This is a genomic window from Streptomyces sp. NPDC026394 (assembly GCF_055567735.1).
In genome coordinates this window covers 108,490-166,160 of record NZ_JBVHPX010000001.1, presented here as the reverse complement: position 1 = coordinate 166,160, position 57,671 = coordinate 108,490, and the positions used below count along the sequence as shown (strand labels likewise).

General features: G+C 71.1%; 49 protein-coding genes and 1 pseudogene (1 of these 50 running past the window's edge). 20 read left to right on the top strand and 30 right to left on the bottom strand.

Annotated elements, in window-relative coordinates; genetic code table 11:
* Both ACZ4QV_RS00780 and ACZ4QV_RS00775 read left to right on the top strand, forming a co-directional pair.
* Positions 1–644, top strand: partial view of an ABC transporter ATP-binding protein gene (locus ACZ4QV_RS00780; RefSeq protein WP_361147086.1) — the 3' portion only. Its footprint begins 511 nt before the window's first position; the window shows 644 of its 1,155 coding nt (coding positions 512–1,155); the start codon falls outside the window, past its left edge; the stop codon is at positions 642–644.
* Between the two features lie 97 nt (positions 645–741).
* Positions 742–1,731 carry a PI-PLC domain-containing protein gene (locus ACZ4QV_RS00775; RefSeq protein ID WP_361876522.1) on the top strand — a complete coding sequence of 330 codons (990 nt, stop codon included), beginning with the start codon at positions 742–744 and terminating at the stop codon, positions 1,729–1,731.
* Positions 1,732–1,758: 27 nt separating this feature from the next.
* Here ACZ4QV_RS00775 and ACZ4QV_RS00770 read toward each other — a convergent pair whose 3' ends face one another.
* The 8 genes from ACZ4QV_RS00770 to ACZ4QV_RS00735 all read right to left on the bottom strand — a co-directional run bounded on the left by ACZ4QV_RS00770 (position 1,759) and on the right by ACZ4QV_RS00735 (position 9,431).
* Positions 1,759–2,811, bottom strand: a complete 1,053-nt coding sequence (locus ACZ4QV_RS00770) for an ABC transporter ATP-binding protein (RefSeq protein ID WP_361147091.1) — start codon at positions 2,809–2,811, stop codon at positions 1,759–1,761.
* Entirely contained in the window at positions 2,808–3,797 is a 990-nt protein-coding gene (locus tag ACZ4QV_RS00765) for an ABC transporter ATP-binding protein (protein ID WP_361586554.1), read from the bottom strand. Before ACZ4QV_RS00765 ends, ACZ4QV_RS00770 begins: the two co-directional genes overlap by 4 nt.
* A 56-nt stretch (positions 3,798–3,853) precedes the next feature.
* Positions 3,854–4,858: an ABC transporter permease gene (locus tag ACZ4QV_RS00760; protein WP_361147093.1), complete on the bottom strand. Its 1,005-nt coding sequence runs from the start codon at positions 4,856–4,858 to the stop codon at positions 3,854–3,856.
* A complete protein-coding gene (locus tag ACZ4QV_RS00755) occupies positions 4,851–5,774 on the bottom strand; it encodes an ABC transporter permease (protein WP_361147096.1) in 924 nt (307 codons plus the stop codon). The genes ACZ4QV_RS00760 and ACZ4QV_RS00755 overlap by 8 nt, the downstream gene beginning before the upstream one ends.
* Before the next feature lie 17 nt (positions 5,775–5,791).
* Entirely contained in the window at positions 5,792–7,414 is a 1,623-nt protein-coding gene (locus tag ACZ4QV_RS00750; RefSeq protein ID WP_467762439.1) for a peptide ABC transporter substrate-binding protein, read from the bottom strand.
* Between the two features lie 132 nt (positions 7,415–7,546).
* Positions 7,547–8,200, bottom strand: a complete 654-nt coding sequence (locus tag ACZ4QV_RS00745) for a nuclear transport factor 2-like protein (protein WP_467762438.1) — start codon at positions 8,198–8,200, stop codon at positions 7,547–7,549.
* A 150-nt stretch (positions 8,201–8,350) separates the two neighbouring features.
* Positions 8,351–8,536, bottom strand: coding sequence for a DUF397 domain-containing protein (locus tag ACZ4QV_RS00740; RefSeq protein ID WP_361147101.1), 186 nt, complete (start codon positions 8,534–8,536; stop codon positions 8,351–8,353).
* Between the two features lie 10 nt (positions 8,537–8,546).
* Positions 8,547–9,431: a helix-turn-helix domain-containing protein gene (locus ACZ4QV_RS00735; protein WP_467762437.1), complete on the bottom strand. Its 885-nt coding sequence runs from the start codon at positions 9,429–9,431 to the stop codon at positions 8,547–8,549.
* 146 nt (positions 9,432–9,577) lie between these two features.
* Between ACZ4QV_RS00735 and ACZ4QV_RS00730 the strand changes: the two genes are divergently transcribed.
* Positions 9,578–9,979 (top strand): ATP-binding protein, encoded by a 402-nt coding sequence (locus ACZ4QV_RS00730; RefSeq protein WP_361147107.1) that lies wholly within the window; start codon positions 9,578–9,580, stop codon positions 9,977–9,979.
* A gap of 101 nt (positions 9,980–10,080) precedes the next feature.
* Here ACZ4QV_RS00730 and ACZ4QV_RS00725 read toward each other — a convergent pair whose 3' ends face one another.
* The 7 genes from ACZ4QV_RS00725 to ACZ4QV_RS00695 all read right to left on the bottom strand — a co-directional run bounded on the left by ACZ4QV_RS00725 (position 10,081) and on the right by ACZ4QV_RS00695 (position 20,976).
* Complete coding sequence (locus ACZ4QV_RS00725; protein ID WP_361147110.1) at positions 10,081–11,133, bottom strand: ABC transporter ATP-binding protein; 1,053 nt, start codon at positions 11,131–11,133, stop codon at positions 10,081–10,083.
* Positions 11,126–12,163 carry an ABC transporter ATP-binding protein gene (locus tag ACZ4QV_RS00720; protein ID WP_361147112.1) on the bottom strand — a complete coding sequence of 346 codons (1,038 nt, stop codon included), beginning with the start codon at positions 12,161–12,163 and terminating at the stop codon, positions 11,126–11,128. The genes ACZ4QV_RS00725 and ACZ4QV_RS00720 overlap by 8 nt, the downstream gene beginning before the upstream one ends.
* 11 nt (positions 12,164–12,174) lie before the next feature.
* Entirely contained in the window at positions 12,175–13,164 is a 990-nt protein-coding gene (locus tag ACZ4QV_RS00715; RefSeq protein WP_361147115.1) for an ABC transporter permease, read from the bottom strand.
* A complete protein-coding gene (locus ACZ4QV_RS00710) occupies positions 13,157–14,083 on the bottom strand; it encodes an ABC transporter permease (protein ID WP_125054441.1) in 927 nt (308 codons plus the stop codon). The genes ACZ4QV_RS00715 and ACZ4QV_RS00710 overlap by 8 nt, the downstream gene beginning before the upstream one ends.
* Before the next feature lie 94 nt (positions 14,084–14,177).
* Entirely contained in the window at positions 14,178–15,806 is a 1,629-nt protein-coding gene (locus ACZ4QV_RS00705; RefSeq protein WP_361147119.1) for a peptide ABC transporter substrate-binding protein, read from the bottom strand.
* A 492-nt stretch (positions 15,807–16,298) separates the two neighbouring features.
* Positions 16,299–18,203, bottom strand: a complete 1,905-nt coding sequence (gene typA / locus ACZ4QV_RS00700) for a translational GTPase TypA (RefSeq protein ID WP_361147122.1) — start codon at positions 18,201–18,203, stop codon at positions 16,299–16,301.
* A gap of 394 nt (positions 18,204–18,597) precedes the next feature.
* Positions 18,598–20,976 carry an ABC transporter substrate-binding protein gene (locus ACZ4QV_RS00695; RefSeq protein ID WP_467762436.1) on the bottom strand — a complete coding sequence of 793 codons (2,379 nt, stop codon included), beginning with the start codon at positions 20,974–20,976 and terminating at the stop codon, positions 18,598–18,600.
* Positions 20,977–21,491: 515 nt separating this feature from the next.
* Between ACZ4QV_RS00695 and ACZ4QV_RS00690 the strand changes: the two genes are divergently transcribed.
* The 4 genes from ACZ4QV_RS00690 (at position 21,492) to ACZ4QV_RS00675 (ending at position 25,541) form a co-directional block, all read left to right on the top strand.
* Positions 21,492–21,824 (top strand): hypothetical protein, encoded by a 333-nt coding sequence (locus ACZ4QV_RS00690; RefSeq protein WP_361147128.1) that lies wholly within the window; start codon positions 21,492–21,494, stop codon positions 21,822–21,824.
* A 67-nt stretch (positions 21,825–21,891) separates the two neighbouring features.
* Positions 21,892–22,752: a hypothetical protein gene (locus tag ACZ4QV_RS00685; RefSeq protein ID WP_361583129.1), complete on the top strand. Its 861-nt coding sequence runs from the start codon at positions 21,892–21,894 to the stop codon at positions 22,750–22,752.
* Between the two features lie 15 nt (positions 22,753–22,767).
* On the top strand, positions 22,768–24,762 hold the full coding sequence (locus tag ACZ4QV_RS00680) for a fumarate reductase/succinate dehydrogenase flavoprotein subunit (protein WP_467762435.1): 1,995 nt from the start codon (positions 22,768–22,770) through the stop codon (positions 24,760–24,762).
* On the top strand, positions 24,759–25,541 hold the full coding sequence (locus tag ACZ4QV_RS00675) for a succinate dehydrogenase/fumarate reductase iron-sulfur subunit (RefSeq protein ID WP_361147136.1): 783 nt from the start codon (positions 24,759–24,761) through the stop codon (positions 25,539–25,541). The genes ACZ4QV_RS00680 and ACZ4QV_RS00675 overlap by 4 nt, the downstream gene beginning before the upstream one ends.
* A gap of 60 nt (positions 25,542–25,601) precedes the next feature.
* Here the strand turns inward: ACZ4QV_RS00675 and ACZ4QV_RS00670 are convergent, their stop codons facing one another.
* The 7 genes from ACZ4QV_RS00670 to ACZ4QV_RS00640 form a co-directional block, all read right to left on the bottom strand.
* The gene (locus ACZ4QV_RS00670) at positions 25,602–26,117 is read right to left on the bottom strand and encodes a GrpB family protein (protein ID WP_467762434.1); all 516 of its coding nucleotides are present in this window, start codon (positions 26,115–26,117) and stop codon (positions 25,602–25,604) included.
* 64 nt (positions 26,118–26,181) lie between these two features.
* Positions 26,182–28,992, bottom strand: a complete 2,811-nt coding sequence (locus ACZ4QV_RS00665; RefSeq protein ID WP_361147407.1) for a SpoIIE family protein phosphatase — start codon at positions 28,990–28,992, stop codon at positions 26,182–26,184.
* A 278-nt stretch (positions 28,993–29,270) separates the two neighbouring features.
* The gene (locus ACZ4QV_RS00660; RefSeq protein WP_361147410.1) at positions 29,271–29,660 is read right to left on the bottom strand and encodes an ATP-binding protein; all 390 of its coding nucleotides are present in this window, start codon (positions 29,658–29,660) and stop codon (positions 29,271–29,273) included.
* Positions 29,661–30,208: 548 nt separating this feature from the next.
* Complete coding sequence (locus ACZ4QV_RS00655; protein ID WP_467762433.1) at positions 30,209–30,652, bottom strand: (deoxy)nucleoside triphosphate pyrophosphohydrolase; 444 nt, start codon at positions 30,650–30,652, stop codon at positions 30,209–30,211.
* A gap of 38 nt (positions 30,653–30,690) precedes the next feature.
* The gene (locus ACZ4QV_RS00650; protein ID WP_030020236.1) at positions 30,691–30,870 is read right to left on the bottom strand and encodes an SPOR domain-containing protein; all 180 of its coding nucleotides are present in this window, start codon (positions 30,868–30,870) and stop codon (positions 30,691–30,693) included.
* A 349-nt stretch (positions 30,871–31,219) separates the two neighbouring features.
* Positions 31,220–32,926, bottom strand: coding sequence for an APC family permease (locus tag ACZ4QV_RS00645; RefSeq protein WP_361147144.1), 1,707 nt, complete (start codon positions 32,924–32,926; stop codon positions 31,220–31,222).
* Between the two features lie 312 nt (positions 32,927–33,238).
* Positions 33,239–33,991: a GntR family transcriptional regulator gene (locus ACZ4QV_RS00640; protein WP_030020234.1), complete on the bottom strand. Its 753-nt coding sequence runs from the start codon at positions 33,989–33,991 to the stop codon at positions 33,239–33,241.
* Between the two features lie 308 nt (positions 33,992–34,299).
* On the opposite strand from ACZ4QV_RS00640, the gene ACZ4QV_RS00635 reads away from it, so the two are divergent.
* Positions 34,300–35,019, top strand: coding sequence for a PIG-L deacetylase family protein (locus ACZ4QV_RS00635; RefSeq protein ID WP_361637714.1), 720 nt, complete (start codon positions 34,300–34,302; stop codon positions 35,017–35,019).
* A 501-nt stretch (positions 35,020–35,520) separates the two neighbouring features.
* On the opposite strand, the gene ACZ4QV_RS00630 is transcribed toward ACZ4QV_RS00635, so the two are convergent.
* The 3 genes from ACZ4QV_RS00630 to ychF form a co-directional block, all read right to left on the bottom strand.
* Positions 35,521–35,775, bottom strand: coding sequence for a Txe/YoeB family addiction module toxin (locus ACZ4QV_RS00630; RefSeq protein WP_176163822.1), 255 nt, complete (start codon positions 35,773–35,775; stop codon positions 35,521–35,523).
* Positions 35,772–36,053, bottom strand: a complete 282-nt coding sequence (locus ACZ4QV_RS00625; protein WP_361147148.1) for a type II toxin-antitoxin system Phd/YefM family antitoxin — start codon at positions 36,051–36,053, stop codon at positions 35,772–35,774. Before ACZ4QV_RS00625 ends, ACZ4QV_RS00630 begins: the two co-directional genes overlap by 4 nt.
* A gap of 197 nt (positions 36,054–36,250) precedes the next feature.
* Entirely contained in the window at positions 36,251–37,339 is a 1,089-nt protein-coding gene (gene ychF, locus ACZ4QV_RS00620; protein ID WP_361147151.1) for a redox-regulated ATPase YchF, read from the bottom strand.
* A gap of 308 nt (positions 37,340–37,647) precedes the next feature.
* Here ychF and ACZ4QV_RS00615 point away from each other — a divergent pair, with 308 nt between their 5' ends.
* Positions 37,648–38,568, top strand: coding sequence for a DUF6542 domain-containing protein (locus ACZ4QV_RS00615; protein WP_467762432.1), 921 nt, complete (start codon positions 37,648–37,650; stop codon positions 38,566–38,568).
* On the opposite strand, the gene ppgK is transcribed toward ACZ4QV_RS00615, so the two are convergent.
* Both ppgK and ACZ4QV_RS00605 read right to left on the bottom strand, forming a co-directional pair.
* Positions 38,534–39,409, bottom strand: a complete 876-nt coding sequence (gene ppgK / locus ACZ4QV_RS00610; RefSeq protein ID WP_361583114.1) for a polyphosphate--glucose phosphotransferase — start codon at positions 39,407–39,409, stop codon at positions 38,534–38,536. The genes ACZ4QV_RS00615 and ppgK overlap by 35 nt on opposite strands.
* 110 nt (positions 39,410–39,519) lie before the next feature.
* Positions 39,520–40,581, bottom strand: a complete 1,062-nt coding sequence (locus ACZ4QV_RS00605) for a 4-hydroxy-3-methylbut-2-enyl diphosphate reductase (RefSeq protein WP_467762431.1) — start codon at positions 40,579–40,581, stop codon at positions 39,520–39,522.
* 344 nt (positions 40,582–40,925) lie between these two features.
* Between ACZ4QV_RS00605 and ACZ4QV_RS00600 the strand changes: the two genes are divergently transcribed.
* From ACZ4QV_RS00600 to ACZ4QV_RS00585, 4 genes are all read left to right on the top strand, one after another.
* Positions 40,926–42,422, top strand: a complete 1,497-nt coding sequence (locus ACZ4QV_RS00600; protein WP_467762430.1) for an APC family permease — start codon at positions 40,926–40,928, stop codon at positions 42,420–42,422.
* Between the two features lie 136 nt (positions 42,423–42,558).
* Positions 42,559–43,800, top strand: a complete 1,242-nt coding sequence (gene xseA / locus ACZ4QV_RS00595) for an exodeoxyribonuclease VII large subunit (protein ID WP_361618592.1) — start codon at positions 42,559–42,561, stop codon at positions 43,798–43,800.
* 10 nt (positions 43,801–43,810) lie between these two features.
* Positions 43,811–44,107, top strand: a complete 297-nt coding sequence (locus ACZ4QV_RS00590; RefSeq protein ID WP_361147168.1) for an exodeoxyribonuclease VII small subunit — start codon at positions 43,811–43,813, stop codon at positions 44,105–44,107.
* A 347-nt stretch (positions 44,108–44,454) separates the two neighbouring features.
* The gene (locus ACZ4QV_RS00585; protein WP_030024650.1) at positions 44,455–45,048 is read left to right on the top strand and encodes a malonic semialdehyde reductase; all 594 of its coding nucleotides are present in this window, start codon (positions 44,455–44,457) and stop codon (positions 45,046–45,048) included.
* 185 nt (positions 45,049–45,233) lie between these two features.
* On the opposite strand, the gene ACZ4QV_RS00580 is transcribed toward ACZ4QV_RS00585, so the two are convergent.
* Positions 45,234–45,770 carry a DUF4245 domain-containing protein gene (locus tag ACZ4QV_RS00580; RefSeq protein WP_467762547.1) on the bottom strand — a complete coding sequence of 179 codons (537 nt, stop codon included), beginning with the start codon at positions 45,768–45,770 and terminating at the stop codon, positions 45,234–45,236.
* A 210-nt stretch (positions 45,771–45,980) separates the two neighbouring features.
* On the opposite strand from ACZ4QV_RS00580, the gene glpX reads away from it, so the two are divergent.
* On the top strand, positions 45,981–47,012 hold the full coding sequence (gene glpX / locus ACZ4QV_RS00575; RefSeq protein WP_031000860.1) for a class II fructose-bisphosphatase: 1,032 nt from the start codon (positions 45,981–45,983) through the stop codon (positions 47,010–47,012).
* A gap of 116 nt (positions 47,013–47,128) precedes the next feature.
* Here glpX and ACZ4QV_RS00570 read toward each other — a convergent pair whose 3' ends face one another.
* Together ACZ4QV_RS00570 and ACZ4QV_RS00565 are read right to left on the bottom strand one after the other, a co-directional pair.
* Positions 47,129–47,491 carry a WhiB family transcriptional regulator gene (locus tag ACZ4QV_RS00570; protein WP_033040133.1) on the bottom strand — a complete coding sequence of 121 codons (363 nt, stop codon included), beginning with the start codon at positions 47,489–47,491 and terminating at the stop codon, positions 47,129–47,131.
* 350 nt (positions 47,492–47,841) lie between these two features.
* Positions 47,842–48,510, bottom strand: a pseudogene (locus ACZ4QV_RS00565) (DUF1707 SHOCT-like domain-containing protein); the annotation flags it as partial.
* A gap of 171 nt (positions 48,511–48,681) precedes the next feature.
* Here ACZ4QV_RS00565 and ACZ4QV_RS00560 point away from each other — a divergent pair.
* From ACZ4QV_RS00560 to ACZ4QV_RS00535, 6 genes are all read left to right on the top strand, one after another.
* On the top strand, positions 48,682–50,376 hold the full coding sequence (locus tag ACZ4QV_RS00560; protein WP_361147173.1) for a fumarate hydratase: 1,695 nt from the start codon (positions 48,682–48,684) through the stop codon (positions 50,374–50,376).
* A gap of 106 nt (positions 50,377–50,482) precedes the next feature.
* The gene (locus ACZ4QV_RS00555) at positions 50,483–51,895 is read left to right on the top strand and encodes a class II fumarate hydratase (protein ID WP_361147176.1); all 1,413 of its coding nucleotides are present in this window, start codon (positions 50,483–50,485) and stop codon (positions 51,893–51,895) included.
* Positions 51,896–51,951: 56 nt separating this feature from the next.
* Positions 51,952–52,671, top strand: coding sequence for a cytidylyl-2-hydroxypropylphosphonate hydrolase (gene fomD / locus ACZ4QV_RS00550; RefSeq protein WP_467762429.1), 720 nt, complete (start codon positions 51,952–51,954; stop codon positions 52,669–52,671).
* Between the two features lie 289 nt (positions 52,672–52,960).
* Positions 52,961–53,644: a class I SAM-dependent DNA methyltransferase gene (locus tag ACZ4QV_RS00545; RefSeq protein ID WP_361147179.1), complete on the top strand. Its 684-nt coding sequence runs from the start codon at positions 52,961–52,963 to the stop codon at positions 53,642–53,644.
* A gap of 47 nt (positions 53,645–53,691) precedes the next feature.
* Positions 53,692–55,851 (top strand): SpoIIE family protein phosphatase, encoded by a 2,160-nt coding sequence (locus ACZ4QV_RS00540; RefSeq protein ID WP_361147182.1) that lies wholly within the window; start codon positions 53,692–53,694, stop codon positions 55,849–55,851.
* A 163-nt stretch (positions 55,852–56,014) separates the two neighbouring features.
* On the top strand, positions 56,015–57,478 hold the full coding sequence (locus ACZ4QV_RS00535) for a catalase (protein ID WP_361147185.1): 1,464 nt from the start codon (positions 56,015–56,017) through the stop codon (positions 57,476–57,478).
* The last annotated feature ends 193 nt before the right edge of the window (positions 57,479–57,671 follow it).

The window sequence follows — 57,671 nt, the reverse complement described above, 5'->3', positions numbered from 1 at the left end:
TCCCGCACGAGTTCTCCGGCGGCCAGCGCCAGCGCATCGGCGTCGCCCGCGCCCTCGCCCTGGAGCCGAAGCTGATCGTCGCGGACGAGCCGGTCTCCGCGCTGGACGTCTCCATCCAGGCCCAAGTGGTCAACCTTCTCCAGGAGTTGCAGCGGGAGCTGAACATCGCGTTCCTGTTCATCGCGCACGACCTGGCGATCGTACGGCACTTCAGCCAGCGCGTCGCGGTGATGTACCTCGGCAAGATCGTCGAGGTCGGCGACCGGGAGTCCATCTACCAGCGGCCGCGCCACCCGTACACCCACGCGCTGCTCTCCGCCGTCCCCGAGGCCCGGCTGCTGGACGCACAGGAGGAAGCGGAGGACCGCGAGCGCATCCGGCTGGCCGGCGACGTCCCCTCACCGATCAACCCGCCGTCCGGCTGCCGGTTCCGTACCCGCTGCTGGAAGGCGCGCGACAAGTGCGCCGCCGAGGAACCGCCGCTGGTGCAGATCACCGGCAACGTCGGCGGACACCTGACGGCGTGTCACTTCCCGGAGGAGCCCACGACGGCGGCGCGGGACGCGGACATCGTGCTGGACCCGGCACTGGCGGCGATCGAGGACGCGGTACCCGGGCCGGAGGCGGGGGACGAGGGGGCCTGAGCGGCCGGGGCGCCGGCCCGCGTCCCCCGGTGTCGGATCAGCCGTCCGGGGCAGGTGCCGAGGACACACCGGCTCCACACAAGGACAGATGACACATATGGCTCACCGCTCCCCGGCCCGGATACGCACCCGCGTGCCCCTCCTGGCCACCACCGGCGTCCTGACGCTCCTCTGCGCGAGCACCCCGGCCGCCGCTGCCACCACCGGCCCCCACCGGCCCGCGCCGCGCCCCACCTACGCCATCGCCCACCGGGTGCTGACCGCCGACGGCGTGGACGCGGCGCTGCGGCACGGCGCCAACGCCGTCGAGATCGACGCCACCGCCTGGAAGAAGGGCTGGTGGGCGGATCACGACGGCACCCCCACCAGCGCCGGTGACACGATGGAGGCCGTGCTCCAGCGCATCGCCCAGCGGCGCAGCGAGGGCAAGACCGTCACCTTCGTGTGGCTCGACATCAAGAATCCGGACCACTGCCGCAGCGATGACGCGAAGTGGCGGCACTGCTCGGTGGCGGCGCTTCGCGACCTGGCCCGCCGCACCGTGGAGAAGCAGGGCGTACGCGTGCTCTACGGGTTCTACGGCACCGAGGGCGGCACCGGCTGGAAGGACGTCACGACCGGCCTGCGCCCGCTCGAAGGGATCGACGTCAGCGGCAACGCCGCGGACGTGGCGAAAGCCTTCGCGACCCACGGCTCCCGCATCCCCGCGCACCAGCGCGTGATGGACAAGGGCCTCTTCAGTATCGCGCTCGGCGCCCGCAAGATCACTTCCGAGCTCCGGGCCGGCGCCGAGGCCCGTCACCGCAAGGAATTCGCCTCGACGGCCGGCTGGACGGTCGGCACGGGCGACGCGAAGAACGTCGCCGAGCTGCTGGCACCGTACGCGGCAGGCGGGGCCGAAGCCGACAGCCTCATCTACGGGCTGCGCGCCGCCTGTTACCCGGACGGCACGTCCGGGTGGCGCGGCGGCTGCGGCACCGACGGGTCCGCCGTGAAGAAGGCACTGTCCTCCGTCACCGATTACGTCGCCGGGCACCCGGCCGAGCGGCGCATGGCCACCAACAGCGACGTGCCCTTCGGGAGCTGAAACCGGGACCGCGGACGGCGCGGCCCGCTACCCGCCCGGCACGACCTGCCGTTCCTCCGCGAAGTGGCACGCCGAGGCGTGCCGGGCCGGGCCCGTCACCCCCGCGAAGCCCTCCGGCACGTCCAGCGGCGGCACCTCCAGCGCGCAGCGCTCCCGCGCCTTCCAGCAGCGGGTACGGAAGCGGCAGCCGGACGGCGGGTCGGCCGGCGAGGGCACGTCGCCGCTCAGCAGGATGCGGTCGCGCCGGGCACGCGCCTCGGGGTCCGGTACCGGTACGGCCGAGAGCAGGGCCTGGGTGTACGGGTGCGTCGGATGCCCGTAGATCTCGTCCTCCGTGCCGACTTCGGCGAAGCGGCCGAGGTACATCACCGCGACCCGGTCGGAGATGTGCCGGACGACCGACAGGTCGTGCGCGATGAAGACGTACGACAGGTCGAACTCGTCCTGAAGCCGTTCCAGCAGGTTGACGACCTGCGCCTGGACGGAGACGTCCAGCGCCGAGACCGGCTCGTCCGCCACGATCACCTCGGGGCGCAGCGCCAGCCCACGCGCGATGCCGATGCGCTGGCGCTGCCCACCGGAGAACTGGTGCGGATAGCGGTTGATGTACTCCGGATTGAGCCCGACCACGTCCAGCAGGTCCTGGACCTTCCGCCGCCGGTCCCCCTTAGGAGCCACCTCCGGGTGGATGTCGTAGGGCTCGCCGATGATGTCCCCGACCGTCATGCGCGGGTTCAGCGAGGTGTACGGGTCCTGGAACACCATCTGGATGTTGCGGCGCACGGCCTTCAGCGCGCGCCCCGACAGCCTGGTGATGTCCTCGCCCCGGTACAGGATCTGTCCGCCGGTCGGCTTCTCCAGCCCGACCAGCAGCTTGGCGACCGTCGACTTGCCACAGCCGGACTCCCCCACGATCCCCAGCGTCTCGCCCTTGCGCAGGGTGAAGGAGACGGTGTCCACGGCCTTGACCGAGCCGATCTGCCGGCGCAGCACGATGCCGCGCGTCAGCGGGTAGTGCTTGGCCAGGTCCCGTACGTCGAGGACGGTTTCCCCCGCGCGCCCAGCCGCCTCAGCGTTCACCGGCGGTCTCCTCGCTCACTGATGGTCTCCTCCCAGAAGTGGCAGGCGCTGGCCCGGCCCGGTGCCACGTCGTAGAGCGGCGGCCGGTCCGTACGGCAGATGTCCTGCGCCTTGGGGCAGCGCGGGTGGAAGGGGCAGCCCGGCGGAATCGCGGTCAGGCTGGGCGGCAGTCCCTTGATCGCGTACAGCTCCCTGCCCTTCTGGTCCAGGCGCGGGATGGAGTCGAGCAGACCGCGGGTGTACGGGTGGGCGGGCGCCCGGTAGAGGTCGTGGACGGGGGCGGTCTCCACGATCCGGCCCGCGTACATCACCGCGATCCGGTCGGCGACGTCCGCGACAACCCCCAAGTCGTGGGTGATCAGCACCAGCCCCATGGCGTACTCCCGCCGCAGCTCCGCGAGCAGATCCATGACCTGGGCCTGGACCGTCACGTCGAGCGCCGTCGTCGGCTCGTCCGCGATGATCAGGTCGGGGCCGAGGGCCAGCGCCATCGCGATCATGATGCGCTGGCGCATCCCGCCGCTGAACTGGTGCGGATAGTCGCCCACCCGGCTCCTGGCGGCCGGGATGCGCACCCGGTCCATCAGCTCGGCCGCGCAGGCACGTGCCTCCCTGCGGGACATCCCCCGGTGCACCTCGAACATCTCCCCGAGCTGCGCCCCCACGCTCAGCACGGGGTTGAGCGCCGACAACGCGTCCTGGAAGATCATCGCCAGCTTGGTGCCGCGCATCCCGCGCCGCTCCTCGGCGCTCATCCGCAGCAGGTCCCGCCCGTGAAAGAGGATCTCACCGCCCGTGATGTGCCCCGGTGGCGTGTCCAGGATGCCCAGAACGGCCTGCGCGGTCACCGATTTGCCCGAGCCCGACTCCCCCAGTACGGCCAGCGTCTCGCCCGCGCGCACCCGGTAACCGACCCCGTTGACCGCGTGCGCCACACCGTCCCGCGTACGGAACTCCACCTTCAGGTCCCGCACGTCCAGCAGCACACCGCCGCCGGAACCGGCCTCCTGCCGCAACCCCTCAGCCGTCATCCACCGTCTCCTCAGCGCAACTTGGGATCGAGGGCGTCGCGCACCGCGTCGCCGAGCATGATGAACGCCAGTACGGTCAGGCTGAGCGCGCCGGCCGGCCACAGCAGCATGTGCGGCGCGTTGCGGATCTGCTTGGACGCCTCGGAGATGTCGATGCCCCAGGAGACGGTCGGTGGCTTCAGGCCGACGCCCAGATAGGAGAGCGTCGCCTCCAGCGCGATGTACGTGCCGAGGGCGATGGTCGCCACGACGATCACCGGCGCGACCGCGTTGGGCGCCAGGTGCCGCAGCAGCAGCCGGGTGTTGCCGGCCCCCAGCGCCCGCGCCGCCTGCACGAAGTCGGCCTGTTTGACGGTCAGTACGGAACCGCGGGCGATCCGCGCGAGCTGCGGCCAGCCCAGCAGCACGATGAACCCGACGACCGGCCATACGGAGCCGGACGGCACCACGGACAGGAACACGAGACCGCCCAGCAGCATCGGGATGGCGAAGAACATGTCGGCGATCCGCGAGAGCAGCGCGTCCCACCAGCCGCCGAAGAATCCGGCCAGCCCGCCCAGCACCCCGCCGAGGAGGGCGGCTCCGGCCGTGGCGCACACGCCGACCGTGACGGAGGCCCGGGCCCCGTACACCGTCCGCGCGAAGACGTCGCAGCCCTGGGTGTCGAACCCGAACGGGTGGCCGCTGCGCGCGCCTTCCTGCGACAAGGTGATGTCGCAGTCCAACGGATCGGTGCCGGTCAGCAGGGACGGCCAGACCGCGACCAGCAGGAAGAACAGGATCAGCAGGCCGGACACGATGAAGACGGGGCTGCGGCGCAGGTCGTGCCAGGCGTCCGACCACAGGCTGCGGGCCCGGCCGCCGGCCGGCTGCACGCCGGCCCCCTGCGGAGCCCCCGGGGCCCCGGGCACCTCCGGTGTCCCGCCGAGCCCGCCCATGGTCTCCGCCTCGACAGCGGGCAACGGCGTTCCGCCGCCCGCCGTCCGGAACGGCTCGGGACGCTCGGGTTCAGGCATAGCGGATCCTCGGGTCGAGCACGGCGTACAGGAGGTCGACGATCAGGTTCGCCAGCAGGAAGACGATGACCAGGACGGTGACGAAGCCGACGACGGTCGGGGAGTTCTGGCGGACGATGCCCTGGTACAGCTCGTAGCCGACGCCGTGCACGTTGAAGATCCGCTCGGTGACCACCGCGCCGCCCATCAGCGTGCCGATGTCCGCGCCGATGAAGGTGACCACCGGGATCAGCGAGTTGCGCAGCAGGTGCCGGACGACGATCCGGCGCCGGGGCAGGCCCTTGGCGACGGCCGTACGGACGTAGTCGGCGCGGGCGTTCTCCGCGATCGACGTCCGGGTGAGCCGGGTGACGTACGCCAAGGACACCAGCGCCAGCACACAGCCCGGCAGCAGCAGTTCGTCCAGCGGCGCGCCCAGGGCGACGGCCGGGCTCACCCACGCCCACTTCACGCCCAGCAGGTACTGGAGCGCGTACCCGCTGACGAACGTCGGTACGGACACCACGATCAGCGTGAGCACCAGCACCCCGGAGTCCAGCAGCCGCCCCCGCCGCAGCCCGCTGAGCACGCCGAGCGTCACCCCGACGACGATCTCCGCGACGATCGCGACGACGGTGAGCCGCAGGGTGACGGGAAAGGCGGTACCCATCTTGTCCAGGACCTGCTGCCCGTCGAAGGTGGTGCCGAAATTCCCCGTGAAGATCTGCCCCATGTAATGCAGGTACTGCTGCCACAGCGGCTGGTCCAAATGAAGCTCACGGCGGATCTGCGCGGCCGTCGCCGGGTCGGGTGCACGGTCACCGGAGAGGGCCGCGACCGGGTCACCGAGCGCGTACACCATCACAAAAATGAGAAACGTGGCACCGACGAAAACCGGCACCATCTGCAGCAGTCGCCGAATGACATAACGCCCCACGGCCGTCCACCCGCCCCTCAGCCCTTGATCGTGATCTGGCCGTACACCGGAACACTGAAGGGATTCAGCGCGACATTCTCGACCCGTTCCCCGTACCCGCCACTACCGTTCTGGTACCAGAGCGGGATCGCGGGCATCTCCCGGGCCAGAATCCGCTCGGCCCGGTGATACGTGTCGTTCACCTGCCGCAGCTCGCTCTCCGCGTTGGCCCGGCTCACCAGTCCGTCGAACTCCTTGTTGCTCCAGCCCGAGTCGTTGGACGACGCGCCGGTGAAGTACTGGCTCTGCAGAAAGGTCTGGATCAGCGGATAGTCCATCTGCCAGCCGGCCCGGTAAGGCCCGCTCATCTTCTTCTGCGTGACCTTGGTGCGGTAATCGGCGAAGGTTCCCATCGGCGCACCGTCACACACATGCCGGCCCAACGCCTTGTTCACGCTGTTGCACAGCGCGTCCACCCACAACTTGTGAGACCCGGTGTCCGCGTTGTACGTCACCTTCATCGAACCGCCGGGAATCCCGCCCCCTTCGGCGACCAGCTTCCGGGCCCCGGCCGGATCGTACGTACACGCGTCACCGCACAGGCCCGCCCGGTAGCCGCCGTGCTCCCCCAGGGCCATCGCGGTCCAGTCGGTGGCGGGCGTCCGCGTCCCCCGGAAGATCTGCCGGGTGATCGCCGGCCGGTTGACGGCCATGGAAATCCCCCGCCGGACCTTCTCCACTCCCGCCTTCGACCACTTCTCGTCGTACATCGGGAACGACAGCGTCTGGATGATCCCCGCAGGCTGGTTGATGTAGCGCCCGCCCAGATCCTTCTTCACATGCTTCAACTGCGGAGCCGGCACATCATCGACCAGATCCAGATTCCCCGCCATCAAATCCGTGTAAGCAGTGTCATTGTCCGTATAAACCTGAAGATCAACTCCACCGTTCCGCGCCCGGTCCGGACCCGGGTACTTTCCCCACCTCCGCAGCCGCATGACCCCGCCCTTGGCATACGACTGCACCGCGTACGGCCCATTGCCGACCGGTTTCGCCAGCCACGCGTCGTGATCGGTGAAGAACAACCGGGGCAGCGGCAGAAAGGCGTTGTATCCGAGCATGTCCGGCCACAGCCCGAACTTCCTGTTCAGCCGCACCGTAAAAGTGAACTCGTCCCGTACCCGCAGCCCACGCATCGTCTTCGCCGTCGGCTTCTCCCCCGCCCCCTCGGGGTGCACGTCCTCATACCCCTCCACATAACTGAAGAACGGCGCCCCCTGCTGCCGGTTGGTGACCAGCGCCCCGTAATTCCAGGCGTCCACGAAGGACCGCGCGGTCACCTTTTCCCCATTGCTGAACGTCCACCCCGGCTTGACCTTGACAGTGAAATTCCGCGCATCCGGCGACTCGACCGACTCCGCGACCATGTTCTCCGCGACAGCGGTCCGCGGGTTGTACCGCTTCAGCCCCCGGAAAGCGAGATCGAGCACCTTGCCGCCCTGCACATCGGTGGTGTTGGCCGGCTCCACCGGATTCTGCGGGTCACCCCAGGACGCCCGGACGACCGTGGGGTCCTGCCCGCCCCCACCACACCCGGCAGCGGCCAGGGCAGCCACGGCGGCCACACAGACCACCGACCCGACGCGCCAGGCTCCACCCAACGAGCTGCCTCCTCAGAACCGCGACCCCGGACACCCACCGACGCCCTCGGCCCCAACCTGGCACCTCCCGTCCCCCACACCACGCCACCCGCCCGCAACACGGGCCAGAACCCCCCGTACGAGCGATCCCCGTCACTCCCCGTGGGGCTCACAGCCGACACCGTCGCCGTCACGGTCAAGGCGGTGCGGGTCGTCCGGCCCCACTCGGGTCGGGCCGTCGAGATCGGAGCAATCGACATCGGGCCCACCCGTCGACGGGCCAGGACGAGGCGAACCACCGCTGGGCGTCGGCCCCGCCACCACCTGAATGTCCGCGGCGACGATGGCCCCGCCCCGCACCGTGTACGTACCGGCAAAGGTCCGCACGGACCCGTCCCGCTGCTCGGCTTCCAACGTCATCGTCACCACGTCGCCGCTCACGTCCACGACACGCACGGTGTCCCGGGCGGTGTCCGCGAAGCCGGCCGCGAAGGCGTCGTACGTCCCCCCGAGGTTCTTGCCTCCGAGGTCCCAGGCGCGGCGGAAGTCACGAGCGTTGACGGCCGCGTAATAGTCCTGGACGACGGAGGCGGCATCCCGGGCGGTGGCCGTCGGCCCGGCCTCCGGTGACGCGGTACTCCCGGCCGTCCCGCTGCCGGAAGGCGCGGGCGTCGGCTCCTCAGTGACCGTACGCGTGCTGGTGACCGTGGTCTCCGTACGGTCCGCCCGGTCGCCGGACGCCCCGCAGCCCGCCAACGCGGTCGCGGCCAGGACAGCGACGGACGCCGTCATGCCAAGGCGGCGCATCAACCTCACCCCACCCGGTGGAACGTACCTGCCCCTTCAGTCTGCGCCGCCAACACCAACCACGCCACCGCCCCGACGCGCGCATCCCCACCGGCCAGCCGCCCGCCTTCCCGCAAAGCGCAACCCCCGCACAAAGCGCACACCCAAGAATCAACCGACCGCCCCCACCTTAAGCACCCGCACCAGTCCCCCCAGCGCCCCCACAGACACCCTCACCACCCCACCCTCCGCACTCTCCCGCACCCACCGCACATCTCCACACCCGGCAGCCACCTCGACACACGTATCCGCGCCACCTTCACTGAAGCTGGACCTCTGCCACGTGAGCTGGGACATGCACGCCCTCCTAGAGCAGGGGATACAGGAGACGCCGGATGATCCCCAGCGAGTCCTTCACCGCGTGCGCCTCGCGGAGGGCCGCGGCGTCGACCGGAGGCAAGGCCACTTCGCTGAGCCTAGCGAAAGTGGCGTGGTACCTCGCAAGAGCGTCCGGATCACCGAGGTACAGGGAGTTTTCGACGTGTGACACGACGACCGTGCCCAGTTCCTCGACCTCCGGCTCCACCACCGTGAACGAGGTACCAAAAGGCACCGGCCCGGCGAAGGGCAGCACTTGCACGGTGACGTGCGGAAGCCGCGACACCTCGATCAGCCGGATCAACTGGTCGCGCATGACGCCGCGCCTGCCGAGCGACACGTGCAGGGCCGCTTCATGAACGACCAGGTGGGTGCGCGGCGCCCCGCTGCCGCTGAGCACCTGCTGGCGCCTCAGCCGGAAGTCGACCGCGAGGTCCCGCTGCCGCCTCGTCTCCCGCGTGTATCCCTCATGGTGGATGGCCGCGGCGTACTCACGGGTCTGCACCAGGCCCGGGATGAACATCGGTTCGTAGCAGAGCAGGCGTCCGGCCCCGGATTCGAGTTCGGCGAGATCCAGGAGGGACGGCCGCACCGCGCTTCTGTAGGCGCTCCACCAGCCCTTCCCCCGGGCCTCGCCCATCGCGATCAGCGCTTCGAGGTAGGTAGAACGTGTACCACTCGTGGTCTGAGCCAGTGCCCGCAGCCGCTCCGGCGCCAACGGGGTGCGGCCGGCCTCCACATTGCTGACGTGCGACTGCCGCATGCCCATCACGTCCGCGGCCTCACTGACCGTCAGGCCGGCGCGCTCCCGTAGCCTGCGGACTTCGGCTCCGAAACGTCGCTGCCGGTACGTGGGACTCGCCCTCAGGCCCATTCATCCCTCCCAGATCCCCCTCGGCAGTATGGACCAGCCAGCCATTTCTGTGAGTTGGTGGCACGTATACGCCACCCATCGCTACCTTGAGTATGGAACCAGTCACAGAGCGCATTCGCAGACCACATCCACCTGGAGGCTGCCTCATGAGCACGCCCAGCGACACCTGGTCCTACGGCCTGTTCATTCCGCATGACCCCCGGGCGGTCGGTGTCGTCAGAGCCGCGCTGCGGCACATCCTGGACGGGGCCGGGCTGAACTGCCTGACGGAGACGGCGGAGCTGATGGTCTCGGAGCTGGTGACCAACTCGTACCAGTACGCGAAGACCGACGCGTACGTGAGCGTGGACCGCTCACCGTTCGACCTCACGATCGCCGTGTGGGACACCGGGCCGGGCGTGCCGGCGCGGCAGAGCGCCGGGGCCGAGGAGGAGTACGGGCGCGGGCTCGGGATCGTGGCCGCCTGCGCCGACAGCTGGGGAGTGCGGGACTGCCCGAACGGCAAGGCCGTGTGGTTCACCGTGACGCCCAAAGGGGACCGGGAGTGACGCCGCGGGAGCGAGTCGGTGCTGGTGGCGGCCGGGTACGCGTACGGGGGCGCCCGGAGCGGATGCCCCGGACGCCCCCGCGTACGCGCGTACGGCCCGGCTCAGGCCGCGCCGACCACGTCCTTCTCCTCCGCGAAGTGGCAGGCCGAGTCGTGCGCCGCGAGGCTGCCCGTGGTGGCGAAGCGCTCCGGTACGGCGAGCAGCGGCACCTCCTCGGCGCACTTGTCCTGGGCCTTCCAGCAGCGGGTGCGGAAGCGGCAGCCGGACGGCGGGTTGGCCGGGGACGGCACGTCGCCGGAGAGGATGATCCGCTCGCGGCCGGCCCGCGCCTCCGGGTCCGGTACGGGGACGGCGGAGAGCAGGGCCTGGGTGTACGGGTGGGTCGGGTGGTCGTAGATCTGCTCGTCGGTGCCGATCTCCGCCATCTTGCCGAGGTACATCACCCCGACCCGGTCGGAGATGTGCCGGACGATGGACAGGTCGTGGGCGATGAAGAGGTAGGAGAGGTTGAACTCGTCCTGGAGCTTCTCCATCAGGTTGATGACCTGCGCCTGGACCGACACGTCCAGCGCCGAGACGGGCTCGTCGCAGATGATGATCTCGGGGTTGAGGGCCAGTCCGCGGGCGATGCCGATGCGCTGGCGCTGGCCGCCCGAGAACTGGTGCGGATAGCGGTTGACGTACTCGGGGTTGAGGCCGACGACGTCCAGCAGGTCCTGGACCTTCTTGCGGCGGTCGCCCTTGGGGGCCGCCTCCGGGTGGATCTCGTACGGCTCGCCGATGATGTCGCCGACCGTCATGCGCGGGTTCAGCGAGGTGTACGGGTCCTGGAACACCATCTGGATGTTGCGGCGCACGGCCTTCAACGCGCGCCCCGACAGCTTGGAGATGTCCTGGCCCTTGTAGAAGACCTCGCCGGACGTCGCCCGTTCCAGGTTCATCAGCAGCTTGGCGACCGTGGACTTGCCGCAGCCGGACTCGCCGACGATGCCGAGGGTCTCGCCCTCGTACAGCGAGAAGGAGATGCCGTCGACGGCCTTGACCGCGCCGACCTGCTTCTTGAACAGGATGCCCTGGGTGAGCGGGAAGTGCTTGACCAGGTCGCGGACTTCGAGGATGGGCTCGCGCGCCGCGTCCTTCGTGGGCTCAGCCATTGATCGTCTCCTCCCAGAAGTGGCACGCGCTGCCGCGGCCGTCGGCGACGCCGTGCAGCGGCGGCACCTCGGTACGGCAGATGTCCTGCGCCTTGGGGCAGCGCGGGTTGAACGCGCAACCCGTGGGGATGTTCAGCAGGTTGGGCGGGAGGCCCTTGATCGCGTAGAGCTCCTGGCCCTTCTGGTCCAGGCGCGGGATGGAGTCGAGCAGGCCGCGCGTGTACGGATGCGCGGGGTTCTTGTACAGCTCGTGCACGGGCGCGTGCTCGACGATCCGGCCCGCGTACATCACCGCGATCTTGTCGGCGACGTCGGCGACCACACCCAGGTCGTGGGTGATCAGGATCAGGCCCATGTTGTACTCGCGCTGGAGGTCCGCGAGCAGATCCATGACCTGCGCCTGGACCGTCACGTCGAGCGCCGTGGTCGGCTCGTCCGCGATGATCAGGTCCGGTTCCAGGGCCAGCGCCATGGCGATCATGATGCGCTGGCGCATACCGCCGGAGAACTGGTGCGGGTAGTCCGAGACCCGGGCCGCCGCGGCCGGGATCTTCACCCGGTCCATCAGCTCGATCGCCTTGGCCTTGGCGTCCTTCTTGGACATGCCCTGGTGGACCCGGAACATCTCGCCGAGCTGGTAGCCGACGGTGAGCACCGGGTTCAGCGACGACAGCGCGTCCTGGAAGATCATGGCGATCTTCGCGCCGCGGGTCCGGCGGCGCTCCTCGGGCGTCATCTTCAGCATGTCCTGGCCGCGGAAGAGGATCTCGCCCTGCGGGATCTTCGCCGGCGGCATGTCCAGGATGCCCATCACGGCCTGCGCGGTGACGGACTTGCCGGAGCCGGACTCGCCGAGCACGGCGAGCGTCTCGCCGGCGCTGACGTTGTAGTTGACGCCGTTGACGGCCTTGACGACGCCGTCCCGGGTGTGGAATTCGACGTGCAGGTCACGGACGTCGAGCAGCGGACCGCTGTCCTTGGCGTCCGCCCCCGGCTTGGGAACGTCCGCGGTCTTCGAAATGGTGGTCACGTACGCCTCCCTCAGCGCAGCTTGGGATCGAGGGCGTCGCGCACCGCGTCGCCGAGGAGGATGAACGCCAGCACGGTGATGCTCAGGAACGCCGACGGGATGAGCAGGACGTGCGGGGCGTCGCGCAGCACGTCCTTGGCCGCGGAGATGTCCACGCCCCAGGAGATGGCCGGCGGCTGGAGGCCGATGCCCAGGTAGGACAGGGTGGCCTCGGCGGAGATGTAGCCGGCCAGCGCGATGGTGGCGACGACGATGACCGGCCCGATGGCGTTCGGCAGGATGTGCTTGAACAGGATGCGGGTGTTGCCCGCGCCGAGCGCCCTGGCGGCCGTCACGAAGTCCGCCTGCTTCTGGGTGATCACCGCGCCGCGCATGACGCGGGCGAGCTGCATCCAGCCGAAGACGGCCAGACCCAGGGTCACGGTCCACACCGTACGGCTGGTGAACGCCTGCAGGAGGACGAGCGCGCCGAGCAGCAGCGGGATGCCGAAGAACACGTCGGTGATACGCGACAGGAGGGCGTCCGCCCAGCCGCCGAAGTAGCCCGCGAGCATGCCCAGCAGGCCGCCGAAGACGGTGACCGCGAAGGTCACACAGACACCGACGATGATCGAGGCGCGGGCGCCGTAGACGGTACGGGCCCACACGCTCTGGCCCTGCTTGTTGTAGCCGAACCAGTCGACCTGGAACAGGTGCGACCACTGGGGCTCGCCCAGGTAGTGGTTGCGCAGGTCGGCGTGGGCCGGGTCGGCGCCCGTGAACAGCGACGGCACGGCCGCCATGATGATCAGCACCACGAGCAGCACGCCGGCGATCCAGAACATCGGCCGGGAGCGCAGTTCGCGCCAGGCGTCCTGGCCGAGGCTGCGGGGCTTGTTGGCGGGGCCGCCGGCGGCCTCGGCCGCGGCAGCGCCGACGCCGGGCGCCGCGAGGTCCACGGTGTCGCCGGTGGTGCCCGGGCCCGCGACGCTGCCGGGGTTCACAGTTGTCTTCTCAGGCATAGCGGATCCTCGGGTCCAGAACGGCGTACAGCAGGTCCACGACCAGGCTGCTCACGAGGTAGATGAGGACGAGCACCGTCACGATGCCGACCACGGTGGGGCCTTCGCTGGTCTGGATCGCCTTGAACAGCGTGTTGCCCACGCCCTGGACGTTGAAGATGCCCTCGGTGACGATGGCGCCGCCCATCAGCATGCCGAGATCGGTGCCGAGGAAGGTGACCACGGGGATCAGGGAGTTGCGCATCAGGTGCACGCCCAGGCGCCGGCTCTTGGGCAGGCCCTTGGCGAGCGCGGTGCGCATGTAGTCGGCGCGCAGGTTCTCCGCGACGGTGGTACGGGTGAGCCGGGTGACGTACGCGAGCGACAGGGCGCCGAGCACGATCGCCGGTACGGTCAGTTCCCCCAGATTCATGGAGTCCTGGACCGTCGGTGTGATCAGCCCCCATTTCAGACCCAGGAAGAACTGGGCGAGGAAGCCGAGCACGAACACCGGGATCGAGATCACGATGAGGGTGAGCACCAGAACAGCCTGGTCGACGAGCTTGCCGCGCTTCAGGCCGGTGAGCATACCGAGCGCGATACCGATGACGACCTCGATACCGAAGGCGTAGAGCGCCAGCCGGATGGTGACCGGGAATGCCTCGGCCATCAGGTCGGCGACCGGTCGGCCGGTGAAGCTGTCACCGAAGTCGCCCTTGAACAGGCCGGTCAGGTAGTTCCAGTACTGGGTCAGCATGGGCTGGTCGAGCCCGTACTGGTGCCGAAGTCTGGCGACGGTGGCCGGGTCGGCGGCCTTGTCACCGAAAAGCGCCTTGATGGGGTCGCCCGGCAGCGAATACACCATCAGGAAAATGAGCAGAGTGGTCCCGATGAAGACCGGGATCATCTGGAGCAGTCGCCTCGCGACATAACGCCCCATGGTTCCTCCTGTCGCTGACGGGCCCAGCGGCCGCCTCGCCCCGGGGTGGAGGGGGCGGGCGGCTACTGGGCCTGCGTCACATGCAGCGTCCCGGTTACTTCTTCTTGACCTCGACGTCGGTCCAGATCGCCTGGCGGTAGGTGTCGAACTTCACGTTCTGCACCTTGTTGGAGTAACCGCCCAGGGTGTGGTCGAAGAACAGCGGGATGGAGGGCATCGTCTCCGTCAGCTTCTTCTCGGCCTGGAGGTAGAGCTTGTTGGACTCCTCGATGGTCTTGGCCGCGTTGGCCTGGTCCATCAGCTTGTCCAGCTCGGGGTCGGAGAAGCCCATGTCGTTCGCGCCGGCACCGGTGCGGTACTGCTCGGAGATGAAGTTGGAGATGTTCGGGAAGTCCTGGACCCAGCCCATACGGAAGGCGCTGTCCATCTTCTTGCCGGTGATCTCGTTACGCACCTGCTGGAAGGTCGGGCGCGGCTGGGCGGCGCAGTTCACGCCGGTGTTCTGCTTGATGTCGTTGCAGACCGCCTCGGCCCAGTCCCGGTGGCCGCCGTCATTGTTGAAGGTGATGGTCATCTTGTTGCCGGGGACGCCACCGCCTTCCTTGATCAGCTGCTTGGCCTTGGTCGGGTTGAACTTGCAGAACTCGCCGCAGACGTCCTTCTTGTAACCCTCGACGACGGTGGGCACCCAGCCGTCGGCCGCGTCGGAAGCGCCCTTGAGGACCGTCTTGACGATGGTGTCGCGGTCGATGGCCATCGACAGACCCTGGCGGACCTTGGCCTTCTCGGGCTTGCCCCACTCCTTGTCGTACATGGGGAAGGCGATGGTGGTCTGGCCGCCGTACGGCTCGTTGACGGCGCGCTCACCGAGGTCGGACTTGAACTTGCCGGTCGCCGAGTTCGGGACCTTGTACATGATGTCGACCTTGTTGGAGACCAGGTCGTTGTAGGCGCTGTCGTCCGTGTTGTAGAACTTGAAGATCACGCCGCCGTTCTTGGGCTTGTCCTCGCCCTTGTAGTCGGCGAACTTCTTCGTCTTGAACTGGACCTTGTGCTCCCAGTTCCCGTCCTGCTGGTACGGGCCGTTGCCGATGGGGTGCTCGCCGAACGCCTTGGTGTCCTTGTAGAACGCCTTGGGCAGCGGGAAGAAGGCGTCGTAGAAGAGACGCTCCTTGAAGGTCGAGACCGGCTGCGACAGCTCGATGGTGAACTCGTTGTCGTTGACGACCTTCAGGCCCGACATCTTGTCGGTCTTCGGGTCGCCCTCCTTCGGGTGGATCTCCTCGTAACCCTTGATGGGCTCGAACCAGGAGGAGTTCAGCTGGGCGTTCTTGGCGTTGGCGCCCCAGTTCCAGGCGTCCACGAAGGAGGCGGCCGTGACCGGCTCGCCGTTGTGGAACTTCCAGCCCTTCTTCAGCTTCACCGTGAAGTGCTGGTTGTCCGTGGACTCGACGCTCTCGGCGTTCTGGTAGCGCAGCTTGCCCTGGAGGTCGAAGTCGACCAGACCGCGGAAGAGGTTCTTGACGATGTAACCGCCGCCGACCTCGTTGGTGTTGGTCGGGATCAGCGGGTTCTGCGGCTCGGTGTTGTAGTAGGTGTACGTGCCGTTGGGGTCAACGGGCGCGTTGTTGCCACTACTGCTGCTGCCGCCGCCGCACGCCGTGGCGGTCAGGGCCACGGCTATCGCACCTGCGACCCAGGTGGCGCTCTTGGCACCGCGCATGGGACTGCCTCCTCATGAGTCCATTCACTTCATGGAAAGGAGCTGCCCGCAGCTGACACCCCTGACAGCCAGCGACCAGCTCCTGCTGCTCGTGAGTCGGCGCTCCCCACAGCGCGTGACCCATTGACCCGAGCTCAATGCACCCCAGTCTCAGTCACCTTCGCCCCATAAACCACGTGTAAGGGGTCTCGGTTTGGTCACATCCGTTTTCCGAGAGTTCGGAATCCGGACAAACCAAACCATCCAGACGGTAACGAAACGGACCGTCGGCACCACACATGCTGATCTTCGTCCGTAATTCGGACTCTCCATGGCCGGATCGCAACCGGAATCCCGTTGACACGGTGATCATCAATGCGGTAGCCGACCCGCCGTACCGGTAAACGGAAAACGCCCCACCGGATCGGAAATCCGGTGGGGCGCTCGCTGAGCGTAATCGCCGGGCGGCCGCGGGTCATTACCCAGCGTGTCCGCCCGGCGCCTCGGTGCGTATTACCGCTTCGCGCGCGAAGCGGTGCGGCCGCGCTCCTTCTGGTCCAGGACGACCTTGCGGATACGGACCGCCTCCGGGGTCACCTCGACGCACTCGTCGTCGCGGCAGAACTCCAGCGACTGCTCCAGGGAGAGCTTGCGCGGCGGCACGATCGCCTCGAAGGAGTCGGCGGAGGAGGAGCGCATGTTGGTGAGCTTCTTCTCCTTGGTGATGTTCACGTCCATGTCGTCGGAGCGCGAGTTCTCACCGACGATCATGCCCTCGTACACCTCGGTGCCCGGCTCGGTGAAGAGCACACCGCGCTCCTGGAGGTTGGTCATCGCGAAGGCGGTGACCGCGCCGGCCCGGTCGGCGACCAGCGAACCGTTGTTGCGGGTCGTCAGCGTGCCGAACCAGGGCTCGTGGCCCTCGTGGATGGAGTGCGCGATACCGGTGCCGCGGGTGTTGGTCAGGAACTCCGTACGGAAGCCGATCAGACCGCGGGACGGCACGACGAACTCCATGCGGACCCAGCCCGAGCCGTGGTTGGACATGTTGTCCATCCGGCCCTTGCGGACACCCATGAGCTGGGTGACGGCGCCCATGTGCTCCTCGGGCACGTCGATCGTCATGCGCTCGACGGGCTCGTAGGTCTTGCCGTCGACCTCCTTGGTGACCACCTGCGGCTTGCCGATGGTCATCTCGAAGCCCTCGCGGCGCATCTGCTCGACCAGGATGGCCAGCGCCAGCTCACCGCGGCCCTGCACCTCCCAGGCGTCGGGGCGCTCGGTGTCCAGGACGCGCAGCGAGACGTTACCGATCAGCTCGCGGTCCAGCCGGTCCTTGACCTGGCGGGCGGTGACCTTGCGGTCCTTGGTCGCGGCCTTGGCGTCCGCGCCCTTGCCGGTGCCGCCGCGGCCGACCAGCGGCGAGGTGTTGGTGCCGATGGTCATCGAGATCGCGGGCTCGTCGACCGTGATCAGCGGCAGCGCGACCGGGTTCTCCGGGTCGGCCAGCGTCTCGCCGATCATGATGTCGGGGATACCGGCGACGGCGCAGATGTCGCCGGGGCCGGCCACCTCGGCGGGCTTGCGGGTGAGCGCCTCGGTCATCATCAGCTCGGTGATGCGCACGCTCTGGACCGACCCGTCGCGCTTCATCCACGCGACGGTCTGGCCCTTGCGCAGCTCGCCCTGCTCGACGCGGAGCAGCGCGATACGGCCGAGGAAGTTGTCCGCGTCGAGGTTGGTGACGTGGGCCTGGAGGGGCGCCGACTCGTCGTACTCGGGGGCCGGGACGGCCTCCAGCAGGGTGCTGAAGAACGGCTCCAGGTTGGTGCTGTCCTGCGGGACCGTGCCGTCCTCCGGCTTGGTCAGCGAGGCGACACCGTCACGGGCGCAGGCGTAGACGATCGGGAACTCGATCTGGTCCTCGTCCGCGTCCAGGTCCAGGAACAGGTCGTAGGTCTCGTCGATGACCTCGGCGATCCGGGAGTCCGGGCGGTCGGTCTTGTTGATGCACAGGATGACCGGCATCTTCGCGTCCAGCGCCTTGCGCAGCACGAAGCGGGTCTGCGGCAGCGGGCCCTCGGAGGCGTCCACCAGCAGCACGACCGCGTCCACCATCGACAGGCCGCGCTCGACCTCGCCACCGAAGTCGGCGTGGCCGGGGGTGTCGATGATGTTGATGGTGATGACGTCGCCGCCATCCTTGGGGTGGTACTTCACCGCCGTGTTCTTGGCGAGGATCGTGATGCCCTTCTCACGCTCCAGGTCGTTCGAGTCCATCATGCGGTCGTCGAGGGACTCGGCAGCGTGCGCGGCGAAGGAGCCGGCCTGCTTGAGCATGGCGTCGACGAGGGTCGTCTTGCCGTGGTCGACGTGGGCGACGATGGCGACGTTACGAATGTCGTGGCGCGTGGGCATACTGCGGCGCTTCTCCCGGATCGTGGATGGCGGCACGTACGGTCCGGTACGTGTGCCTGCCGGGCATGAAGACGCCACGGCCTCACCCCATGGTACGGGGCTGCCGCGGCATCGGCCGCCCCTGGGCCGCAGAACCGCCTCCGACCTGCGGAGATGCTGAATCGAACGGGCACTGCACGCCGGGGCGCACGCCCGCTTCGCCCGGGGGAGCGTCCGGCCGTGACCGGGGCGTGGCACGGCGGCCGGCCGGGCGGGGGACCGCTCCGGCCGGCCGCCGGTCGGGTTGTCGGGTCCGGCCGCCGGTTCCGGTCGTCGGGTCCCCCGTCGGACCCGGCCGCCAGGTCCGGTCATCGGGCCCGGCCGCCGAATCCGCTCGTCCGCTACGCCCGGCCCCTCACTTCTTGTAACCGATGTCCTGGAAGCGCGGGGTCGCGAAGCCGAAGGCGCCCGCGTTGACCAGGCTCTCCTTCGCCGCGACGACCTCGGGCCGCTGGTAGAGCGGTACGGACCCGGCCGCCGCCCAGATCCGCGCGTCGGCGCGGTCGACCAGCTCGCGGGAGGCGTCCTCGTCCAGCTCGGCGGCCGCCTGGTCGAAGAGCTGGTCGATGTGGTCGGTACCGACCCGGGTGTAGTTCTGCTCGACGGTGAGGCTGCCGTCGGCCGCGGGCTGCGGCTTGGCGTAGATGGGGCGGCCGTCGGTGGCCGGATAGGCGGAGCCGGGCCAGGTGTAGAGCGCCAGGTCGAAGTCGCCGGCCGCGATGTGGTCCTCGAAGTAGCTCTTGTCCGGCACCTTCTGCACGGCGGTCTGCACCCCGATGCGGGCGAGCATCCCGGAGATCCGGTCGGCGACCGTCCGCAGCCGTTCGGAACCCGGGCCGTCGGGGAGCACGAAGCGCAGGACGAGCGGCTTGCCGTCCTTCTTGAGGGCGGGGACCGGGCCGCGGGCCGTGGGGTCGCGGAAGGCGTCCACCGGGGCGGCCAGGCCGCCCTCGACCGGCTTGCCGTCGGCCGCCCTGACCTGACCCGCTCCCTCCGTACCGGTGCCCCGGCCGCCGGCGGCCGGGGCCACCTCGATCATCTCGGCGGCGGTCAGCGCGCCGGCCGCCAGCATCTCGAAGCGCCGGTAGTCCGCGTACGCCGCGACGGTGATGTCCCCCCGGGCCGCCGTGCGCAGGTTCGCCGCCACGTCCTTGTAGAGGCCGGCGCTCTGCCGCAGCAGCGTGGACCGCTGGAGGTCGGCGGACCGTACGCCGACCGCGGACAGCGGTGTCACCGGTCCGGCGGCCGCGAGTTCCCGGTCGCCCGCCTTGCCGTCGTCGGAACCGCCCCGGTCGGCGTCCACCTTCTTCTCCGGGTCCCGCGGCTGCGCCGGGGCGCCGCCCGGCGCCCGCCAGCCCGCGTCCGCCAGCATCGCCCGTGCGGCCTTGGTGTCCGGTCCGCCGAGGGCGCCGCTGTGGTCCGCGTACCCGGGCTGGCCCGTCATGAGCAGATGGCTGCCCAGCGGCCGGTTCGGCAGACCGAGGGGTTTGAGTACGAAGTCGGCCAGCTTCTGCCGGTCGACGGCGCGGGCCACCGCGCGGCGCACCCGGTCGTCGTTGAGCGGGCCGGTGCTGCCGTTGAGGGCGAGCTGGGTGTAGGCGGGCTCCAGGGCCTTGCGGACGGTGAAGCGGCGCAGGGCGTCCCGCTCGGCGGCGGACACCTTGCGCGGCGGGGCGTCGTCGCCGCGCGGGGCCGGGGAGCGCCCGGCGTCGGCGTCTTCGACGCGCCCGGTCTCCGAGGCGCCCGGTGTTCCCGCGCTCGGTGAGCCGGCTCCCGGCGACCCGGGGCCGGACGGGCTGCCGCCCGGTGTTCCGGGGTCGGCCGACCGCGAGGCCGCGGGCTTGCGCGCCGCGATGATCGCCCGGGCGTCCGCGGGGTCCACCTCGGCCAGGTCGACCTTGCCCGCCGCCAGGGCCGCGGCCCGCTTCTCGCGGGGCAGCGCGGTCAGCACGATGGTGTCCAGCTTGGGCCGGGCGCCCCACCACTTCGGGTTGCGCGCGAGGGTGAGCGTGCCGGCCTCGCTGTCCCGCTCCCGCACCGTGAACGGCCCGGCCACCGCCTTGAGCTGTTCACGGGCGCCGTCGTTGAAGGCGCGCGCGTCGCCCGTCACGCTCTTCGGGTACAGCGGCGTGAACAGTGACTTCCAGTCGGCGTACGGCTTGGTGAAGGTGACCTCGACCTCGTGCGCGCCGCCGCCCCGTCCGACCTTCTCGATGCGGTCGTACCCGGCGTTGCGGGCGCTCCAGTAGGCGTTGTCCTTGCCGTTCAGCGCCTTCCACTGCGCGGCGAAGTCGTCCGCTCCGACGGCCCGGCCGTCGCTCCACCGCGCCTTCGGGTTGATCTTGTAGACGACGGTCTGGCGGGGCTCGCGGTCGGTGACGTCGGCGGCGTCCAGGAAATCCGGGTTGCGCTGCGGGCGGCCCCGCTCGTCCAGGGTGAACAGCCGGGGCAGTACGGCGTCGGTGACGCGCCGCGTGGCCGCGTCCGCGCGCGCCTGGAAGGCGTTCAGTGTGCCGGGCGCGGCGTCCACCGCCCAGCGCAGGGTGCCGCCCTGGCGCACCTTGTCGCGGGGAGTGACGGAGATGTCCTGGGCACCGGGGCCTGCCTGCTCGGCGTCGTCGCCTCCGCCGCAGCCGGTCAGGACCGGCAGCGGCAGCAGCACTCCGGCAGCGAGGAGCGCGGCGCAGCGGCGCCTGCGGCAGGCCGCGCCGCCTGAGCTGACGGGGTGGGTCATCACGGTTACCTCCGGGGCTCGCCCGCGCCGCGGCGCCGCCGCGGCGGGCCGCGGGGCCACGGATCACGTTCGGCCGACTTTGCGGCTCATCACATCTATGGCTCCACCACTGAAGGGGACCGGCCGCCACCGGGGCGGGCGACACGTCGGCGGCCGCCGCGAAGGCCACCCGCCCGGCCCAACCGTTTCCGCTCCCGGCCGCCCCCGTGCCCGGCGCGCGCGGTCCCGTACGGCGGGCTGCGCGGTTCCCGTCACGGGCCCGCCCGCACCGACCGGGAGGGCGTACGGGTGCCGCGTCCGCGGGCGTACACGCCGCCGTACAAAAGCACGCCCTCCGGCGCGGACCGAGGGCGCACACGTGCCGAAACACGCCGGTCCGGTTCCGGAATCACGGCAGATCCCTTCCCAATCGCGACTGTGACGCGCGACACTCGCAGGCGCACGCCGCTGCGCCCGGACGGGTCCGGGCGAGCGGCGAGGGCGCGCCGACCACACCCGCGGAGGTGAGGCAAGTCATGTCCTTGCAGGACGATCTGACGGCAGCTCAGCGCAGTCTGGACGACCTGGAACGGTCGGTCGGACGACTGGAGGCACAGGTCGGCGGCGGCCTGGACATCCGGCGCGTACGCAGCGACACGGACCATCTGCGCGAGAGCCTGCAACTGCTGCGGGACGGCAGCGCGGACGCGCCCGGCGGGCGGCCCGCGTACACCGTGGGCCCGCGCACCGGCCGCCCGTCGGCGCCCGTCCCCGAGATGGTGACCATCCCGGACGCGCCGTACGACGCCGCCCTGTGGGCCGACGCGGAGGACGAGGGCCTCGGCGCCCGCGACCGCCGGGCACCGTAGCCCCCACCCGTACCGCCGCTGAGCGCCACCCGTCCCACCACCGGACAGCCGTCTACGGAGACCGACGTTGGCCACTGGCACCGAACCCCAACCGCATACCGAGGCAAGCGGCGCGAAGGGCGCGGCCGGTCCGCCCGGCACCGGCGTCCACGCTCCCTCGCGCGCCGCGATAGCCGCCCGCCACCTGCGCACCGACCGATGGTGGCTGTATCCGGCCACGACCGCGGCGGGCCTGTTCGCCTTCGTCGTGTACTCGACGTGGCGGGCGTTCGCGAACGCGGACTACTACGCCGCACCGTACGTCTCGCCGTTCTACTCGCCGTGCCTGGCGGAGAACTGCCACCCGATGCGCGGCGGGCCCAACTGGGACGTCTTCGGCAGTTGGTGGGGCCTGTCCCCCGCGCTGCTGATCCTGATCTTCCCGCTGGGCTTCCGGCTGACCTGCTACTACTACCGCAAGGCGTACTACCGCGGCTTCTGGGCCTCGCCCCCGGCCTGCGCGGTCGCCGAGCCGCACAAGAAGTACACCGGCGAGACCCGCTTCCCGCTGATCCTCCAGAACATCCACCGCTACTTCTTCTACTTCGCGGTGCTGGTCGCGGGCATCCTCACCTACGACACCGTGCTCACCTTCCGGAACGCGGACTACGAGTGGGGCCACATGGGCCTCGGCACCCTCGTCTTCCTCGTCAACATCGTCCTCATCTGGGCGTACACCCTCTCCTGCCACTCCTGCCGGCACATCGTCGGCGGCCGGCTGCGGCACTTCTCCAGACACCCGGTGCGCTACCGCCTGTGGGGCTGGGTCGGCAGGCTCAACGCCCGGCACGCGGCGCTCGCCTGGGCGTCGCTGATCAGCGTGGCCGCCGCCGACTTCTACGTCTTCCTCCTCGCCACCGGGGTCTTCGACGACCCGCGCTTCTTCTAGGAAGGGTGCCTTGTGATGACGCAGCTCGACCGGCAGGAGTGGGACGTGGTCGTGGTGGGCGCGGGCGGCGCCGGGCTGCGCGCCGCCATCGAGGCCCGTGAGCAGGGGATGCGTACGGCGGTGATCTGCAAGTCGCTGTTCGGCAAGGCTCACACGGTCATGGCCGAGGGCGGCATCGCGGCCAGCATGGGCAACGTCAACGAGGGCGACAACTGGCAGGTGCACTTCCGCGACACGATGCGCGGCGGCAAGTTCCTCAACCACTGGCGGATGGCCGAGCTGCACGCCCGCGAGGCGCCGCAGCGGGTCTGGGAGCTGGAGACCTGGGGCGCGCTCTTCGACCGCACCCCCGACGGCCGGATCTCGCAGCGCAACTTCGGCGGCCACGAGTACCCGCGCCTGGCGCACGTCGGCGACCGTACGGGCCTGGAGCTGATCCGCACCCTCCAGCAGAAGATCGTCTCCCTCCAGCAGGAGGACGAACGCGAACTCGGCTGGTACGAGGCCCGGTTGAAGGTGTTCCAGGAATGCACCGTCACCCGTGTCCTCAAGGACGAGGGGCGGGTGGCCGGCACGTTCTGCTACGAACGCGAATCCGGCCGCTTCTTCGTCCTCCAGGCCCCTTCGGTGGTCCTGGCGACCGGCGGCATCGGCAAGTCCTTCAAGGTCACGTCCAACTCCTGGGAGTACACCGGCGACGGGCACGCGCTCGCACTGCTCGCCGGGGCGCCGCTGATCAACATGGAGTTCGTCCAGTTCCACCCGACCGGCATGGTCTGGCCGCCGTCCGTCAAGGGCATCCTCGTCACCGAGTCCGTACGCGGCGACGGCGGGGTGCTGCGCAACAGCGACGGCAAGCGCTTCATGTTCGACTACATCCCGGACGTCTTCAAGGAGAAGTACGCCCAGTCCGAGGACGAGGGCGACCGCTGGTACGAGGACCCGGACCACAACCGCCGCCCGCCCGAGCTGCTCCCCCGCGACGAGGTCGCGCGCGCCATCAACGCCGAGGTCAAGGCGGGCCGCGGCTCCCCGCACGGCGGTGTCTTCCTCGACGTCTCCACCCGGATGCCCGCCGAGGTCATCCGGCGGCGGCTGCCCTCCATGCACCACCAGTTCAAGGAGCTGGCGGACGTGGACATCACCGCCGAGGCGATGGAGGTCGGGCCGACCTGCCACTACGTGATGGGCGGCGTGGACGTCGACCCGGACACCGCGGCGGCCACCGGCGTCCCCGGCCTGTTCGCCGCCGGCGAGGTGGCAGGCGGGATGCACGGCTCCAACCGGCTCGGCGGCAACTCCCTCTCCGACCTGCTGGTCTTCGGCCGCCGCGCGGGCCTGTACGCGGCCGAGTACGCGCGCGCCCGCTCCGTACGGCCCGCCGCCGACCCGCTCCAGCTCGACGCCGCGGAGGCGGAGGCGCTGCGCCCGTTCAGCGCCGAGGGGTCCGACGCGCACCACGCCGGGCGCCCCGCCGAGAACCCGTACACCCTCCACCAGGAACTCCAGCGGACGATGAACGACCTGGTCGGCATCATCCGCAGGCAGGGCGAGATGGAGGAGGCCCTGGAACGCCTCGCCGACCTGCGGACACGGGCCCGCCGGGCCGGGGTCGAGGGCCACCGGCAGTACAACCCCGGCTGGCACCTGGCCATCGACCTGCGCAACATGCTGCTGGTCAGCGAGTGCGTGGCCCGCGCGGCCCTGGAGCGCAGGGAGTCCCGCGGCGGGCACACCCGGGACGACTACCCGGAGATGGACCGGCGCTGGCGACGGATCAACCTGGTCTGCGAGCTGGCCGAGGACGGCGCGGACCTTCCCCCGCGGGACCCGGCCGTCGGCCAGATCCGTCTGTCCCGCCGGGAGAATCCGCCCGTCCGGCCCGACCTGCTGGCCCTTTTCGAGCGGGACGAACTGGCGAAGTACCTGACGGACGACGAACTGGCGGCGGACAGCGGCCCGGCGGCAGCCGCCACCGGAGGAGCCGACGACGAGGGGGCGAGCCGGTGAGCGCGCAGTCCGACGCCTACAAGGCGCACTTCAGGATCTGGCGGGGCGACGCGGACGGCGGCGGCCTGGCGGACTTCCGGGTCGAGGTCAACGAGGGTGAGGTGGTCCTCGACATCATCCACCGCCTCCAGGCCACCCAGGCCCCCGACCTCGCGGTGCGCTGGAACTGCAAGGCGGGCAAGTGCGGCTCGTGCAGCGCGGAGATCAACGGCCGGCCCCGCCTGATGTGCATGACCCGGATGTCCGTCTTCGAGCGCGACGAGACCGTCACCGTCACCCCGATGCGGGCCTTCCCGGTCGTCCGCGACCTGGTCACGGACGTCTCCTTCAACTACACCAAGGCCCGCGAGATCCCCAGCTTCGTCCCGCCGCCGGAGCTGGCGCCGGGCGAGTACCGCATGCGGCAGGAGGACGTCGGCCGCTCGCAGGAGTTCCGCAAGTGCATCGAGTGCTTCCTGTGCCAGGACACCTGCCACGTCGTCCGCGACCACGAGGAGAACAAGACCGCCTTCGCCGGCCCCCGCTTCCTGATGCGCGTCGCGGAACTCGACATGCACCCGCTGGACGCCGCTCACGAGTCCGGCCTCGACCGCAAGCGCACCGCCCAGGAGGACCACGGCCTCGGCCACTGCAACATCACCAAATGCTGCACCGAGGTCTGCCCCGAACACATCCGCATCACCGACAACGCCCTGATCCCCCTGAAGGAACGCGCGGCCGACCGCAAGTACGACCCGCTGGTGTGGCTGGGGAACAAGATCCGGCGGCGGAGGGAGTGAGCTGAGGGCAGGCGGTACGAGTACGGGGGCGGCGGCGTGACCGTGGCCGCCTCCGGCTGCTCACGCGCCGGGGCCGGAACGGGCCGCCGCCATGATCTCGGCGACCATGTGCGCCTTGAGCGCGGAGTAGGCGAGCAGCGTGGGGGCCCGCTCCGCCGCTTCGCGCTTGGTACGGGCATACCGTCGTGCGACGTCCGGACGGGCCCGGAGAAGGTCCCGGAAGACCATGTTGTCCCTCCACAGGCGCCCGTCGCGTTCCACGACGTGGACGTTGGCGGGGTCCGCGGAACGTCTTCTGAGGTACTCGCGACCGGGGACACCGGCAGTGCCGAGGTGCTCGAACCCCATGCCCTGGACGGCCGCGACGACAGCCGGGACCAGCGCGGGCGCGCAGCCCACCTGTACGTCGACAACGGGCTTGGCGGCCAGCCCGGGCACGGACGTCGAGCCGATGTGCTCGACGTCGGCGGCGGCCCATGCCAGCCGGCGCGCGAGGTCGCGGACGAGTGCCTGGCCCCGCCGCGCCCAGGCCGGATCGTAGGCAACGACGTGGACGGGCTCGTCGAGATCCGCCATGCCACCAGCTTAACGACGGCCGGTGCGCCGGGGCCGCGCCTGAGCCGGACCGGAACCGCGCCCGTCAGAACAGGCTCAGCAGAGCGTCCGCCGGATCGGGCAGGGCGGTGTCGCCGTCCGGGAGCGGCAGTTCGAACCAGACGGTCTTGCCGCGCGGGGTCCGACGGCTGCCCCAGCCCGCGCTGAGGAGCCCGACGAGCTGGAGGCCGCGGCCGCCCTCGTCGGTGTCCCGGGCCCGCCTGCGGCGGGGCTGCGCCAGGTCCGCGTCCCACACCTCGCACACCAGGGTCCGGTCCAGCAGCAGCCGCAGCCGGATCTCGCCGTGGCCGTGCCGCAGCGCGTTGGTGACCAGCTCGCTGACCAGCAGTTCGGTGGTGTCGACCAGGGCCTCCAGCCCCCAGTCCGTGAGCTGGTCGCGGGCCAGCTCACGGGCGCGGGAGACCGAGCGGGCCTCGGGGGCCAGGTTCCAGTCACCGACGGAGTCCTTGGGCAGCCCGTGCACGCGGGCCATCAGCAGCGCGATGTCGTCCTCGCCGTGCCGGGTGTCCAGCGCGTTCAGTACGTGGTCGCAGACGTCCTCCAGCGGGCGCCCGGCCTCCGACAGGGCCGTCTGGAAGGCGCGCAGGCCCTCGTCCAGCGGGTGGTCACGGGATTCGACCAGGCCGTCCGTGTAGAGGGCGAGCAGCGCGCCGTCGGGCAGTTCGACCTCGGTCTCCTCGAACGGCTCGCCGCCGACGCCCAGCGGCATACCGGGCGGCACGTCCAGCAGCAGCGCCTCCTCGCCCTCCTCGACCATGACGGGCGGCAGGTGCCCGGCGTTGGCGAAGGTGCAGCGCCGGGTGACCGGGTCGTACACGGCGTAGACGCAGGTGGCGAGGTAGACCTCGGAGAGGTCGGCGGTGCCGGAGCCGCAGCGCGAGGCGTCCGCCGGGGAGCCCGCCTGCGCGCCGGAGGGGGGCGCGGAACGGCTGCGCGGGGCGCGCGACGTCGTACGGGCGCCGCCGCCGGTCGCGCCGAGCCCGCGTGCGATCTCGTCGAGCGCGGACAGCACCTCGGCCGGCTCCATGTCGAGCAGGGCCAGGGTCCGTACGGCCGTCCGCAGTTCGCCCATCGCGACGGCGGCGCGCAGCCCGCGCCCCATCACGTCACCGACGACGAGCGCGGTGCGGTGGCCGGGCAGCTCGATGACGTCGAACCAGTCACCGCCGACCTCGGTGGCCGTCGTGCCCGGCAGATAGCGGCAGGCGATGTCCAGGCCGGCCGCCTCGGGGTCGCCCGGCGGCAGCAGGCTGCGCTGGAGGATCAGGGCGCGTTCGTGCTCCCTGCGGTACAGCCGGGCGTTGTCGATGCAGACCGCGGCGCGCGCGGCCAGGTCGACCGCGAGGGCGGTGTCCCGCTCACCGAACGGCTCGCTGCCCTTCGTCCGGGAGAACTGCACCAGCCCGACCACCGTGTCGCGGGCGACCATCGGCACGGCGAGCGTCGAGTGCACCACGGCGCCCAGCTCGGCCCGCTCCTCGTTCTCCCGGCCCGGGATGATCTGCGCCTGCGCCGTACGCAGCGCGCCCGCGCACGGGGAGTTGAACGGGTAGCGGTGGACGGCGCCGACCGCGACCGGCCCCGCCTCGCCCTCGGGCACGTCGCAGGCCATGGTGGCCAGCGGCGCGTCCGAGACGGCGCTGGAGAAGGCGACCCGGCGCAGCTCGGCGCTGCCGTCGGCCATCCCCGGCGGAGCCTCGTCGCCGGCCAGCAGGCCCTGGTAGAGGTCCACGGAGGCCAGGTCGCAGAACTGCGGCACGGCCACGTCGAGCAGCGTGCGGGCGGTGGTCTCCAGGTCGAGGGAGTTGCCGATACGGGCACCGGCCTCGTTGAGCAGCGCCAGGTTGCGGCGGGCGCTCGCGGCCTCCCGCTCGGCCCGTCGGCGGCCCGTCACGTCGGCGGCCAGCGCGGCGACCCCGATGGGGCGGCCGCTGGCGCCGTGCAGGCGGTACAGGGACACGGACCAGCGGCGCCGGTCGGCCTCACCTCCCGGCGTGGAGGGGTACGCCGGGCCCGAAGGTCCGGACGGGTAGGCCGTACCGGCCGACGCGGACGGGTACGCCGTCCCGGAGGGGGCGGACGGGTAGGCCGTACCGGTGGCCCCGGAGGCGTACGCCGCGCCCGCGGGGGCGGAGGGCTCGGGAGCGGTGGGGGCGGGGATGGCGGCGGAGGAGGCGTGCGCGGGCGCCGGGACCGTACCGACGAGCTGCATCTCGCCGACCGGCTCCCCCGTCTCCAGCACCCGCCGCAGCGCCGACTGCAGCCGCTCGGCCTCGGAGCGGGGCAGGAAGTCGTGCGGCCCGCCCCCGCGGTACTTGGCCGCGGGGCCGCCGAAGACGGTCGCGAACCGCTCGTTGACGCGGCGGATCCGCAGGTCCGTGTCGAAGAGCAGGAAACCCATCGGAGATTGGCCGAAAACGGCTTGAGAGGCCGCGAGGTCGGTCTCGATGCCGCGCAGCGCGTGGACGTCGACGACGAGACAGACCGCGGCCCGCTCGCCGTCCGCCGTCTCGGACGGCATCACATAGATCTCCGCGAGCCTGCCGTCCCCGGCGTCCGGCGCGTCGTCCCGGTCCGCGCCGCGCGGGCGGTACGGGACCAGCCCGGTCCACTCCCGGCCGTCCAGGATCTGCGAGACCGTGCGGTGGGCCTGTTCACGCAGCTCGTGCGGGACGAAGGCGGCCACCGGGTCCTTGCCGACCGCGTCGGCGGCGGGGATGCCGAGCATCTCGGCCGCGCGCTCGCTCCACCGGTCGATGCGTCCGTCGGGGCCGAGGGAGAAGGACGCGACCCGGATGTAGTCGTAGATGGAGCCGGGCGGGCTGCTCTGCCATATCGGCGGGCCTTCCGCGCCTTCCGGCGCCGAGCGGCCCGACGGCCGCGCCGGACCGTCCGTACCGCCCGGCCCGGCAGGCTGCGCGGGTCCTGCCCCGCCAGATGTCTTCTCGCTCACGAGCCCCGTCCCCTCCAGCTCATCGTGCCCGGACCGGACGAGCCGAGTATCCAGCACCGCGGCTGTCCGGAACACGGTCTTCACGATCACAGCACAGTCTCGATCGCAGGCCGTCCACAGAATGTCAATGAAACGGCAACGATCAGGCCGCCACCAGACTCCTAACCCGCCACAGACAGCTCGAACCACACTGTTTTACCTGTCCTGCCATGTCGGGTGCCCCAACTCCGTGACGTGCACGCCACCAGCTGGAGTCCCCGGCCGCCCTCGTCCTCGGGAGTCGCGGCGCGCTCCCGGGGCGGGTCGGGCACCGGGTCCGACACCTCGACGAGCAGACCGCCCCCGCTCTTGAGGACGATCCGTACGCCGATGGGCCCGCTGGCGTAGCGCAGCGCGTTGGTCACCAGCTCGCTGACGAGCAGAACGGCCAGGTCGACGACGGTGTCCAGCCCCCAGTCCTGAAGTGTCTCGCGGACCACGGCACGGGCGGTACGGGCGGACCCGGGCTCGGCCGGAAAGCTCCACTCGGCGAGCGGGGAGCCGGAGATCATGCCGCGTCCGGGCGCGTAGGGGGCGGATTCGGGGACCCCTGCCGCTGCACTGTCGCTCACGCCGATCACTTCCCAGCCCGATGCGCGCACCCTCCGGATGGTCCGTGGTGAGGGGGTAAACAGCACATACCCGGTATCAGCGCGTCAATATCGCCCTCAATGGCGCACTGTGGCACAAACGGCGTACTGAGGCATACGGGGCCTCGGCGCGCACGCCTCGTGTGCGGCGGGGCACCCCGGTGCGCCGCCACACCGGGGCACACCCTTACGAGGGACCCGGCCGATCCGATGATCGTCCCGTACGGGGGAACGGTGAGGTGACAAGATGACCGGTCAGCGCGGGGCGGGGCGGGGCGGAGCGGGACGGTACGAGGCGGAGCGGTACGGGGCGGGGCGGGGCGGTACGGGACAGCTCGGGCGCCGGACACGGTACGGGGCCCATGAGGTTTTCACGGCCCATGAGGCCGCCAGGGCCTGTGGGGTCCCCAGGTCCTACCAAGCTCGCACGGACCTGTGCGGCTCCCGGGATGTGCGGAGCTGCGGCCTCGTCACGGGGCGTACGGGGCGCCGGACGGATACAAGGCCCCGGACACCTCCGCGGCCCCGAGGCGGCGCATCACCTCGGCGACCGCCGGGCGGTCCTGGTCCAGCCAGTCGACCTCGCCCTCCTGGCCCGGCGCCAGCCAGCGCAGCTCGTCGTGATCCTGGAGGGGCCGGGGCTCCCCGGACACCAGCCGGGCCGTCCACACCCGCAGGACGAGACCGGGACGCGGCGCCCACTCCCCCGGAATCCGGTCCAGCGGCTCGACCTCGATCCCCAGCTCCTCGCGCAGCTCGCGGACCAGCGCCTCCTCGGGCGTCTCACCGGGCTCGACCTTGCCGCCGGGCAGCTCCCAGCGGCCGGCCAGCGCGATCGGGGCACTGCGCCGCGCCGCCAGCAGCCTTCCCCCGTCGAGCACCGCTCCACCCACCACCACACGCACGTCCGTCATGCGCGGCAGCCTACGTCCCGCGCTGTCGCTCCCTCGTCTCAGGTGGCGGCGTGCCCCACCCGCTCCACGACGTACAGCCGCCCGTTCCTGCGGGTGTCGAGCCGGTCGGCCACCTGCTCCGCTTCCGCGCGGGTGGCGTAGCGGCCGACGCGATAACGGTTGCCGCCCTCGTCCTGGCGAATGACGAGCCAGGGCAGCACCGCTCCACTGTCGGTCATCGCGCCCCTCCGTCCGCCGTCCAGCGCGCCGTCGCGCGCCCCTCCTGCACTGATGCCGAAACCGCATTCCGCATATGCCCGAGCCTACGCCCGACCTTCACGCACCGGATACGGCTTTGCACAAAGAGGTACCGAACCGGCCATCGAACAGCGCGCAAGGGGCGTACGGGCCGCCCCGCGGACGCCCCGGGCGCACACACGAACGGGCGCCGCCGGTGGCTCCTGCCACCGACGGCGCCCGCCGAATTCCGTGCCCGACAGGGCGTCACGTCGTGCCCGAGAGGGACGGCGCCGCGCCCCGGGGGGCGTGCGCCCCACCCGATAAGGGCGACGCCCCGCCCCAGAGGCGCTACGCCTTGCCCGCCTCCGACTTCACGCCGGACGCGTCACCGGCGTTGCTGTCGGCCGCGGCCCGCTCCTCGGCGGCCTCGGCCTCGGCCGCCGCCAGCGACTCCGCCTCGGCCTCGACCAGCGACGGGTTGCGCCAGGAGCTGCGGACACCCCACACGTAGAAGAGCAGACCGATCACGGCGACCACGACGATGTCCCAGCCCGGCGGCAGGTAGCCCTTGCCGCCGAACTCCTCGCCGCCCATGTACGAGACACACGCCATGACCAGCAGGTACGCCACCATCCAGGCGCCCGCCTTCAGGTGCGGCTTCAGCTCGGCCCACGGCTTGCGCAGCTCGTACCAGGCCCAGACCGGCAGACCGACCGCCATGATCAGGATGACCTTGCCGGTGAGCGGCCAGCGGCCCCAGTACAGGACCAGCGAGCCGAAGACCATCGCGACGGGCGCGATGACCGGCATGATCCGCAGCTTCACCGGCCGCTTGATGTCGGGCGAGAGACGGCGCAGCGACATCACCGCGACCGGCCCGGTGATGTACGAGATCACGGTGGCCACCGAGACGATCTCGGCGAGCGAGCCCCAGCCGCGGAATACGGCGAGGAAGAGGAAGGCGATGAACAGGTTCAGCACCAGCGCCGGACGCGGCACCCCGGTCTTCTTGTCGACCCGGCCGAAGATCTTCGGCAGGTGACCGTTCTCCTGCACGCCGTGGATCATGCGCGAGGTGGTGGCCGCGTAGATCATGCCCGTACCGGACGGGGAGACGAACGCGTCCGCGTACAGCAGCAGCGCCAGCCAGTTCAGGCCCCAGGCGACGGCGAGGTCGGCCAGCGGCGAGTTGTAGCCGAGGTGGGCCCAGCCGCCGACGGACTCCAGCTTGCCGCCGGGGACCGCCATCAGGAAGGCGACCTGCAGCGCGACGTAGATGACGAGCGCGATCAGGATCGAGTAGATGACGGCCTTGGGCAGCGACTTGCCCGGGTTACGGGCCTCGCCGGCCATGTTCAGCGGCGACTGGAAGCCGTTGTAGGCCCAGACGATGCCGGAGACGGCGACGGCGGTGAAGACCGCGCTCCAGCCGTTCGGCGTGAAGCCGCCGTGGTCCTTGATGTTGCCGGTGTCGAAGTGCGCCAGCATCAGGGCGCTCGCGGTCAGGATCGGGACGACGACCTTGAAGACCGTGATCGCGGTGTTGGTCTTCGCGAAGAGCGAGATCGCGAACCAGTTCAGGAAGAAGTAGAAGATCAGCAGGAGGCTGGCCAGCGCGACACCGCTGCCGGTCAGCTCCTTGCCGTCGTACAGCCCCTGGGTCCACCCGAAGCTCCAGGAACTCATGTACTGGACGGAGGCGGTCGCCTCCCCGGGTATGACGGAGACGATCGCGATCCAGTTGGCCCAGGCGGCGAGGTAGCCGGCGAGCGAACCGTGCGAGTACTGGCCGTAGCGGACCATGCCGCCCGCCTTGGGGAACATCGAGCCGAGCTCGGTGTACGTGAGGGCGATCGTGAGCGCGACGACCGCGCCGATGACCCAGGCGAGGATGGCGGCCGGGCCGGCGATGGCGGCGGCCCGCTCGGCCCCGAAGAGCCAGCCGGAACCGATGATCGACCCAAGACCCGTGGCGGTCAGGGCAATGGTCCCGAGGGACCGTCGGTAATTCGAGTGGGAGCCCTGCTCCGCGCTCTGGGTCTGCGTCGTGCTCAACGTGCTTGGTCTCCTGATCTTCCCCCGTGCCGTGCACAAACTTCGCCATCGTAAGAGCGAATTGGAAGATCGGATTCCCAAGCGGGGTCAAAACTCGGGTCTGGCTGAAGGGGTGTGAGGTTTCCAACACACCAATTGGCCTCCCAAATCCCGACATACTGTTACTTAGGGGGTGGCTACTGGCGGGTTACGCGTCAGTACGCAACGTGCGATCTTGGCCGTAGCGGCAGGAAAATTGCTAGGTAGCAACGGGTTTCAGCCATCACGAAGCAGGGAAAAGGGCCCGCCTCACCACACCCTGCCCCACCCGGCTCAGTGCACCGGCAAGTGGTACGCCACCCGATGGCGGTCGGCGAGCGTCACGACATCAGCCGTCTCCACGGGGCGGCCGCCCGCGAAGTACGTACGCGAGATGACCAGCACCGCGTGGCCCGGCACCCCGCCCAGCGCCATGGCCTCCTCCGCCAGCCCGGGGCGCGCCCCGACCTCCTCGACCACGTTGTCCACGATCACGTCGATGGCCGCCATCCGCTCGACCACCCCGCGCCCGGCCAGCGGCCCCTCCTCGGGCAGCATCACCGGCGTACGCCCCGTGATGTCCAGCGGCTCCCAGGACGTCGAGAGCATGGCCGGCTCACCCTCCGCCCGGAAGAGATACCGCGTGCGCATCACCCGGTCCCCCACCTGGATGCGCAACCGGGAGGCGACGACCGGACCGGCCTCCTCCCGCTCGCTACTGGACTCCCAGGTGCCTTTGACCCGCTCGTCGGCCTGCTCCTGCCGGAAGGGCGTGGCGCCGACGCCGGTGCGGTAGCCGGCGCGGGCGATGCGGCGCGGGACGGGCTGCTCGCGGACGTACGTCCCCGACCCGGAGCGGCCCTCGACCAGCCCCTCGGCCATCAGGACCTTGCGCGCCTCCAGGGCGACCGTGTCGGAGACGCCGTACTCCTCGCGGATGCGGGCCTGGGAGGGGAGGCGGGTGTGCGGGGGCAGCACACCTTCGACGATCTTCTGGCGCAGGTCGCCGGCGACGCGGAGGTACGCGGGCTGCTCACCGAAAGGCACATGCCCCTCCCAACAGCTTGACAGTCAGCAACAGCGTGGCAACCGCGCGTTGTTGACCGCAAGCCTGGGCCAGCAATTCACTCGATGTGATGAAGCCCAGCTCAACCGGCCTACCGGCCAGGGAAGTTGACCACTCACGGACACGCGCACCCGGCTGCCCGGCACGGCCGCGCCGTTCGTGCGAGAGTCGGTACGACACGCCGCACGCGCGCCCGGCGCCCGAGCGGTACGGGAAGGAGCCCACCGTGCCCGACACACCCACCGGCGGCGGCACCGACGGGGCCGCCCCGGCCTCCCCCCTCTCCCCCATGCCGGAGGACTGGCAGCGGGCCCTGGCCGTCGTCGCCCACCCCGACGACCTCGAATACGGCGCGGCCGCCGCCGTCGCCGAGTGGACCGACGCCGGACGCGAGGTCGCCTACCTCCTCGTCACCCGCGGCGAAGCGGGCATCGACGGCCTCGGCCCCGAGGAGTGCGCCGCGGTCCGCGAGGCGGAGCAACGAGCGAGCGCCGCCGCCGTCGGCGTCCGAACGGTCGAATTCCTGGACCACCACGACGGCGTCATCCAGCCCGGCCTTCCCCTGCGCCGCGACCTGTCGGCCGCCATCCGCCGGCACCGCCCGGAGCTGCTGATCACCCTCAACCATCACGACACCTGGGGCGGCGTGGCCTGGAACACCCCGGACCACCGGGTCGTGGGCCGCGCCACCCTCGACGCGGCAGGCGACGCGGGCAACCGCTGGATCTTCCCCGACCTGACGGCCGAACTCGGCCTCGAACCCTGGAACGGCGTCCGCTGGGTAGCGGTGGCCGGCTCCCCGTACCCCACCCACGCCAAGGAAGTCGGCCCCGGCATCGACCGGGCCGTCGCCTCCCTCGCCGAACACCACACCTACATCACCGGCCTGGAGGGCCCCTCCCAAGACCCCACCACCTACGCCCGCAACTTCCTCGAACCCCTGCTCCACACCTCCGGCACCCAATACCGCGGCACCCCCGCCACCCTCTTCCAGCTCTACCCGCGCTGAGTACGGGCTCCCCGCTCCATCACACGCGCCACAAAGCCCTCCACCACCTCAGCGACCTCCCGCGGCTTCTCCAACAACATCGCATGGGTCGCATCCGCCCCACGCGGTTCCCGCAGGCCTCATCCAGCACCGATCCAGCACGGTGCGAAGTCACCCAGCACATCCAGCGCCCGCGACCGAGACAGCGCGGACAAGGTATCTGCCCACCGCCACCCGACCGAGGGCACCCTGGGGAGGTGCTGGTAGGCGGCGACGGGGTACCGGACCGCCTTCCGAGCGCCAAGCACACGATCAGCTGGCGGATATCACTCCGCGACGCGGGCGGTACGGCTTCCTGCGAACAAGGGGCAGCCCGACGCGCCACTGGGTGAGGTCAGAATCGACTTCAAGACCCTCGACCGGACACACCCTTGCCATCTCTGAGATCGGTCGGGCTTCTCGAACGCCGGCCTCGGCCCGATGATGGGGAAGAGACGCCCCAGCACACCGGGCACTCACCGATCAGTAGTGATACCGGGCAGCGAGGATGACGATCTCCTCACCCGTCACCAGATAGACGAGGCGGTGTTCTTCGTCGATCCGTCGCGACCAGGCACCAGGCAGGTGATACTTCAGCGGCTCCGGCTTGCCGATGCCTGTGAAAGGGTCACGCCTGACATCTTCGATGAGCTTGTTGATCCGGGCGAGCATCTTGCGGTCGTTCTTGAGCCAGGACGTGTAGTCCTCCCAGCCCTGATCCTCGAAGACGAGCCTCACGCGGCGCCCGCACCCGCGTCCGGCGACTCGGGATCGATCAATGCACGTTCCGACACGTTGATGTGCGACAGAGCGTTCTCGTAAGCCTTGAGCAGCCGACGGGCGTTCGCCGGCGAGCGCAACAGGTAGGAGCCCTCACGCAGCGCCGCGTAGTCCTCGGCCGAGACAAGCACCGCGTTGCCGTGCTTGGAGACGATCTCGATGGCCTCATGGTTTTCGTTGACCTTTTTGATCAACGGAAACAGGTCCTTGCGGGCTTCACTCGCGGTCATAGACATGACTCCGACCCTCCCATCAAGTGGTACTGAATAACGTACCACTCCTGGTGTCGCCTGAGAGGGGAACCATCTGATGATCGCTCAGCTGATCCAGCACTCATCCAGCACAGGGAAAGACTAGGGGCCCGCCTTCGGAGAAGTGGACCCCATCTGACCTGCATGTTTGCCACGTCAGCGACGTGGTGTTATTCATCCGCTTACACGTTGAAGCGGAACTCCACCACATCCCCGTCCTGCATCACATAATCCTTGCCCTCCATGCGCGCCTTTCCGGCGGCGCGGGCCTCGGCGACCGACCCCGTCTCCACCAGGTCCTCGAACGAGATGACCTCGGCCTTGATGAAGCCCTTCTGGAAGTCCGTGTGGATGACGCCGGCCGCCTCGGGGGCCGTGGCGCCCTTCTTGATGGTCCAGGCGCGGGTTTCCTTGGGGCCGGCGGTGAGGTAAGTCTGGAGGCCGAGGGTGTTGAAGCCTACGTGGGCGAGGGTGGCGAGACCGGGCTCCTGCTGGCCTACGGACTGGAGGAGTTCGAGGGCCTCTTCCTCGTCGAGTTCGGCGAGGTCGGCTTCCAGTTTGGCGTTGAGGAAGATGGCCTCGGCGGGGGCGACCAGGGCGCGCTGTTCGGCCTTGAAGTCCTCGTCGGTCAGCTCGTCCTCGTCGACGTTGAAGACGTAGAGGAAGGGCTTGGTGGTGAGGAGGTGGAGGTCGTGGAGGAGTTCCTCGTTGCCGGAGCCCTGGACGATGCCCTGCGAGAAGAGGGTGTCGCCCTTCTCCAGGATGGCCTTGGCCTCCTCGACCGCCTTGACCTTCGGTGCGACGTCCTTCTTGATGCGCGACTCCTTCTGGAGGCGCGGCAGGACCTTCTCGATGGTCTGGAGGTCGGCGAGGATCAGCTCGGTGTTGATGGTCTCGATGTCGTCCTTGGGCGAGACCTTGCCGTCGACGTGGACGACGTTCTCGTCCTTGAAGGCGCGGATGACCTGGCAGATGGCGTCGGACTCGCGGATGTTCGCCAGGAACTTGTTGCCCAGGCCCTCGCCCTCGGAGGCGCCGCGGACGATGCCGGCGATGTCGACGAAGTCGACGGTGGCCGGGAGGATCTTCTGGGAGTCGAAGATCTTGGCCAGCTCGGCGAGGCGGGTGTCGGGGACGCCGACGACGCCGACGTTGGGCTCGATGGTGGCGAACGGGTAGTTGGCCGCCAGCACGTCGTTCTTGGTCAGGGCGTTGAACATGGTCGACTTGCCGACATTCGGCAGACCGACGATTCCGATCGTGAGCGACACGGTGGCGACTTCCCGGAGAGGATGCGAGTGGACTGGGCGGTACGTACGGACCGCTGGGGGCCCGGGCGGCCCTCGTGAGGGCCCGTACGGTCCGTGGAGGACCGGTCGTCCAGTCTACGGGGCGGGGGAAGGGGTGGGGCAGGCGGCCGGAGAGCGGTCACGGGCGTGGTTCGTGAAGGCGCGAGGGCGGGTATGCGTACGCTGCGTTACGGCCGTGGGGTGATTTGTACGCCGAATGGGCCGGTCAGGTCAGACAAAACGCGTGTCCTGTAACCGGTTGATACCACTTGGCGGCCTACCGTTGCCGAGTGGAGCAACACAGAGCGCGCAGCCCCCAGCACAGTCCGCCCCGGACCGGCCGTCCGGCAGCGGGCCAGGACGCACGGCTCCCCCGCCCCGCGGAGGCCGTGCCGACGAACGGTTCCAGCACCCGGGGCGCCCGGGACGCCCTGAATGCGGCGGGCACTCCGGGAGCACCCCGGGCCCCGGGCGGTCCAGGTGCCCCACGCGGCCCCGGGGCGGACGGCTTCGGCGAGGAGAGTTCGACCGTCTACCGGGTCCGCGCGCGCCGGAGCGGGCCGCTGGCCCCGCTGGCGGCGGCCGCCGCGCGGCTGCCCGCGCCCCGGCTCACCGGGCTGGGGTGCGGTCTGCTCAGCACCCTCGCCCTCTTCGCCTTCGCCTTCTTCGACCGACTGCTGTTCGGTGCCGCGCCGACGGCCTACGGGGTGTTCTTCATCCTGGTGAGCGTGTGCGCCGGGCTGTGGGTACGGCCGTACGACCTGATCACGGCGCCGGTCGCGCTGCCCATCGCGTACACCGTCGGAACGGTGCCGATCAGCCACGACACGGGCGGGATCGGCGGACTGCTGATGGGGGTCTTCACCGTGCTGGCGACGCAGGCGGGCTGGCTGTACGCGGGCACACTGACCTGCGCGCTGATCGTTCTCGTACGCAAGGCGGCGGCCCTGGCGCGGCGGCAGGCCGAACGGCACGCGCGGCGGCAGGCGGCGCGTGCGGCGGGCCGGGCGCCCGCCCGGGCGCAGAGCGCCGGGAAGGCGCCGGGCGCGGCGCCGGAGCGCGTGCGCCGGCGTGCGGAGCAGGCGCCGGGGCCGGGACAGCGCCCGGGGCTGGGCCAGGGGCCGCACCGCCCCGGCCGCACGTCCGGGCAGCCCGCCGCCCAGCGCGCGGGGCAGGTCAGGGATCGGCCGGCCAGCCGACCTGCGACGTAGTGGGGTCGGGGGAAGGAGAAGCGGCGGGGGCCGGGGAGAGTGGGCCCGCTGACGCGCCCGCGCCGGCGGGGGCCGCCGCGCCCTCCTGGCCCGCGGCCCGCGCGGCCATCGCCGCGCCCACGATGCCCGCGTTGTTCTGCAGCTGGGCGGGCACGATCTCCGCCCGGATGCCCTCGATCAGCGGCAGGAACTTCGCCGCCTTGCGGCTGACACCGCCGCCGATCACGAACAGCCGGGGCGAGAAGAGCATCTCCACGTGGGCCAGGTATTTCTGCACGCGGTGCGCCCACTGCTGCCAGCTCAGGTCCTCGTCGTCCTTGACCTTGGTGGACGCGCGCTTCTCCGCGTCGTGGCCGTGCAGTTCCAGGTGGCCCAGCTCGGTGTTGGGCACGAGCTTGCCGTCGGTGAAGACGGCGCTGCCGATGCCGGTGCCGAAGGTGAGCACGATGACCGTGCCCCCGCGGCCCCGGCCCGCGCCGAAGTGCATCTCGGCCAGGCCGGCCGCGTCCGCGTCGTTGAGGACCGTGACCGGGCAGCCGCCGGTCCCGCCGCCGAGGCGGCCCGCCAGCAGCGCGGCCGCGTTCCGGTCGATCCACCCCTTGTCGACATTGGCCGCCGTACGGGTGACCCCGTCGGTCACCACGCCGGGGAACGTCGCACCGACCGGCCCCGACCAGCCGAAATGGTCCACGACCTGCTGGACGCAGTCCGCCACCGCGTCCGGGGTCGCCGGATGCGGGGTCAGTACCTTGTACCGCTCGTCCGCCAGGTCACCGCGCTCCAGGTCCACCGGAGCGCCCTTGATGCCCGACCCGCCGATGTCCACACCAAAGACCTTCATGCCTAGAGGCTAGGCGGGGACGGGCCGGTTCACCCCTCGACTTCCGGGTTCAACAGCCGGCCCGCCCGGGCCCGGCGGCTGGAACGGCTCCGGGCGCCGCCCCGGAGCCCTCAGCTCTCGGCGGCGGACTTCGCCTCGGAGCGCAGGTCGCGGCGGAGCTCCTTCGGCAGGGAGAAGGTGATCGACTCCTCGGCTGCCTTGACCGTCTCCACGTCCTCGTAGCCGCGCTGGGCGAGCCAGTCCAGTACGCCGTGCACCAGGACCTCGGGGACGGAGGCACCGGAGGTCAGGCCGACCGTGGTCACGCCCTCCAGCCAGCTCTCGTCGATCTCCTCGGCGCCGTCGACCAGGTGGGCGGCGCGGGCGCCGGCGCCGAGGGCGACCTCGACGAGGCGGACGGAGTTCGAGGAGTTCTTGGAGCCGACGACGATGACCAGGTCGGCCTCGGCGCCCATCTGCTTGACGGCGGTCTGACGGTTCTGCGTGGCGTAGCAGATGTCGTCGCTGGGCGGGGAGAGGAGGTTGGGGTAGCGGCCCTTGATGGCGTCGACCGTCTCCATGGTCTCGTCGACCGAGAGGGTGGTCTGGGAGAGCCAGACGACCTTGTCCGGGTCGCGGACCTCGATGTTCCGCACGTCGTCGGGGCCGTCGACCAGGGTGATGTGCTCGGGGGCCTCGCCGCTGGTGCCGATGACCTCTTCGTGGCCCTCGTGGCCGATCAGGAGGATGTCGAAGTCCTCCTTGGCGTACCGGACGGCTTCCTTGTGCACCTTGGTGACCAGCGGGCAGGTGGCGTCGATGGTGGCCAGCTTGCCCTGCTTGGCCTCGTCGTGGACGACCGGGGCGACGCCGTGCGCGGAGAAGATGACGATGTTGCCCTCGGGGACCTCCGCCGTCTCCTCGACGAAGATCGCGCCCTTCTTCTCCAGGGTCTTGACGACGTACTTGTTGTGGACGATCTCGTGGCGCACGTAGACGGGCGCGCCGTACTGTTCCAGGGCTTTCTCGACGGCGATCACGGCACGGTCCACGCCCGCGCAATAACCGCGGGGCGCGGCGAGCAGGACCCGGCGGCGGTCCTCGCGCGGTGCGGCGTCTCCGTCCGGAACGGTCTCGCCGTCCGGAACGGTGGCGGGCGACGGGCTGGGCGTAGCAGCAGTCATACGATCCATCGTACGGGGCCGACTTCGGGGTTCGCGCTGCCGCCGGGACGTGGCGGGGCGCGCGGCGCGACGGGGGCGCGCGGGTTCCGCTTCACGCGGGCGTGGGCGCCCCTCCGGCTTCCGTCGCGCCCCTCCGGCTCCCGCCACGCTCCCCCGTCGCGCCCCTCCGGTTTCCGCCACGCTCCCCCGTCGCGCCCACCCGGCTCCCGCCACGCACCCCCTTCGCCTCCTCGGCTGCCTCCCCCGACCGCCTCTCCTGGCGCGTCACCCCCGCCCGGGACGCGGGCTTGCCCGAAGCTGGGAGACAGCCGACGATCATCGTCGGCCGTACGTCCCCTGCTGGAGTGACCGTCATGAGCGCACCGTCCGAGCCGAACCCGCCCGCCCGTCGCCCGCCGCCCTCCGCCCCCGGAGACGCGTCGCGCGACGCCTCCTCCGGTACCGCCACGGCGGCCGGTGCGGCCGCCGTGCCGCCCGACGGCGGCGGGCTCCGGCGCACGCTGTCCTTCCGCGACCTGGTCGTCTACGGGCTGCTGTTCATCGCCCCGATGGCCCCCGTCGGAATCTTCGGCACGCTTCAGGCCAAGTCGCACGGCGCGATCACCGCCGTCTACGTGGTGGCGACGGTCGCGATGGCCTTCACCGCGTACTCGTACGCGCAGATGGTGCGGGTCGCGCCGCAGGCCGGGTCGGTCTTCACCTACGCGCGGGCCGGGCTCGGCGACGGGGCGGGCTTCGTCGCGGGGTGGATGGCGATGCTCGACTACCTGCTGATCCCGGCGGTGGCGTACCTCTTCTCCGGCATCGCCATGCACGCGCTGGTGCCGTCCGTGCACCAGTGGGTGTGGACGGCACTCGCGGTGGTCGTCACCACGCTGCTGAACCTCCTGGGGGTACGGACGGCGGCGGTGGCCGGGTTCGTGGTGCTGGCGATGGAGCTGGCGGTGCTGGTGGTGTTCGTGGTGGTGGCGGTGTGGGTGCTGGCCACGGACGGGGCGCAGCGCGGCTGGTCGGCGCCGCTGACCGGCGAGGGGGCGTTCTCCACGAGTGCGGTGCTGGCCGCGGTGTCGGTCGCGGTGCTGTCGTACCTGGGGTTCGATGCGATCGCGTCGTTCGCGGAAGAGGCGAAGGAAGCGCGTCCAGGGAAGGGCGGCGGGCGACGGTCGGGCGGGGTGCGGGTGGCGCGGGCGGTGCTGACCTGCCTGGTCATCGCGGGGGTGCTGTTCGCCGTACAGACGTACCTGGCGGCGCTGCTGGCGCCGATGTCGGCGGCTGAGCTGGCGGACCGGCCCGCCGAACAGGGCGACGCCTTCTACACGACGGCGGACGCGGCCGCCGGCGAGGGGCTGCAAAAGCTGGTGGCGGCGAGCAAGGCCGTCGGGGCGGCGTTCGCGGCGCTGGCTGGGCAGGCGGCGGCCGGGCGGCTGCTGTTCGCGATGGCGCGGGACCGGCGGCTGCCGGGCGCGATGTCGAAGGTGGACGCGGGCAGCGGGGTGCCGCGCCGGGCGCTGCTGGGCGCCGCGGTGGTGACGCTGGTCGCGGCGGTGTGGGCGGCCCGCCGCGACGACGGGCTGGACCACCTGTCCTCGATCGTCAACGTGGGCGCGCTGACCGCCTTCGGGCTGCTGCACGCCTCGGTGATCGGCTGGTTCTGGGTACGCAAGCGGGCCGAGCGGCCGAGCGTCCTCAAACACGTGCTGGTGCCGGTACTGGGGCTGGGCGTGGTGGTCGCGGTCGTCGTGGAGGCGTCCCGGACCGCGCAGATCGTCGGAGCGGCCTGGTTGGTGGTGGGGCTGGTGGTACTGGGGGTGCAGTACGGGCGCCGAAGGGCCGGAGCGGCGGGTGGCTGACGCCGCGACCGGCCGTACCGGCGACGGAGCCGGAGTGGCGGGTGGCTGACGCCGCGGCGGTCTGTGCCGCGGCGGTCTGTACGGGCACGGAGCCGCGCGCCCCGGCGCTGTCAGTGCCGGGCTATACGCTCGTGACATGAGTGTGAGGACGTCCGCGGAGGCGCCGATCCCCGTCGGCGAGGTGTCGCGGCTCATCGGGGGGTGGATCGACCGGCTGGGGGCCGTCTGGGTCGAGGGGCAGATCACCCAGCTGTCCCGGCGGCCGGGCGCCGGTGTGGTCTTCCTGACACTGCGCGACCCGTCGTACGACATCTCGGTGAGCGTGACGTGCTACCGCCAGGTCTTCGACAAGGTCGCGGACGTGGTCAGCGAGGGCGCGCGCGTCGTCGTGCACGCCAAGCCGGAGTGGTACGCCCCGCGCGGCCAGCTCTCGCTGCGGGCCGCCGAGATCAAACCGGTGGGCGTCGGCGAGCTGCTGGCGCGCCTGGAGCAACTGAAGAAGTCGCTGGCGGCCGAGGGCCTGTTCCGGTCGGAGCGCAAGCGGGGGCTGCCGTTCCTGCCGCAACTGATCGGCCTGGTGTGCGGCCGGGCCAGCGCCGCCGAGCGGGACGTCCTGGAGAACGCCCGGCTGCGCTGGCCGGCGGTCCGCTTCGAGGTGCGCAACGTGCCGGTGCAGGGCGTGCACGCGGTGCCCCAGGTGATCGAGGCGGTCAAGGAGCTGGACGCGCTCCCCGAGGTCGACGTGATCATCGTGGCGCGCGGCGGCGGCAGCGTCGAGGACCTGCTGCCGTTCTCGGACGAGCAGCTCGTTCGGGCCGTGGGCGCCGCCCGTACCCCCGTCGTCTCCGCGATCGGCCACGAACCGGACTCGCCGCTGCTGGACCTGGTCGCCGACCTGCGCGCCTCGACCCCGACGGACGCGGCGAAGAAGGTCGTACCGGACGTCGGCGAGGAGTTCGCCCGCATCCAGCAGTTGCGCGAGCGGGCGCTGCGTGCGATCAACGGCTGTCTGGACCGCGAGGAGCGGGGCCTGGCCGCGGCCCTGAGCAGGCCCTCCATGCAGCGGCCCCACCGGATGGTCGAGGAACGCGAGGACCAGGTCACAGCCCTGCTGGAGCGCGGCCGACGCACCCTGGGGCATCTGCTGGACCGGGCCGACTCGGAGCTGTCGCACACGCTGGCGCGGGTCGTCGCCCTCTCCCCCAAGGCGACCCTGGAGCGTGGCTACGCGGTGCTCCAGAAGCCGGACGGCTCGGCCGTGCGGTCGCCGCACGAGGTCGCGCCGGACGACGAACTCCGGGCCCGGGTCGCCGAGGGCGAGTTCCGGGTACGGGTGTCCGGGAACGGCTCACGGTCCGATGTCACACCCCCGGAATAGGGTGGGAGCCATGGCGAAGGCGAAGACGGACGACGACACGGTGGCGGACGGCACGGCGGACGCGGCGCAGTCGGACGGATCCACGCTCGGGTACGAACAGGCCCGGGACGAGCTGATCGAGGTCGTCCGCAGCCTGGAGGCCGGCGGGACCACGCTGGAGGAGTCCCTCGCTCTCTGGGAGCGCGGCGAGGAGCTGGCCAAGGTCTGCCGCCGCTGGCTGGACGGAGCGCGGGCGCGCCTGGACGCGGCGCTGGCGGAGGAAGCGGCAGCGGAAGAGGACGGGACGGGCGAGGACGCGGCCGGGTAGCGGGCGGGGAGGGCGGGGGCCTCACCCCCTCGCTCGGCGCCCCACACAGGCCGGGGCCCAGCACCCGCGCCCCGCACCCGGCACCCGGCACCCGGCACCCAATGTCCGGCCGCCGTGCCGCCGTGCCGCCGCGCGCCCTCAGCCCTTCACGCCCCGAAGCTCCCCAAGCCCCGGGCGCCGAAGCACCCGGGGCGTCCGCAGCACCCGGAACGTCCGCGGCACCCGGTGCGTCCGCGGCGCCCACCCCTTGTGAATCGGGTCACGATTCCACCGTATTAGTTGAAACTTAATCTATCTTGGTTACAGTTGATGACGAACACGGAAATCCCGACTTACGAGGTGCCCTCATGTCTCTCGCGCTCGACGCCGCCGCCCAGGACCTCCTCTTCCGCGAGGCCCAGACCGCCAACTCGTTCACGGACGAGCCGGTGACGGACGAGCAGGTGCAGGCCATCTACGACCTGGTGAAGTACGCCCCCACCGCCTTCAACCAGTCGCCGCTGCGCATCACCATGGTCCGTTCCGAGGACGCCCGCGAGCGCCTGGTGCGGCACGCGATGGGTGCCAACGGCCCGAAGACGCTGAGCGCGCCGCTGACCGTGATCCTCTCCACGGACCTCGACTTCCACGAGAAGCTGCCGACGCTGTTCCCGCACGCCCCCGGCATCAAGGACACGTTCTTCTCCGAGGCCGCCGTCCGTGAGGTCGCCGGCGTCCAGAACGCGACGCTGCAGGCCGGTTACTTCATCGTCGGCGTCCGCGCGGCGGGCCTGGCCGCGGGCCCGATGACCGGCTTCGACTTCGCCGGCATCGACAAGGAGTTCTTCGGCGACGGCAAGCAGAAGTCCTTCATGGTCATCAACATCGGCAAGCCGGGCGCCGACGCGTTCTTCCCGCGTTCGCCGCGGCTGGGTTTTGACGAGGCCGTCACCACCGTCTGAGCCGGCTGGGGGTCCGGGGGTCGCCCCCCGGAAAGACACAGCCCGCGTTCGCCGCGGCTGGGTTTTGACGAGGCCGTCACCACCGTCTGAGCCCGAGCGCCACACACGACGAGGCCGCCGCACCCATCCCGGGTGCGGCGGCCTCGTCGTACACATCCGGACCGGCCGATCCGCCGACCGGCCGGTCAGTCCTTCTTCGCCTCCAGCGACGCCGCCAGCTCCGCGAGGCGTCCGTACGGCGCGGTGCCGGTGAGGACGGTCGTGACGCCCTCCTGCTCGCGCACCAGCGCGCGGTACTTCTCGCCCTTGTAGCGGTCCCACTTCGCGCCGCCGACGACCTGCTTGCCCGCGGCCTTCTCGGCGCCCAGCGTGACGTCCTGGACGAACTTCTTGGCGGGCGCGTCGCTCTGCTCCAGCGCCGCGTACTCCTGCTCCGGGTCGAGGAAGCCCAGATGCCAGGCGCCGCCCTTGCCGTCCTTGCTCGCCTTGTACGAGACGGAGGTGGCGCGCCAGCCCTCGGGCAGGCCCTTGGGCGCGGCGACCGGATACGGCGCGGCGCGCCGGGCGGTCGCGAGTTCGACGCGGTAGTCGACCGTCTTGACCGCGTTCACCTCGGCGGTCCTGCTGTCGTTGTGCGGGATGAAGACATAGATGCCCGCGACGAGGGCGCCGATCACCGCCATCGACAGGACCATGTCCCGAACCGTCTGCTTGCCTCGCATACCTGCCACGCCTCTATGGTCCCCCATCCCCGGCTCCGCGAAGACACCCCCCTGCCCCGCGGGCGTCCGGCGCCCGCGGTGCGGGGACACGCCCGCATGGCTCCTTGTCGCCGCTCATGCGTAGGGCCCGCTGCTCATTTTGGCGACGTACCGATAAAGTCATAGCCACCCTCACCATTCCGGCCGTCGCCGTACAGAAAGGTGCGCTCGATGACCGAGCATCATCTGCCGTCCCAACTAGAGGTCAGCCCCGAGGCTCCCGACCGCAACCTCGCGCTGGAGCTCGTCCGGGTGACCGAAGCCGGAGCCATGGCCTCGGGCCGCTGGGTCGGGCGCGGCGACAAGAACGGCGCCGACGGCGCCGCCGTCAAGGCCATGCGCGCCTTGATCCACACCGTCTCCATGAACGGTGTCGTGGTCATCGGGGAGGGCGAGAAGGACAACGCCCCGATGCTCTACAACGGCGAGCGGGTCGGTGACGGCACCGGCGCCGAGTGCGACGTGGCCGTGGACCCGGTCGACGGTACGACGCTGACGGCCAAGGGCATGGCCAACGCCGTCTCCGTGATGGCCGTGGCCGAGCGCGGCGCGATGTTCGACCCGTCCGCGGTCTTCTACATGGACAAGCTGGCCACCGGCCCGGAGGCCGCCGACTTCGTCGACATCACGGCGCCGGTCGGCGTGAACATCCGCCGGATCGCCAAGGCCAAGAAGTCCGCCGTCGAGGACGTCACCGTCGTCATTCTGGACCGGCCGCGCCACGAGGGCCTGGTCAAGGAGGTACGGGAGGCCGGCGCCCGGATCAAGTTCATCTCCGACGGCGACGTGGCCGGCGCGATCATGGCGGCCCGCGAGGGCACCGGCGTCGACCTGCTGCTGGGCATCGGCGGTACGCCGGAGGGCATCATCGCCGCGTGCGCGCTGAAGTGTCTGGGCGGCACCCTTCAGGCCAAGCTGTGGCCGAAGGACGACGAGGAGCGGCAGCGCGCGATCGACGCCGGGCACGACCTGGACAAGGTGCTGCAGACCGACGACCTGGTCCGCGGCGACAACGTCTTCTTCGTCGCCACCGGCATCACCGACGGCGACCTGCTGCGCGGGGTGCGCTACCGCGCCGAGACCGCGACCACCTCGTCGCTGGTGATGCGTTCCAAGTCCGGCACGATCCGCCGGGTCGACTCCGAGCACCGGCTCTCCAAGCTGCGCGCGTACAGCTCGGTCGACTTCGAGCGCCCCAACTAGGCCACCACCAGGCCCTGCGGCCCCGGTCCGCCGGCCCCCGCAAACACCCGGGCCGGGACTCCGCCGTCTTCCCGGCGGGGTCCCGGCCCGTCACGCGTGCCGGTCGCACGGGCCGCTCAACCGGCGGCGGCCTGCATACGGGCCGAGCGCTGCAGCTCGGTCTCCCGGCGCCGGCGGCGGGCCAGCACGACCCGGCGTTCGGCGGCGGTCAGGCCGCCCCACACCCCGTAGGGCTCCGGCTGCACGAGAGCGTGCTCCCGGCATTCGATCATCACCGGGCAGCGGGCGCAGACCCGCTTGGCGGCTTCCTCCCTCGCCAGGCGCGCGGCGGTCGGCTCCTTGGACGGTGCGAAGAACAGGCCCGCCTCGTCACGGCGGCACACCGCCTCCGCGTGCCAGGGACCGGCCTCTTCGCGAGAGGGAACCCGCTGGGACGGAACAACTGCGGTGTCCTGCAGAGGCTGATGCGGTAGCAGCACGGTCTACTCCTGACGACGGCTTCGGCGAAGAGTCACCCTTGCCCGTCTCGCTGCGCACGACTTTTCGCACCCCGCAGCCGTACGAGAGACGATGCACCAGCCCTACCCGCTGTACGCGTGCTTATGCACACGGTTGCGAACGGCCGCCGAGCAGTGCGGACGCGCCGCGGAGACACCGGCTCCGGCGACGGTCGCCGCCGTTACCCCCGTCAGTCGCGGTGACCGCCGTGCAGCCGCCCGGGCCGCTCGTCCCGGCGTTGCTCGTGCCAGGACCGGCGCTCGTCCCGGCGTTGTTCGTACCGGTCACGGCGCTCGTCGCGCCGCTGCTCCTGCCACGCGCGCCGGGCGCCGCGCAGGTCGTCGCGCAGGTCGCGCAGCCACTTGCCGCGCTTGGCCCGTGCCTCGACGCTGCCGAGCACCGCGTAGCCGTTGACGAGGACGACCGGGGCGTCGGCGTCCGCCGACTCGTTGGTCTCGACCTCGAAGGAGCCGAGCACGCCGGAACCGTTGCTGCGCAGGGTGACGTTCTCGGGCACCCGGATCTCCACGCTGCCGAAGATCGAGGTGACGTTGATCCGGACCTGCTGCTGCTGGAAGATCCCCTCGGTCAGGTCGATCTCCACGCTGCCGAAGATCGCGACGGCGTTGATACGGGACGGCACCCGCCAGCGGCCCTTGCGGGTCGAGGCGCTGAAGATCGCGACCATGCTCTGGTCCGGCAGCGCGCCGCCCGGTTCCGCCTCGTACGCGGCGGCCGGGGTCCGGGGCCCGGGGACACCGCCCTCCGCGGGCAGGTCGCGTACCAGCGGCTCCAGTTCGCCCATCGTCTTGGCGCGGTAGACCAGGTCGATGCGCTCGGAGTGCTCCTCGGCGTCCAGCCGCCCGACGGCCAGCGCCTCGCGCAGGATCTCCGCGATCCGGTCCCGGTCGGCGTCGGAGGCCCTCAGCTCGGCCTCGGCCACGGGCTTGGTCAGGTGCACCGGCTGCTGGGCTCGCTTGGCGAGCGACGATTCGTCCACGGGAGGCAGCCTACCGAAACGCGATAGATCGCGACTAGAGGACGCGCGACCCCGAAGGCGTTCCAGGTGAGCCTTACCTCACAGCGGCGACCGGGAGCCGGGGTTCTACGCTGGTCAGGCGCTGCCGCAGATGTCAGCCGAAATCCACCGCCCAGTGAGGAATTACCCCTGATGCCCCCCGCCTCCCACCCAACCGGCCCGGAATTCGCCTACACCGACCTGCTCCCCGTAGGCGAGGACAACACCCCCTACCGCCTGGTCACTTCGGAGGGTGTGAGCACCTTCGAGGCCGACGGACGCACGTTCCTCAAGGTCGAGCCGGAGGCGCTGCGCAAGCTGGCCGCCGAGGCGATGCACGACATCGCGCACTACCTGCGCCCGGCGCACCTCGCCCAGCTCCGCCGCATCCTGGACGACCCCGAGGCGTCCGCCAACGACCGCTTCGTGGCGCTGGACCTGCTGAAGAACGCCAACATCGCGGCGGCGGGCGTGCTGCCGATGTGCCAGGACACCGGCACCGCCATCGTCATGGGCAAGCGCGGCCAGAACGTACTGACCCGGGGCCGTGACGAGGAAGCGCTCTCCCGCGGCATCCACGACGCGTACACCCAGCTCAACCTGCGCTACTCCCAGATGGCCCCGCTGACCATGTGGGACGAGAAGAACACCGGCTCCAACCTCCCGGCCCAGATCGAGCTGTACGCGAACGACGGGGACGCGTACAAGTTCCTGTTCATGGCCAAGGGCGGCGGCAGCGCCAACAAGTCCTTCCTCTACCAGGAGACGAAGGCCGTCCTCAACGAGGCGAGCATGATGAAGTTCCTGGAGGAGAAGATCCGCTCGCTGGGCACGGCCGCCTGCCCGCCGTACCACCTGGCGATCGTCGTCGGCGGCACCAGCGCCGAGTACGCGATGAAGACCGCCAAGTACGCCTCCGCGCACTACCTGGACGAGCTGCCCGCCGAGGGCTCCCCCACCGGCCACGGCTTCCGGGACAAGGAGCTGGAGGAGAAGGTCTTCGAGCTGACGCAGAAGATCGGCATCGGCGCGCAGTTCGGCGGCAAGTACTTCTGCCACGACGTGCGCGTGGTGCGCCTGCCCCGGCACGGCGCGTCCTGCCCGGTCGCCATCGCCGTCTCCTGCTCCGCCGACCGCCAGGCCGTCGCGAAGATCACCGCCGAGGGCGTCTTCCTGGAGCAGTTGGAGAAGGACCCGGCGCGCTTCCTCCCGGAGACGACCGAGGCGGAGCTGACCGAGGGCGCGGGCCCGGACCTCGATGCCGTGCGCATCGACCTGAACCAGCCGATGGACGAGATCCTGGCCGAGCTGACCAGGCACCCGGTCAAGACCCGGCTGTCGCTCACCGGCACGCTGGTCGTCGCCCGCGACATCGCGCACGCGAAGATCAAGGAGCGGCTGGACGCGGGCGAGGAGATGCCCGAGTACCTGAAGAACCACCCGGTGTACTACGCGGGCCCGGCGAAGACCCCCGAGGGGTACGCGTCCGGCTCCTTCGGCCCGACCACGGCCGGCCGGATGGACGCCTACGTCGAGCAGTTCCAGGCGGCGGGCGGCTCGAAGGTCATGCTGGCCAAGGGCAACCGCTCGAAGCAGGTCACCGACGCGTGCGCCGCGCACGGCGGCTTCTACCTGGGCTCGATCGGCGGCCCGGCGGCGCGCCTGGCGCAGGACTGCATCAAGAAGGTCGAGGTCCTCGAATACGAGGAGCTGGGCATGGAGGCGGTCTGGCGGATCGAGGTCGAGGACTTCCCGGCGTTCATCGTCGTGGACGACAAGGGCAACGACTTCTTCCAGGACCCGGCGCCCGCTCCGACGTTCACCAGCATCCCGGTGCGGACCGCCTGACGGCCGTACGCCCCTCTGCGGCGGTTCGCTCCGCGCGTACCGCCTGACGGACGAAACCTGCCGGTGCCCGGGAACAGAATCACGGTTCCCGGGCACTGACAGAGGTATGAGCGACAACGGCCTGAGCGGCGACAACGGCGAGTACCGGACCGAGCACGACTCGATGGGCGAGGTGCGGGTGCCCGCCCGCGCGAAGTGGCGGGCGCAGACCCAGCGGGCGGTGGAGAACTTCCCGGTCTCCGGGCAGCGGCTGGAGCGGGCGCACATCGAGGCGCTGGCCCGTATCAAGGCCGCGGCGGCCAAGGCCAACGCCGGGCTGGGCGTGCTGGACGAGGACGTGGCGGCGGCGATCCAGGAGGCCGCGGCGGAGGTCGCGGAGGGGAAGTGGGACGACCACTTCCCCGTCGATGTGTTCCAGACCGGGTCCGGTACGTCGTCCAACATGAACACCAACGAGGTGCTCGCGACCCTCGCCACCGAGCGGCTGGGCCGCGACGTGCACCCCAACGACCACGTCAACGCCTCCCAGTCGTCCAACGACGTCTTCCCGTCCTCGATCCACATCGCGGCGACCGCGGCCGTCACCCACGACCTGATCCCGGCGCTGGAGCACCTGGCGGCCGCGCTGGAGCGCAAGGAGACCGAGTTCGCCGAGGTGGTGAAGGCGGGGCGGACGCATCTGATGGACGCCACGCCCGTCACCCTCGGCCAGGAGTTCGGCGGCTTCGCCGCGCAGGTCCGCTACGGCGTGGAGCGGCTGCGGTCCGCGCTGCCGCGGCTGGCCGAACTGCCGCTGGGCGGTACGGCGGTGGGCACCGGCATCAACACCCCGCCCGGCTTCCCCGCCGCGGTGATCGCCGAGGTGGCGCGGACCACGGGGCTGCCGCTGACCGAGGCGCGCAACCACTTCGAGGCGCAGGGCGCGCGCGACGCGGTCGTGGAGACCAGCGGGCAACTGCGCACCATCGGCGTCGGCCTGACGAAGATCGCCAACGATCTGCGCTGGATGTCCTCGGGGCCGCGCACCGGCCTCGCCGAGATCAACCTGCCCGACCTCCAGCCCGGTTCGTCCATCATGCCGGGCAAGGTCAACCCGGTGATCCCGGAGGCGGTGCTGATGGTGGCCGCGCAGGTCACCGGCAACGACGCGACGGTGGCCGCGGCGGGCGCCGCGGGCAACTTCGAGCTGAACGTGATGCTGCCGGTCATCGCGAAGAACGTGCTGGAGTCGGTACGGCTGCTGGCCAACGTCTCCCGGCTGCTCGCGGACCGCACGGTCGACGGGATCACCGCCAACGCCGAACGGGCCCGTGAGTACGCCGAGTCGTCGCCCTCCGTCGTCACCCCGCTCAACAAGTACCTCGGGTACGAGGAGGCCGCCAAGGTCGCCAAGAAGTCCCTGGCCGAGCGGAAGACGATCCGCGAGGTGGTCGTCGAGTCCGGCTACGTCGACCAGGGGCTGCTGACGGAACAGCAGTTGGACGAGGCACTCGACGTACTGAGCATGACACATCCGTAACGGACGGTGCGGCTTCCGTCACAGCGAGGACACCGGTGCGCCCCTAGGATCTGCTCATGACAGCGGACATGGTGGAGACGAGGAAGGGCGCCGCCGGGGCGGAGGACACGCGGGCCGCCGCGGAGACGCCGGGACGCTGGGCGCCCGGTGACCAGATCCTGTGGCGGTACCGCGACAACGCCGGCGACGGTATCCACATCTGCCGCCCGATGACCGTCGTCCAGGACACCGACGAGCTGCTCGCGGTGTGGATGGCGCCCGGCACGCCCTGCGTCAAGCCGGTGCTGGCCGACGGGACGCCCGTCCACCGCGAGCCGCTCGCCAGCCGGTACACCAAACCGCGGCGCGCCACCCGCGACCAGTGGTTCGGCACCGGGGTGCTGAAGCTGGCCCGGCCGCGCGACCCCTGGTCGGTGTGGCTGTTCTGGGAGCCCGGCTGGCACTTCAAGAACTGGTACGTGAACCTGGAGGAGCCGCGTCGCCGCTGGGCGGGCGGTATCGACTCGCAGGACCACTACCTGGACATCTGCGTGTATCCGGACCGGCATTGGGAGTGGCGCGACGAGGACGAGTTCGCGCAGGCCCAGCGGGACGGGCTGATGCCGGCCGCACTGGCGGCGGACGTACGGGCGGCGGGCCGCGCGGCGGTCGAACACATCGCCGCGTGGGGTGTGCCGTTCGGTTCGGGCTGGGAGGACTGGCGGCCCGATCCGGCGTGGGAGGTGCCGGGGCTGCCGGAGGACTGGGACCGGGCCGGGCCCGGCGGGCGGGACTGAGAGCCCGGCTCCGGGGCGGCTGCGCGGGCGTCCGCCCCGGCCGCGCGGGAAGTCCGGCGACGCCTCACCGGCCGGTCGTACGAGGGGGGCGGCTCCCGGCGCTCCGGTGAGCGGACGAAGGCGCGGCGTGGCGTGCGAGTGAGCCCCCTTGATGCGCCCCTGGGGATCAACCGTAGGATCGTCCTCCACAAGACTGCACAGGCGTAACTCAAGACTGCACGGAACTGCACGGACGTGGCTCCCGAGGCGGAGTCCCGAACTTGACCGCGGTCGCAGGAGAGGCGAGGTCGTGAGCGCTGAAGGCTACGACGGATACGAGGGCCTGAACCGGTTAGTCCTGGACCGGGCGGGGCAGGCGGAGGCGTTCGACGCGATCGGCGACCGGTACGACGAGGCCTTCCCGCACAAGGAAGGGCAGCTCGCGGCCGCCGCACGGCTCGTGGCCGCCTTGCCGCCCGGGTCGCGGGTGCTGGACGTCGGCTGCGGCACGGGCCTGCCGACGGCCCGTCAGCTCACGGACGCGGGGCACACGGTCGTCGGTGTGGACCTCTCCCCCTCGATGGTCGCGCTGGCCCGCGACAACGTCCCCGCGGCCCGCTTCCACCAGTTGGACATCGCCGACCTGCGCGACGGCCGGCTCGGCGGTCCGGGTTCCTTCGACGGTGCCGTAGCCTTCTTCTCGCTGCTGATGCTGCCCCGCGCGGAGATTCCGTACACCCTGCGGATGCTGCACACCCTGCTGAAGCCCGGCGGGCTGCTGGCCCTGTCCATGGTCGAAGCCGAGCTGGACGACTGCCCGATCCCGTTCCTGGGCAGCACGATCCGGGTATCGGGTTACCTGCGGGACGACTTGCGCCAGGTCGTGCACGACGCGGGCTTCGAAGTCACCGGGGAGGACTCGTATGCGTATGCCCCGGCCAGTACGGACACCCCACCCGAGTTCCAGCTCTTCCTGCACCTGCGACGCGCTTGAGACGCGGCGCGCCACGCGCGCAGCCCCGGACGGATGGAATCCCACGCGTGACGGAGCACCCGACCTCCCACGAACCGCGGCAGGCCGCCCCGCCTGCCGCGTCCTCGGCGACCCCGCACCAGGGCCGACCCGAGCCGGCGCCGTGCACCGCGGCCGCCGATCCCCGCGGTCTTCCGGGGCAGTCCCCGGCCGGCGGACCGGCCGAGGTGGCTGACATGTCGGCCGCCGCGCCGCGCGGTGACGATTCTTCTGCGTGCGCCGCGGACGGCGGCCGGGCGGACGCCGGGGCCGGGCGGTCCCGGCCGCGCCCCGAGGAGAGGCCCGGGGTCCCGCCGCCCGCCGCGCCGCACGGCGTGCCGGTGGAGTCCGGCGCCCGCGGCGGGGCGGCCGGGCGCGCCCCCGAGCAGGCCGGCGGCCCGGACGCGCCGCCCGCGCGCTCCGCGCACCCGGCACAGCCCGCCGAGAGCGTCGAGCTGCTGGCGGCGCGTCAGGCGGGCGGGGACCGGCTGCGGTTCATCGGCGCGGCGACCCGGCGGATCGCCCGCGGCATAGACCTCGACGAGATCGTGCTGGGGCTGTGCCGGGCGACGGTGCCGACGTTCGCCGACGCGATCCTGGTCTATCTGCGCGACCCACTGCCGGTGGGCGACGAGCGGCCGACCGGCCCGGTGGTGCTGCGGCTGCGCCGTACCGACCGGATTCCCGAGGAGCCGGACACCAACGGCGGGCGGCTGCCGATGCTGCCCGCGCAGCCGGACCTGAGCCCCGCGATGGGCGGCAGCGCGGCGGAGCTGTCCGAGGTGCTGCCGGGCGGGCCGCTGGCGGAGGTGCTGCGCGGCGTACGGCCGCTGTTCGGCGAGGTGCAGGCGGCGCGTGCCGCGCTGCCGGAGCTGCTCGGCCCGCTCACCCACCTGCCCGCCGGGCACCGGGTGATCCTGGCGCCGCTGCGCGGCCGCCGCCGGGTGATCGGCGCCGCGGTGTTCCTGCGCCGCCCGGACCGCCCGGCCTTCGAGGCGGACGACCTGCTGGTGGCGGCGCAGTTGGCGACGCACACGGCGCTGGGTGTCGACAAGGCGGTGCTGTACGGGCGCGAGGCGTACATCGCCGACGCGTTGCAGCGCACGATGCTGCCGGACTCGCTGCCGCAGCCCACCGGTGTACGGCTGGCCAGCCGCTATCTGCCCGCCGCGGAGACGGCGCGGGTCGGCGGCGACTGGTACGACGCGATCCCGTTGCCCGGCAGCCGGGTGGCGCTGGTCGTCGGTGACGTGATGGGCCACTCCATGACGTCCGCGGCGATCATGGGCCAGCTGCGCACCACCGCGCAGACCCTCGCGGGGCTGGACCTGCCGCCGCAGGAGGTGCTGCACCACCTCGACGAGCAGGCGCAGCGGCTCGGTTCGGACCGGATGGCGACCTGCCTGTACGCGGTCTACGACCCGGTGGCGCACCGCATCATGGTCGCCAACGCCGGGCATCCGCCGCCCGTGATGCTGCACCGCGGCGGGCGCGCGGAGGTGCTGCGGGTGCCGCCGGGCGCGCCGATCGGCGTCGGCGGGGTGGACTTCGAGGCGGTGGAGCTGGACGCGCCGGCGGGCGCCACGCTCGTGCTGTACACGGACGGCCTGGTGGAGTCCCGTATCCGGGACGTGTGGACCGGCATCGAGCAGCTCCGGGAGCGGCTGACGGAGACGGCCCGGCTGACCGGGCCCAACCCGCCGCCGCTGGAGCCGCTGTGCGACGAGGTGCTGGACATGCTCGGCCCCGGCGACCGGGACGACGACATCGCGCTGCTCGCGGCCCGCTTCGACGGCATCGCGCCGAGCGACGTCGCGTACTGGTACCTGGACCCGAAGGCGCAGACGGCCGGGCAGGCACGCCGGCTGGCCCGCCGGGCGCTGTCCCGGTGGGGTCTGGAGGAGCTGACCGACCCGCTGGAGCTGCTGGTCAGCGAGGTGGTGACGAACGCGGTGCGGTATGCGGAGCGGCCGATCACGCTGCGGCTGCTGCGGACGGACGTGCTGCGCTGCGAGGTCGGTGACGACGTGCCGCAACTGCCCCGGCTGCGCCAGGCCCGGCCGTCCGACGAGGGCGGGCGCGGTCTGTACCTGGTCAACCGGATGGCCCGGCGCTGGGGCGCGACGCGGCTGAGCACGGGCAAGGTGGTGTGGTTCGAGCTGTCGATGCCGTTCGGGGGCGCTCCCTAGACAGGGGTTTCCGTACGCGGCCGCCGGGGCGCCACGAGGCGCTCCGGCGGCCGGACTTCGTCTCGAACCGGACGGCGTCCAACGGTTGCCGACACCGCGTCGGCGGAGTTGACTTCTGGGGTGCGAAGGGACTGACGACCCCACCACCGGGAGGCGCTCCGCCATGACCAGCTCCGCGCACGACGTCCCGCGTACGACGACCAACGCCGGCGTCCCGGTCGAGAGTGACGAGTACTCGCTCTCGGTGGGGTCCGACGGTCCGCTGCTGCTCCAGGACCACTACCTCATCGAGAAGATGGCCCAGTTCAACCGGGAGCGGGTGCCCGAGCGGGTGGTGCACGCCAAGGGCAGTGGCGCGTACGGGTTCTTCGAGGTGACGAACGACGTCAGCCAGTTCACCAAGGCGGACCTCTTCCAGCCGGGCCGGCGCACCGAGATGCTGGCCCGCTTCTCGACGGTCGCGGGCGAGCAGGGCTCGCCGGACACCTGGCGCGACCCGCGCGGCTTCGCGCTGAAGTTCTACACCGAGTACGGCAACTACGACCTGGTCGGGAACAACACGCCGGTCTTCTTCGTGCGGGACCCGAGCAAGTTCCAGGACTTCATCCGGTCGCAGAAGCGCCGTCCGGACAGCGGGGTGCGCGACCACGACATGCAGTGGGACTTCTGGACGCTGTCGCCCGAGTCGGCGCACATGGTCACCTGGCTGATGGGCGACCGCGGCATCCCGAAGACGTACCGGCACATGAACGGCTACAGCTCGCACACGTACATGTGGGTCAACGGCGGCGGCGAGCGGTTCTGGATCAAGTACCACATCAAGACCGACCAGGGCATCGACTTCCTCACCCAGGAGGAGGCCGACCGGCTGGCGGGCGAGGACGGCGATCTGCACCGCCGCGACCTGTACGAGTCGATCGCGGCCGGTGACGCGCCCTCGTGGACCATGTACGTCCAGGTGATGCCGTTCGACGACGCGCCGGACTACCGCTTCAACCCGTTCGACCTGACCAAGGTGTGGCCGCACGGCGACTACCCGCTGACCGAGGTCGGCCGGATGACGCTGGACCGCAATCCCGAGGACTTCTTCGTCCACATCGAGCAGGCGGCCTTCGAGCCGTCCAACATGGTGCCGGGCATCGGCCCGTCGCCGGACAAGATGCTGCTGGGCCGGCTGTTCTCGTACCCGGACACCCACCGCTACCGCATCGGCCCGAACTACACGCAGCTCCCGCCCAACCGTCCGCACTCGACGGTCAGCTCGTACGCGAAGGACGGCCCGATGCGGTACGAGCCGTCCCGTACGGCAGCGGTGTACGCGCCGAACTCGTACGGCGGCCCGGCGGCCGACACGCAGAACTTCGGCGACCCGGCGGGCTGGCACGCGGCGGGCGAGATGGTGCGCGAGGCGTACAAGCTGCGCCGCGACGACGACGACTGGAGTCAGGCGGGCACCCAGGTGCGGCAGGTGCTGGACGACGCGGCGCGAGCCCGACTGGTGGACAACGTCGCCGGGCACCTGTCGAAGGGCGTGAGCCGCCCGGTGCTGCTGCGCGCCCTGCAGTACTGGCGCAACGTGGACAAGGCGCTCGGCGACCGGATCGCCGCGCGGTTCAACGGCGGCTGAGCCGGAGCGCCGCCGGCGGGACGGAAACGGCCGTGGGGCCCCCCCCCCCCGGGGGGGGCCCCGGCGGGGGGGGGGGGGGGCGGGGGGGGGGCGGGGGGGGGGGGCGGGGGGGGGGGGGGGGGGGGGGGGGGGGGGGGCGGGGGGGGGGGGGGGGGGGGGGGGGGGGGGGGCGGGGGGGCGGGGGGCCCCCCCG

Coding starts and splice junctions, on each gene's coding strand:
- ACZ4QV_RS00775 (WP_361876522.1), top strand. CDS start 742: ATGGCTCACCGCTCCCCGGCCCGGATACGCACCCGCGTGCCCCTCCTG.
- ACZ4QV_RS00760 (WP_361147093.1), bottom strand. CDS start 4,858: ATGCCTGAACCCGAGCGTCCCGAGCCGTTCCGGACGGCGGGCGGCGGA.
- ACZ4QV_RS00745 (WP_467762438.1), bottom strand. CDS start 8,200: ATGCGCCGCCTTGGCATGACGGCGTCCGTCGCTGTCCTGGCCGCGACC.
- ACZ4QV_RS00740 (WP_361147101.1), bottom strand. CDS start 8,536: ATGTCCCAGCTCACGTGGCAGAGGTCCAGCTTCAGTGAAGGTGGCGCG.
- ACZ4QV_RS00735 (WP_467762437.1), bottom strand. CDS start 9,431: ATGGGCCTGAGGGCGAGTCCCACGTACCGGCAGCGACGTTTCGGAGCC.
- ACZ4QV_RS00730 (WP_361147107.1), top strand. CDS start 9,578: ATGAGCACGCCCAGCGACACCTGGTCCTACGGCCTGTTCATTCCGCAT.
- ACZ4QV_RS00725 (WP_361147110.1), bottom strand. CDS start 11,133: ATGGCTGAGCCCACGAAGGACGCGGCGCGCGAGCCCATCCTCGAAGTC.
- ACZ4QV_RS00715 (WP_361147115.1), bottom strand. CDS start 13,164: ATGCCTGAGAAGACAACTGTGAACCCCGGCAGCGTCGCGGGCCCGGGC.
- ACZ4QV_RS00710 (WP_125054441.1), bottom strand. CDS start 14,083: ATGGGGCGTTATGTCGCGAGGCGACTGCTCCAGATGATCCCGGTCTTC.
- ACZ4QV_RS00705 (WP_361147119.1), bottom strand. CDS start 15,806: ATGCGCGGTGCCAAGAGCGCCACCTGGGTCGCAGGTGCGATAGCCGTG.
- typA (WP_361147122.1), bottom strand. CDS start 18,203: ATGCCCACGCGCCACGACATTCGTAACGTCGCCATCGTCGCCCACGTC.
- ACZ4QV_RS00695 (WP_467762436.1), bottom strand. CDS start 20,976: ATGACCCACCCCGTCAGCTCAGGCGGCGCGGCCTGCCGCAGGCGCCGC.
- ACZ4QV_RS00690 (WP_361147128.1), top strand. CDS start 21,492: ATGTCCTTGCAGGACGATCTGACGGCAGCTCAGCGCAGTCTGGACGAC.
- ACZ4QV_RS00680 (WP_467762435.1), top strand. CDS start 22,768: ATGACGCAGCTCGACCGGCAGGAGTGGGACGTGGTCGTGGTGGGCGCG.
- ACZ4QV_RS00670 (WP_467762434.1), bottom strand. CDS start 26,117: ATGGCGGATCTCGACGAGCCCGTCCACGTCGTTGCCTACGATCCGGCC.
- ACZ4QV_RS00660 (WP_361147410.1), bottom strand. CDS start 29,660: ATGATCTCCGGCTCCCCGCTCGCCGAGTGGAGCTTTCCGGCCGAGCCC.
- ACZ4QV_RS00655 (WP_467762433.1), bottom strand. CDS start 30,652: ATGACGGACGTGCGTGTGGTGGTGGGTGGAGCGGTGCTCGACGGGGGA.
- ACZ4QV_RS00650 (WP_030020236.1), bottom strand. CDS start 30,870: ATGACCGACAGTGGAGCGGTGCTGCCCTGGCTCGTCATTCGCCAGGAC.
- ACZ4QV_RS00635 (WP_361637714.1), top strand. CDS start 34,300: ATGCCGGAGGACTGGCAGCGGGCCCTGGCCGTCGTCGCCCACCCCGAC.
- ACZ4QV_RS00625 (WP_361147148.1), bottom strand. CDS start 36,053: ATGTCTATGACCGCGAGTGAAGCCCGCAAGGACCTGTTTCCGTTGATC.
- ppgK (WP_361583114.1), bottom strand. CDS start 39,409: ATGAAGGTCTTTGGTGTGGACATCGGCGGGTCGGGCATCAAGGGCGCT.
- ACZ4QV_RS00605 (WP_467762431.1), bottom strand. CDS start 40,581: ATGGATCGTATGACTGCTGCTACGCCCAGCCCGTCGCCCGCCACCGTT.
- ACZ4QV_RS00600 (WP_467762430.1), top strand. CDS start 40,926: ATGAGCGCACCGTCCGAGCCGAACCCGCCCGCCCGTCGCCCGCCGCCC.
- xseA (WP_361618592.1), top strand. CDS start 42,559: ATGAGTGTGAGGACGTCCGCGGAGGCGCCGATCCCCGTCGGCGAGGTG.
- ACZ4QV_RS00590 (WP_361147168.1), top strand. CDS start 43,811: ATGGCGAAGGCGAAGACGGACGACGACACGGTGGCGGACGGCACGGCG.
- ACZ4QV_RS00585 (WP_030024650.1), top strand. CDS start 44,455: ATGTCTCTCGCGCTCGACGCCGCCGCCCAGGACCTCCTCTTCCGCGAG.
- ACZ4QV_RS00580 (WP_467762547.1), bottom strand. CDS start 45,770: ATGCGAGGCAAGCAGACGGTTCGGGACATGGTCCTGTCGATGGCGGTG.
- glpX (WP_031000860.1), top strand. CDS start 45,981: ATGACCGAGCATCATCTGCCGTCCCAACTAGAGGTCAGCCCCGAGGCT.
- ACZ4QV_RS00560 (WP_361147173.1), top strand. CDS start 48,682: ATGCCCCCCGCCTCCCACCCAACCGGCCCGGAATTCGCCTACACCGAC.
- ACZ4QV_RS00555 (WP_361147176.1), top strand. CDS start 50,483: ATGAGCGACAACGGCCTGAGCGGCGACAACGGCGAGTACCGGACCGAG.
- fomD (WP_467762429.1), top strand. CDS start 51,952: ATGACAGCGGACATGGTGGAGACGAGGAAGGGCGCCGCCGGGGCGGAG.
- ACZ4QV_RS00535 (WP_361147185.1), top strand. CDS start 56,015: ATGACCAGCTCCGCGCACGACGTCCCGCGTACGACGACCAACGCCGGC.